Source organism: Legionella beliardensis (assembly GCF_900452395.1).
GTDB classification, from domain to species: Bacteria; Pseudomonadota; Gammaproteobacteria; order Legionellales; family Legionellaceae; genus Legionella_C; species Legionella_C beliardensis.
The window spans coordinates 1204897-1262567 of the sequence record NZ_UGNV01000001.1; the positions used below are offsets into that span (position 1 = coordinate 1204897).

Consider the following 57671-nt stretch of genomic DNA (forward strand, 5'->3'; position numbering starts at 1 on the left):
GAGCTTATTGAAAAAATTGAGGCAGTGAGGAAGGATAAGTCGGCGCTTGAAGAATGCCTTACTTATTTTTTATCTAGAACCATTGGAATGCCAGAAAGTAAGCAGGCACAGTTTCTATTAGGGTTAAACTTAATTGTGAAAAATTTTGAAGAAAAAAAGCTAGGTAATTGCTATGAATTATGTGCTATAGCCATTAGTGAATTTTTAATTAAGTTTAGAGTCCATGTAGAAATGGCTTATATCGTTAGCTCAGATCATGTCATTATCATTATAGATAGAGATCCTAAAAGTGATATAAAAGATGTAAAAAATTATGGCGCATCCTGTGTTATTTTGGATGTGTTAAATAATGAAGCCTATCCTGCATCAAGAATTTATCAGAGACTTCAATGTTATCGTTTAGACATGACAGAAGCTGATCCGCATGTGTTAACACCTTTTACTCCTGACCATCAGTTAGATCTCAAAGGCACTATTACTTGTGATTCTGACTACCCTTATAAAAAAGGGCTGCAAGTTGAATTTTATAATAAATTGAAAGTCATTGAAGAATCCATTAATACTTATTTAAGAATTTGTAAAATTGAAGAAATAGCTGATTTAAATAAACTAAAAGAGGTAATTCAAATTAGCAAAAGGAAAGTATTAAATTGTAATTTGCATGAGTCCACCAACCTTGAAATTGAAATTCAATTTAGTAAAGAGATGAGCACTATTTCAAAGAAGATTTTTGAAAGTACCTCGATAAGAGTCGATAATATTTTAAATAAAGTTGTTGGTGATATGCGTCAATTATATTCTTCCCCACTGCGGTATTTTGGCCATTTATCCTGCTTTGCTTCTCATAATAAGCTCTACACTATATTAGCTAAACATCTTTCACAAAAACCTAAACCTTTAGGTGATTCAGAAGAGGATGTTATTCTGAATGAAGAACATGCTAACAAAAGTGAAAACCAAGATGTAGTCGCTAACTCAGATGACGATTGTGTTCTCGAAGAGGAACATGTTGGTAACAAAATTTTGTAGTATCCTAGTGTAGCCGAAGTGAGCTTTCATAAGAAGATGTTATTGTAGGTGATGAAGACATGGTAAAAAAAGTAAAAAATTGATGTGTGATATTCAGATAATGATTGTGTCATTGAAGAAGAATTGGTGATGACGCGTAACATCTTAATATAATGATGAAGCTTTGGCCGTAGCCTTGATGTAGCGAAAGCGCAATCAAGGTTATATTCTGCAAAAATAAACTGAAATTTAAGTATTTTAAATCTACTTTATCGCTTTAAACAAATGAATGTTATTAACTGACAAGCTTAATTTTTTATCGAGTAATTTAGAGTAAAGAAATACATCCTACTAAGAGCAACGATCCGTCTAAAATATTTATTAATTTTATATTCCTTCGCAAGTCAAATTAAATTGTAATCATTGTAAAATTGAACTAAAGAAACCTTGATTACGCTGCGCTGCATCAAGGCTACTTGGTATCTTTAAATTTCTATTTAATATATTTATTGAGTGTATAAAAATATTTTTTTTATGTATAAAAAAAGTTAATAATGCCTTAATTTAAATATGATTGAATTAAATTGATGTAACTTAAATGAGGCGTTAATCATGAGAAAGAAACTAACTATAAGTGATAAGACAAAAAATAATATTAAATGGAATGCTGATGAAACGAGTAGAGATGTTAAGCTTAGGGGATCGAGTGGGCATAACCGTGCTGTCATGGTGGATGTAAAAGATGCTAACCAAGTGGAATATACTGGTTATGAAAGAGTTCAAAGTACTAAAGATTCTGCTTCTAAGACTGATGTAAGAGAAGTATTTGGTATAGGTTTTTTTAAAGACGTAAGAACCGTAGCTGAAAAAAAGGAAAGACCAACCATCACGAAAGATACCTTCACAGCTCCAGATGTTGATAATTGGGACGATTGGAGCTGGGCTGACGATGAAGCAGATGAGGACGGAGTACAATTAGTATTATAAACAGGTTGGGCTTTGGCCCAACCCCACTTATTACTTTTTAACGCTGATGTTGAAAAAATAACTCTTTATCACCGTAATAAGAAGCGAGCAAAACACTTTCTAACATGAGTGTACCTATATGATATTCAACACCACGGTATTTGCCATACACCTCGTAAAGAGGCCCCATGGGTACTTGTAATAAGGATAGTCTAAAATCTTCGCGAGATTGCTCAGGGATTACGTGTATTACCGAGCTACTTGGTTTGAAATAAAGTTGCTCAGGAACTACAGGAATGCCTGCAAATTTTCCTTCCGTAGTCCAAGCTGCTAAATGCCATAAAGGTAAGTCATTAGCAGGATCGCGCGTCCATTCAAAGATTTTTTCAATGGCTTTTGCAACCCAACCTGTTGGATGTGGAATTTGATTGGAAAAATCTTTCGCAAAATAATTCCAGTTTCCTTGTTGTCCTTCCAGTGAGTTCATCACGTGCAGATTTACGGAAGGGTTTTGTGATATTAAAAATTTAATAGCCATGCCAGGTATGTAATTATTATCAGCAGGAGGTGTGGCTAATGACAGACGTGCTAAACCAATGCCGCCTGTTTGATAAATACCGGTGAATGGATGATTAAATGTTGGTACAAAGGCAATCTTGCCTACAGAACCATTCACATGAATAACTTTTGCGCGTCCTTCAGGCAATTCATCGCCGACATGATCAAAAGCGGGGTTTAAGTTAAATAAAACTTTTAACTTGTCGAGTACTTCTTTAAAGCTGCTGCCACTCAATTCAGGTAACGGTTCAATCTCATGGCTTTTAGTAATTTCATTCCATAATAAATCTTGTTTTTGCGAGGCGGGTAACTCTTGATAATTGCTAGGTAATTGCGCACACACATTAGAATAAACAAAAAAATAAAATAGCCCACTCGTTATTAAAGTCCAAAAACGACACATTAAACTCTCCTTAGTTATAAAATTTATGATTGCAGTCAAAAATCTCAATTAGTCATTAAACGATGTGTCTTGAGAGATTTAGATAATATTTGAATTGAAAAATTAAATAAACAGCGCCGTGCGAATAAGATTAAATCGTTTTTAATTTTATATTGTTAGAATGTAGCCTGGGTGAAAGCGAAGCTGTCCAGGATCTGCGCTTAAATCGCGCTTGCATGTTGAGTTAGGTTGGGCTAAATAAGAGCAGCCCAATCTAACTTACTTTTAAAGCGCAGCGCTCTTGATTAAACGTTAGTAATTAGAGCCGCTTCAGGGGTTGTTTCTATTTTTTTATTGGGCATTGCATCACTAAAAAAGGTATGCAGTCGTTTTACTAATGTTGTGTCATTTTGCTTCATTGGATTGGTTTGTAAGTAATGGGTTAACTCAGGAAGATTTTCTTTTTTAGACCAAGCAATGGCTGCTTCTAAGAATATAGGTGACATGACTTCGCAAGGATTAATATGGTGCGTTTGCATAAAGTGAAGTAATGTCGCGATTGCTGTGTCATTTTTCTTTAAAAGCGCTATGTCTAGAGCCGTTTGGTCTAGTTTATTGCGATAGGTTACACTTGCCTTATTATCGAGTAGTAGCTGAAATAATGCAGGCTTGCCTTTAGTCAATGATGAAGCACAAGCAATTTGTAGTGGAGTATACTGAGCTAAACCTCCTTTAGAATCAATTTCTATTTCTTGTTGTCTAGCTAATAATAATTTCACTACCTCTGTTTTGCCTTGTTGGCATGCAACATAGAGTGGGGTTGTGCCACTTCTTTCTGCTTGGTTAATTTCAATTCCTTCCTGGTTTAATAACAACTCAACAATAGCTGTATGTCCTTGTTGGCAAGCAATATAAAGTGGTGTTGCGCCATCTTTATTTGCTTTATTAATTTTAATCCCTTCTTGTCTTAATAAGGCCTGGACAATCGCAAGATGGCCATTTTCGCAAGCACTGTAAAGAGGTGTTGTGTGGCTTTTCTCTGCCTTATTAATTTTAATTCCTTTTTGCCCTAATAAAGCCTCCACAACTGCTAGATGTCCATTTTGGCAAGCAATGTAAAGTGGTGTTACGTCATCATTGTTTTCTAGGTTAACATCGATAGCTTCTTTCTTTTTTAATAATTCCTCAACAATCGTAAGATAACCATTTTCGCAAGCAATGTGGAGAGGCGTTGTGTTATCCTCATCTACTTGGTTAATGTTAATATTCTCTTTGCTTAATAAGGCTTGAACGATATCAAGATACCCATTTTGGCAAGCAATATAAAGAGGAGTTTTTTTGCTCTCCTCTGCTTGATTAATATCAATGCCTTTCTCATTTAATAAAGTCTGAACAGCATTAAGATTGCCTTTTTGGCAAGCAAGGAAAAGTAATCCAACATCGTCTCCATCAAGCATATTAGCTTGCTTGGATTTAATGGGATAGTTTGCATCAAATGTCGCAAGTGATTTTTTTAGGGATTCAGTTTTTTGATTACTGCTTGCAAGCAGGGTTGTATTAAATATTACAGACGAGGAATTCATACTTAAGGAGGCAAAAATGCTATCAACTAGCTCATTGAGCTTTAACTCCTGGAAGTAATCTTGCTTATCATCTAATGCAAAATTATTGGTATCTACATAAATCCAAGTATCACGGGCTTTACTATAGCTTAAATAGACATTATGTGCACCACTACCTAACAGAATAGGAAATGATGAATCAGTTTGCTTTAGTATAGTGGCCAAATCGTTTAAATAAGAAGTTAAGTCTGCTTCGTCAAACGCATAGGGTTTATTTAGTAATATAATAAGCTCAGTTTTTTCTAGTGCTTTTGACTTAACATGAGGATAAATAGCCGTAATTTTTTCTTGATTAATATAAGCGCCATCAGAAAATAACTCCGTATGTTCTTCTGGATATAAATACAACTCTATACCGTCAAAAAATGCAAGTATATCTAGCAGATTTTGCGTTTCTGTATCAAGTTCCTCTTTATTTTTAACTTTCTTTCTAGCAGATTGAATGTCGTTTTTTAAACGTTGGAAATCAGGTTTGTATGAGGCAATTAAATGAAGTCGATTTAAAAAATTTTCTGTATCTTGAGCAAGAACAGCTTGAGCCAGCATGCATGAAAAACCATAACACAAACCATCTTCGAAAGATTTATAGCCAAGGCAGGTGCCTACTTCTATTAAATCATCGTGAGTCAACTTAGGCATAATAAGATTTTTTAATATAGTTTTAAAAATGTCCTAATAGTCTATATATTAAACATTAAGATAATATTAATTTTATGATTTTTTGCCAAATTTTGTTGGGCTAAGATGTATTGATATGTTTACTAAGCTTTACAGAGATTGGGTAGGTTATTAATAATTAGTTAATTATTGGCAAGTATTGTTTACGCACTTTGAGCAATTTATTAAAAATAATTTGTTATTTTAATACCTAATGGGACAATGCGTACCATGAAAAAATTATTTGGGCAGCCTGTTAAAAAGCAGTGCACTTGAATAAACGTTAGAAATTTAGCCTGGGTGCAAACGTAGCGGTAATCTAGGATCTGGTTCTAAATCTCGTTTGCATAAAAGGCTACCCTTGATAGGCATAGCGAATAATCTAATCTTTGGCTCCTGCAATCCTGGGTTACCGCTGCGCTTGCACCCAGGCTACAATTGTTTCGCTTCTGGAATTAAATAGAATTCCACGCCATCATCTATAGCAGGTTTGATCAATTAATCATTAACATGTATTATTTATGCGCTTTAGGCAAATCTACTATAAATAATTTGCTGCTTTAATGTCTAATGTGACGATGAGTGCCATGAAAAAGTTCTTCGAAGTATCCGTGAAAAACAAATTAGCACCTGATGTAATGCATGCCCCTATGGGTGCTGATATATGTAATTGCACAATGTGTATGAAAAGTAAGTTGTCAGCTGAGATCGTAAGTGAGCATTTACATGGCTTACAGTCAACCCTGGTTGACCGACGAAACCCGGATATACCAGGCAGTAAGACCTTAATGAAAGCAGTAGAAGCCCATGCCATTCTTAAAGCAGGGACAGAAATAAATATGCTGGCTGCAACGGGAATAAGCGAATATGATTTACCTTCGGCAACAGGTAAGATTCAAATCACGCCAGTGCAAGAATTAACCATTAATGCAACCTGGAAAAATAAAAATCAAGAAGCTGCTATAAGTGGACGGGATGCTAGTGTTTTCGGGGGCTTAGGCGTGTTGGTTATTCCTCAAGATATTCAAGTGGTGACTATTCCAAAAATGAATGCACTGGCGGTACCGGCCGCGTTCTTAGGTAAATACGGTGCTCGGCTAATTCCTTTAGAAAAGTCTTTCACACTTGATGCTGTCAATGAGCCTTCACTGGAAAATTTATATTTAATTGAATATCGTTGGCAAGCAGATTATATAAATGACTATGTAATGAAGGCAAATGGGGGTGGCGGATTATTCGTAGAAACACATCCATTTCCTCATGTCTTTACTCCCTTATCACCTGAATGCGGTGGTGCGTTAATACTTGGTGTAGAGCGCGATGATGGTGCGTTCGATTTTGCTGCTTTTGAAATCCCATTTGGTTATACTCTGAAAATTGGCAGTAATGTAATTCATGGCGATTCCTTCTTTATTGGACCCTACGCAATTGCCTTAACTGAAACTGAATTAGCTGATTCTGTTCTTTTGAAGCGGGGCACGCTTAAACGTGAGCCACAGCAAGTCACTCAAATTCCTACTAAAACATTTATACTCGACTTGATTCATGAAAATAGTTTAGCGACTAAAGTAAATCATAAGATGATGGTTGATCGAATTTACCACGAAGGCGTTTCTAGAAAAGGGTTAGGTTTTTTTAAACAGTTACCGAAAGAGGTGTTAACTGAAGTTCGCCATTTATCAAACGCTTCCCAAGAAGCTTACGATCAAGAATGCGGCTTAGTGCCTTATTTACCTAAATAATAATGTGAGTAATATTAGATTTTTGGGAAGCCTACGTCAATACAGTAGATAGTTATGGATACCGTGGTCAAGCCACGGTATTTCGGGATGTTAGTGGTTTCAATATGGCATAATAAAACAAAGCCGAATTACTGTGGCGTGACCGCGGTATCCACCACTGTGGCAGGTAGATATGGATACCGTGGTCATGCCACGGTATTTCGGACTAAGGTAAAGTGGAGGTAGGTATAAATAACAAGCCTAGCTATGGGGTTTTACCCTCAGATTAACGCCTTTATTTAACATATGCAGGTGCGCCATCTGGCAGGCTGTATTTTAAGCCTAACATAAAGAGGTTAACATTTGGTCTATAACGTCCTCTTAATACATCGCCTGATAGAGGTTCTACTCGGCTCCAGGTTACTCTTTCATATTGCGCGAATTGGTAAGTAAAGACAAGCTCGGTATTGTTAGCAATTTGGCCAGACGTACCTACTTTAATTGCCCAAGCTGTTAACCATTCACTATCATTTGTACTCACACCAACGTTACCGGCGGTATTTCTAAAGTTAATTCTAAACTGGCTGGTGTTGACACCCGGGCCTGCGAAAAGGCGAAAATAGGGATTGACTTGGTAAGTAGGCAAAAGGAATAAGCCAAAACCATAGCGTAATCTTTCATTAGCTCGCACGTTTTCAGAGAAAAACCAGTTATTAATCTTATAAGTTGACTTGCCAGTATACCAATCAGCATTGCCTTCTAAAGCAAGGCCCATTTGATCAAACATAAGTTGAAAACCAGCCGTTAATTGGCCATGAAAATTAGTAGACGAATTGCGAAAGCGAGAATAGGTTGGTTGTGGATCATCTAACGGGTACGTTAATTTTTTTTCTGTATCCAAAACATCGATACCTAGATTAACACCCGCATACCAATTTGCTTGCGCAGCAAAGGATAGTGACATTGCACCTAAAGTTAAAATAATTTTTTTATTCATATTAAACTCTTACCTATAAAATACTTGGAATAGTGATTATGTTTGAGGTTATGGTCTTACCGTTACTAGTAACTGTAATAGAAACATCAACCTTACGAGGTGTCCTTATATTGGCTACAACAAAGCGGCTATGGGCTCTATCCAATCTGATTGTCGCGCCAGGCAAGCCATTTAATACAAAACTTGTCGCAGAGCTTGGATTAAAACCGGTGTAGCTTATAAACGCTTCTTTGAGATTCATCGGATTTCTATCAGCTTGGGTCAAATTGATAGATGATGAGGGCGAAATAGTAAAGTTATTAGCAGATACGCTAAAGAATGCACCGTTATAGGCTAATACCATTATACGCGCTGTTTGTGTTCCAAGATTAGGTACACGAATGCGAGTGCTTCCGGTATTTGGTACATTCGTTGCGACTAGATAAGGGTAGCTATTACCGCCATCTATTGATAATAAAATATTAACAAAGTCAACATTAACCGGTGGCTCATTGGTATTTGCAACTTGCCATCTTACAACTTGCGTAGAATCCCCAAGCCATTGGATATTCCTAGCAGATGGGTAATTTAATAAAAATGGGCCTGCGCTTGCATCAGTTGTGACCGTCGTATCTTGATAGGCATTACAAGAGCCGCCTGGTGTATTATTTCGCACAGAAACACGAAAATGCATAATACGTGAGACAGAAGGTAATACTTCCCAAGTAAAAGGCCCATTATTCGCTAAGGAAGTTAAGTTGGGTAAAAAGCGCGTAGAACTTAAATGAGGTGGAAAACTTCTAAAATTAGGCCCGCCTAGTGAGTCGCTTTGTGGTGGTTGGGGCGAAATCTCATTGTCCATTTGCTCCCAAGTATAAGTTAAGACACTACCGCTCGTGTTCGTTGCAAATGCACTTAATGCAAAAGGAGTATTTGCCGGAATCACGAGTCCTGTTAGCGGATTAACAGTTGGAGCAGGAGGAATTGGCGTTCTAACGGCGCAAGTATGAGTGGGACTAGAAACAAAGTTCCCTATTTCTTGCAAATTAATGCCATGAAAATAACTGTTAGAATTTTGCTGTACATTAGGCGCGCAAATACCAGCATAGCCCATGATGGTACTGCCACTACCAGGCTCTACAGCGGTGGCATTATTTCTGTTGCAACTATTGTTTTGAGTATGATTAGCGCCAAATTGATGTCCCATTTCATGGGCAACGTAATCAACATCAAAGGGATCACCAACGGGTGTATTAAATGTGGTAGCCCCCATTGCCTTTTCACCTACATCGCAAACGCTTGCAAGTGCTGCCAGCCCATTGTTTCCACTGGAGGCATCAACAACGTGTCCTATATCATAGTTAGGCGAGCCGATGACCGCATCAAGATTACTTTGATTTTCTTCTAATAAGGCTTCTGTATTGCCTGATGTATAAGGTTGGTTTAATGGGTTGGTATAAATAATACTGGCATTATTAGGTATAAGTTCTAAAGTCACCGCAACATCTCGTTCATAAATACCATTAATACGATTTACTGTAGTGATTTCAGCTGCAAGTGCTAAGGGTACTGAGCCACCATAAAAAGCAGTGTATTGTGCGGTTGCAGCGAGAGCGAGTCGATATTTCTTCAGCTCACAGCTTGCAAAATTTGCAAAGTTCTTAGATTGGTTCAGGGTGGTTAAAGGATGCTGGCCTGAAACATTACATTTGTTAATGCTGGTACGGAGGAAGTCGTTTTTATTATAAACGATGTAATTCTCGGTATTGCCTTTTTCGATTGGGTCAATAAAAATTGTATTTTTATTGGGTAACAAAATCATGGCATGAAAACCATTCGGCGTGATATCAAATTTTACCAGCTCTCCGGGATTGGTAATGCCATAGGCATCAAATGTTTTAATTTCAGGAAACTGAGCAGCCAATTTTGGATGCATCGTACTGTTTGACATCACCTGAAACACATGCATTGTTCCATCCGGTAGTGGTAATTCAATTAAAAGAGGAGGCTCTTTTTTGATATCACTACGATTAGGCACATGCTCTAATTCAGTGTAAAGGCGGTTAATATCAATTTCCACAACACGATATTGGTTAGAGCGAATCGGGAATTGGTTAGGTAGAGAAGATTTCACCTCGCGAGTTACCGTATGAATCACACTGGGTTGATCTACGGCAAACAGACTAGGAGAAAATACAAGTAGCAATGCACTAAGCGACGTCCTTGACATTGTTTTTTTCGTCCTTAAAAAAAATGATTCCAAAAGTCAAACTCTATCTTAAAGGCAAAATCCTGTAATTTCAATCATGTCAGGTCAATTTAAAACGATGTTAATAATTGATGAAAGTGAACGCATGTATAAGTATCTTTTAATTTAATTATTAATTAACATATCATTGACTTGCATAATTTTACACGGTGAATCAATGATGGATGTAGCTATACCTACCATTTTATATGGGACTGCATGGAAAGAAGAAAAAACCGAGCAGCTTGTTTTACAGGCGTTGCAGTTAGGCTATAAAGGTATTGATACAGCTAATCAGCGCAAGCACTATTTTGAAGAAGGTGTAGGCAATGCAATTCAGCAATTTTTAAAGACCAGTCAGAAAAGCCGCACTAGCTTATTTATACAAACAAAATTTACTTCTGCTGCAGGCCAAGATCATCGCAAGCCCTATGATGAATCTGATTCATTAACCAATCAAGTCAAGCAATCCTTTGCAAGTTCACTAAACCATTTGCAAACAGATTATATTGATTCTTATGTCCTGCATGGCCCTACGTCCTCTCAAGGTATAAATAGCGCTGATTTGGAAATTTGGCAAGCCATGGAAGAGTTAGTCTATGCGCGGAAAGTCAAATTTCTTGGAATATCAAACGTTAATATCGCGCAGCTCGAGGAGTTATATAAACACGTTGCAGTCAAGCCAACGTTTGTACAAAACCGCTGTTTTGCTATTACAGAGTGGGATAAAGCCATTAGAGTATTTAGTAGGCAAAATAACATCATCTACCAAGGGTTTTCGTTACTTACCGCGAACCAACGTTACCTGTTAAATCCTTACTTCCAATCAGTAGCAGTAAAATACGATAAGACCATCCCCCAAATTACATTTCGTTTCGCTTTACAAATTGGCATGTTGCCTTTAACAGGCACAACGAATGCAGTGCATATGCAAGATGATTTAGCCATTAATGATTTTGAGCTTACTGTAGAAGAAATTGAGCGTATCGAAAAATCGCTTTAGGTTTTTAATTTTAAAAGTATACACCTCCCCTAAGGGAGGTAAGCAGAGATTTCATCGATGGAAAGCAGGCCGAGACGGCAAGACTATGCCAAATTTCTGGACGGCTTCTAATTTATTTTTCGCAACCAAGGTTGTGATATTGGCATGATTGGTATTTATTTTGTCGACCAGCTTAGAAATGTGTTCCCATTGCACGCCAGGGGTGGCTAATAGGCCAGTTAATTGCATGTTTAATGCGCGCTTTTCTTTTATTAAGGGCAACATTTGTTGATGCAGCGCTTTCTTAAATGCTTTAAATTCCTCTTGTCGCTCTTTTGGGATGAGTCTTAAAGCATGAGGGCCTTTATGGCAATGATAGTTTCTATGATTATTACCTTCTTGGGCTGCGAGCGGATGGGCAGAAGCTAAGCCAGCGCCACTCAGGGATAAAGCAAGTGTGCCTATAAGTAAATAATTTTTTATACGCATAAATTTCTCCTAATTAAATCTGACACGGGCCATATTAAAAGGAGAAAGTAATAGGAATATGACAAAAACTGCTTTTATTGTAACAAATCTGTTACAATAATGTGCTATTAGGAAGTTAGCCATTATCATATCTGGTATGACTTAAAGACGTTTTCATAATCCTATGAGTATTAAAAAAAATCATATTTTAATCATTGATGATGACCGAGAAATTACGGGACTAATAAATGACTACCTAACAAAAAATGGGTTTCGTGCCACGTGTGCATTAAATGGTTTCTCTATTAACTCTTTATTGCGGGATAATAATTTTGATTTAGTCATCTTAGATATCATGTTGCCAGGCATCAATGGCTTAGCGCTTTGTCAGACTATTAGGCAATCACTTGATATACCCATTATTATGTTAAGTGCGGCAGACAGTACGGCTGATAGGGTTGCAGGTCTTGAATTAGGGGCCGATGATTATATTTCTAAACCCTTTAGTGCGCGAGAATTATTAGCAAGAATAAAAGCACAATTACGCAGAAGCCAGGGCGAATTAAACCAAAATCGCAAGCGTTTAACACCTTTAAAAAGGATTCAATTTGATAAGTGGATTCTTGATAGAGAAACGCATTCGCTTATCGATGCCGATGCCGTTGCTATCCCCCTTAGTCGACGTGAATATGATTTACTACTTATCTTTTTAGAACATCCAGGACGCATCTTAAGCCGGGAGCAAATCATGGATCTTCTCTGTGATAAGTCTCTTGACTCACAAGATAGAACAATTGATGTGTTGATTGGGCGGGTTCGTAAGAAAATTGAAATTGATTCAAAAGCTCCGAAATTACTATTAACCATTCGTGGAGGCGGCTATCAATTTAAAGCGCAGGTGAATGCTCTATGAAATTAACTAAAACAGCCTGGAGAACTTACCTAGCACTCATTAGTTTAAATCTTTTAATTATTTTTGCAGCCTTTCAAACTTATAATTATTACTCTAAAAATACGCACCTACCTATCCCTGCAGATGCAGTAAAAAATTTAATCGTTTTAGTTAATAAATTACAAAAAAACCCGCAGGAAAAATGGCCCACTATTTTACAAAGACGCAGTGTTCCTTGGTCAACTCTAAGTTTATCAACAAAGCCAATGTATACAAAAAATGCCTTGCTTACGCTACAACCTGCACTAGTATTTAATTTAATAAAACAGCATCATGCCTTAGCAATTTCGGTATTTGTTAATAAAGACACGTGGTTAAATATCACAATGACACCACCAGTTTCAATTCAATCTAGCGCTTTTATTAATTTGTTAATTGTTTTATTGCTTGCTTTTTTTATCGTAAATTTTTTAATAGTTAAGGGACTGAACCAGCCAATTCAAACCTTAATTCAAAGCCTTGAAGACACAGCACTGCAAGAGAATTGGTCTTCTATCCCTTTAACGGGTAACGTTGAGCAACAAGCTATTTTACAGAAAATAAATACGCTACAAAAAAAGCTTCATAAGCTCTTAGCAAACCGGACGCGCGTGGTGGCTGCTATTTCCCATGATTTACGCACGCCCTTAACACGTCTAAAATTGCGAGTTGAAAATTTGGAAGATGAAAAAAGCTACCAAAAAATGATGCATGATATCCAGGATATGGAAATCATGATTCGCTACACGTTAGATTATTTTCAAGACATTCACCAGGCAGAGCAGCCGCAGCCTTTTGACTTAGTAGCGATGCTTAATTCCATTAAAGAAGACACATTGGAAGCTGGCGGGCGGGTTTATTTTTCTGCTGATACAGATAAATTAGTTTATATAGGTTCAGTTAATCTATTAAAAAGAGCGTTGAATAATATCATTACCAATGCCATTTATTATGGCGGCTTAGCTAAGATTAGTCTTAAACATACCAAAAAGAAAATTGAAATTTGGATTAGTGATCAAGGCCCGGGATTACCCGCTAGTAAATTAGAAAAAATTTTCTTACCTTTTTATAGGGCTGAGCAATCGCGCTCACGCAGTACAGGCGGTACAGGACTTGGGTTAACCATTGCTAAAGAAATTATAGAAACACACAAGGGGTCTATTAGTATGGAAAATCTTAAAGAGGGTGGCTTAAGAGCTGTTATTTGTTTACCAAGATAAATTAATAGTAGTTTTATTTTAATTTCTTTAAAGTTAAAAATTTTATATTCTAGGTAACTTTCCTAAAGTTGTTTATACACGATTTAATATTAAAGGGCACAACTCTTTCAGTTTACCCCGTTTAACCTCCCTCGCCCGCGCAAGAAATTTGAATAGTAGGTATCATGCTGGTTTCCGCGGGAGAGGGCTGGGGAGAGGGAAGTGCATTAATAGAAATAGATAATATGTTTAAGATTGCTTACAGAAATTATTTTCTAAATCGAAAGGGCCGCATGTTAAGAGGGCTGCTTATTGATAGAATTAAGATGCTGGGTAAGCTGAAAAATTAAGCGCTTTTTCAATTATAAAAAATTCGACGATGTTTGTGTTCCTATTAGGACTTGTCGCCTGAATTTAAACCCAGGCTGATTCACATGCTGTCTCGAAATAGATTTATCTATTTCCCTCTCCCGCGAAGCTCATCATTATACTATTCAAATTTCTTGCGTGGGCGAGGGGGTAGGGCGAGGTAATCTGAAAGAGTTGTGCTCTTTCAGATTAAATCATGTATAAAAAAATTCAGGGAAGTTACCTAATATTTAAAATGAATATTAATAAAAATAAGGGGAAAATCAGACAATAAACGACTAATTGTTATTACCCGTCATATCATCAAGTTTTTCACCAGCTTTTTGTGCAGGCCCTTTATTTTGAATTTTGTCTTTAATATTCTCTACCGTATTATCAATTTTTTTACCTTGTTTTTCTGCCGGACCTTCTTGGCAACCTGCTAGAAAAAATACGCTAACTGTCATCAGGCAAGCAATTAATTTTTTAAAATTTTTCATAATTTTCCTGTATAAAATGGTGTAGTTATTTTTCCGATTAATGAGTCTTAAAATCCTAGGCTGAGTATAATTCTTCTTTAGCAAAATTAAAATAGATAGATTAAATTAACAAATACAAAAAAAGCCATTTAAATTAGCTATTTTCATTGAAATTTGGTGGGTATTTATTCCATTTATAACCTTTTTTACCTAAAAGATACCCTTCATGGAAAAGTTTGCGCATGTAATGATGATCAAACATTGATTTAGGTTTTTCTTCAAAATAACTGGGAATAAACGCAAGGTTATAATCAATATTATCGCGTTTACAATAGACATAAATTCGATATAAATCGCCTATACCTTGCGTTTTGGTTAGGGTGGCTATAACGCGGCTGGCGATGTTATGGAGCTGAGGATTAACATTATCCCATTCTGGAAATACTTTTAAATTACGAATAATGTATAAATGACGCTCTATGTTTTGTTGAGAGTCATGCGACACTCTGGCAAATGGCGTAATGGCGTTTTCAAACAGCATGACTTGTGTTTCTACCCCGCCATCAACATGCATTTCTTTATAAATTTTACCTTTATAAGCCATGGTAAAATATTGAGGTGGAAAGAATCCCGGTAAGGCAGATGAAGCCAGTAAAATTTTATGAAATAGAGCTAGGCGATTGGGATTAGAGCTGACAGCAATGGCGCCTATATCCCAAATGACTAAGCGCTGAGCATTAAGTTGCGTGGTTCCAATTAGTAAACGCCTGCCTTTTAAATGTTCGCGCGCAATCGCATCTAACATTTTTTGGTTAACAATTTTTTTAATAAGTTTTTCTAATGGTTTATTGTTGGCGGCTGAGGGCGATAAAACAGGCTTAATGTAAGTAAAGGCTATGGCTAGAGGATTTTTAAGCTCATAAATATTTTCATCAGCAAGGGATGTATATAATTCTTTTAATCGCTCATCATACTTAGGCCCTAAAAATGCGAAAGGTGCAATGAGCGCGCCTGTGCTAATGCCGCTGACCAGTTTGAATTCTGGTCGGGTGCCCTGTTTAGTCCAACCATATAATAACCCCGCGCCAAACGCACCATCAGCGCCGCCTCCTGATAAGGCTAGCGCATTGATAGACGAAGGTAGGTGATTGCCATAGACTTTTAATTCTTGCTGCAAGGCGTCTTGGGCACTTTTCTCCATGGCACTACTTTGCTTATCTCCCCAAGCCCTAATATCTTGAAAGCCTAAGACTTGCGCTTCATTTTCCAAACGACTTGGTAAAGCCTTGTATAGATTGACTTGACTACAACTCGTTAATGCAGATAAGAACAAGCCATACGTTAATAATCGCTGCAAAATTACATAGGTCATAATAAGATAATGATTAAAATTTTTACATTTATTAAAGGGGGAAGATAATAAAAGACAAACTTAGTTTTGTAAATAAATTAATCAGGCTTTAAGAAAAATAGCTAGTATCAACTTGTAAAAGCCGTATTTGTACGAGGTGGGCCACCTGCTCACAGCCGCACCTTATGAGAATTTTATAATTTTTGTACAACTAAGATTTCATCGTCAGTATGTTGGTCACAAGGAATATTAGCTAATTTTTCAGGTGTTCGTATAGCTAAGGGAAAGGCTATATCTGTTCTTGGCCCGAAGTTGGTTAAAGCGGTAATGGCTGTATTACTGTAGTCATAACCCATTACTTGATACGTGTCTTTACAATCCTCTAGAAAACGTCCTGTAGCTGCACCAAATTGTAGGATTTTTGAATTAGGTTTTAAGTAAGCATTTAATTTAAATTCGTTAAAAAAAAAGATGCGAGTAGCTTTTTGTTGCAGTCATAACTCCATTTTCATATCTGACCATCTCACGCTTCTCATCAATACCTTTTTTATTGTATTTTTCCCAATGGTCTTTAGAAAGAGGGAACTCTTGTTCTTTTTCATTGTAATTAATTTCAGTGTTTTGCTTCATTCTATTTTCTCGTTTTTATTAAATGAATACTCAAAATATTATCATTTAAAGAACATATAGATTAATTAAAAATCTATTGGTAAATTTAAAGTGCTTAATTATTTTTTTAAACTAGTCTCATTAAAAATGAGGCTAGAATTATTTTATTATGCTAAACCCGTCTTCTGATTCTGATAAATCTGATTCTGACAAATCTGATTCGGATAAATCTGATTCTATAGCTGTAGACCTATGAGTTGCTTTGAATAGTTGGGCCTGGTTGGGCTGCTTTATATGTTCCAAATTGTCTACACTGTCTTTTGCTGAGCGCTCTATACTCGGTTGTTTAGAAGTATCAGGTATAACAGATCCTGCCTGAATGCTTGAAGTAGGTGGTGCTTTAGTAAAGCTTTCGCGTATACCATTTATTAAAGTGGCTGCTGTACTTAGCATAGACAGGGTAGCTGCTCCTATAAGTGTTGGTGTAGCAGCAATTCCTAATTTACCTAAAACCCATAAGATTGGGTATGCGATTTGCGGTAATATGGGCACGTTCGCAATCAGATTTAGTCCCACGGCAATACCTAATTTAGCACTGACAATTGCCATGACCGGAGACGCTACAATAGATAGTCCTACCAGTGCTGCCAGGGTACAGGTAACACTAAGTAGCCCTAGTAAAGGGTGTTTATTCCAGCCTGCTTGTGCACTAACAATAGGAGAGGTTACGGTACGAATTAATAAGCGGGCGCCTTCAGCAAGGGCATGTAAACCATTTAGAATAATTAAAGCCATGCTTCTTACTACTTGTCCACTAACACTGGTTGGAGCAATTGCATAGACTTGATGTTTTAAATAATTAATCGATTCAGAAACGACTTTCATTAACAATTCGGTTGATAGCTTGACCATATTTTTAAGTGGAGTAAATAGCCATCCAAAGAAAACAACATAAGCAATTTTAGAGACAAGGCCATTTTTAGCCGGCCAACCTAAAAAATATTCAGCAAAATTTGTCTGTTTGCGCTGCTCGTCGGTCATATCAGGTAGAAATGTTTCTTGCCAAGCTTTTTTAAGGAAATCGCTGAAGCTATTGTGTACTTTAATGTTTGCTGAGTTTAATAAGTCAGTAGACCTTAATAAGGGGTTCGTTTCGTCATTCTTACTAAGCAGATTCTGACGATTAACTTCTTTTTCCTTTTGAATAAGTGCAATCATATTAAGGCTATTGCTAAGGTGATGAAAACCACAGCTATAGCCATCAAAGAATGATTGAGTCCCTAACGATACATAATTGATTGTCTTTAATTCCTGAGGCACTTTATCATTGTCGGAGAAATTAACGCCTTCTTTACTAAAAGAGCCAGAAAAAAGGGAGCGCATAAGTCCTTTAGCTGCCTTATAAATAGCACTTGGCGTAAAAAGTTGACGCTGCCCTCCTGATGTATTAGGAGAAGTTACCAGCGCTCTAATATCCCCAATTTTAGAGTCAAAACAGGTAAACCTGGGCGCAGGTACATTTTTACCCTGATTAAGCTTAGCAGCAGGGCGATATAAGGTGGTAATATGGCCTTCAGTAACGCCTTCTCCCACCAGGGGAGCAATAACATGAAAATTATTTAAATCATCTGCAGCTAGCGCTAGTTTTATTGCGTTTAAAGCCTCGGCGAAACTAAAATTTGCTTCTCGGGCATTAGCGGCAAGAGGGGTAGTGATAACGAGTATAGGAGAAGGGTGGTTATCAATCACACTAAAAAAAACAGTATTTGATTCAGGGTTATCGAAATCTAATATGGCTTTATGAATAGGGTGGCCAGCATTTTGTAATGCTCGGTTTTGTGCAGGCGTTATTTCTTGTCTAGAAAGAAGCGTTAAGCCTACTTCATGATTTGGTTTATCAGCTGGCCGGTTGTGAATCTTAAGTGAGTCGATTATTTGTTCTACAGTTGTTTGCTGAGATAACAGTTTTCCTTGAATATGACTAGAATAATTATTTAATAAGTTATCAAACACATCATCTATAACATCCTGTGAAGAGAGGATACTATATGGTTGTTGATTAAAAATGCTCAAAAATTGTTCATATAATAATTCAGCCTTACTATCACTGTTCTGTGGAAATTTATGTAAGTGATAGGACCAGCCAACTGTAGTGGCTAATATATCACCCGCGCTATGGTTAAGTTCATATTCTTCTAATAAAATTAGATCTTTAATTTCAGGATTTATAGTGTTCAAGCTTAATTTTTGAGTAATTAAACTTTGAACTATGACATCAAATTCGATGTTTAGTTCAAGAATTTGCTTTAAGATAAGCTTAGCTTTTGCACTGTCATTTTGTTCAAGACAAAGGTAGAACAGTGGAATTAAATGCAAATATTGAGTATTTAAAAAGGTGATATGCTGTTTGAATGGTAATAATTTCTTACGTATATTGGCTCTAACGGCCTTACTCTCATGGCAAATAGATACCAGATCATCCAGTAAATCAGATGATCCTGCTTTGCTTTTTTCTTCTAGAAATGAGTTAACTAATGCTGACAAAGTTCCTTTAGTCAAGGAACTGGCTATTTGAGCCGGTGAAGAAGTAAATATTGGTTTGTTGTTGCTTGTGCGGTCATGGCGTCTAATCATTTCTTATCCCATTCCTTCTAAATTATTGGCTGTTTTTTATGCAGTTATGCCAGTTAATATAACATGTGATTATTAATTAATTATTAAGCAAGGCACTTATTACTAGAGTTTTTCAGTATTTGCTGGCAGGTTAATAAATTTTATTTCATCATGGCCTGTTAGAACTTAATTGATGTCATCTTTATGAAACGAGTGGCATAATACCCCTCTTTTATTAATTCTATGCCTCTAATTGAAAGGAAGTGGACTTAAGTGGTTAAGAAATTAGTTATCTTTATGCTGTGTATTTTTAGTGTTGCGTTAAATGCAAAGCCATTCATCGATGATGATGTATTACGTGCCATGCAATTGACCCATTCAGGCCAAAAAGACCCATTTCAATCACTTATTATTTTTTTTAACTCAATAGATAAGAGGGATGAGTTTATTAAGTCTTTGCAGGGTGATTTAACAATTTCACTTAGTCGTTTAGATTTTATGCCTGTCGCCATAGTCACATTTGTGCCTACAACTCGTATCTATAGAAAAATCACTGCATCTCCCCATATTCGTTACATTGCTTTAAATAAGCCAGCTAGTGAAAAAATAGAGGTGAGCCCACAGTCTGTTCGTCCTGCGCCGGCCGTGAAAGTGCCTTTTCGCTATCCTGGCATTGATTTATGGTGGGAGCATGGATTTAAAGGCCAAAGCGGTGTATTAGGGTTAATTGATTCAGGTATTGCGCCTGATCATCCTGCGTTTTTGGGAAAAAAAATTATTATTAATAAAACCCCGTCTTCTCACTATATCGATTACCCGTTCGGGATTCGTACCGCGCATGGCACAGGTGTAGCTTGTATCTATGCTGCTTTTCCTCATGATAAATCAAAATATGTAAGAGGGGTGGCTTATAAAACGCCTGTTATCTTATCGACGTTAGCGGGTGAAGGGACCGCACATAGATACAATTTTTGGCTGACTTATTCAAGCTTAAATTGGCTCTTATCATTTACCCAGTATAAACCTTCCGTGATTAACTACAGCTTTGGTAATGGTGATGTGACCTGTCATTTATGTCCTGATTGGAGTGGTTTAGGTAAGATTGTGGATTATATTGTAAATCACAATAAGATATTATGGGTGACTTCGGCAGGGAATAACGGCTACATTAAGCAAAAAAAACACGCGCCTTTTGTTTCCACCATGACGGTTCCTGCCGAAAGCTACAACGCCTTGACGGTGGCTAATATGAATATGTATGTCAATGATGAAGTAAGCTCGCGAAAATTTGATAGGCTAAGTCATGCTATTTATTACACAAGTAGTCGCGGCCCTACCCGAATAGGGCGAAAAAAACCAGATATTGCGGCACCCGGCAATGAAACATTAACCTGTGCACCTAACCCTGATAAATATCAACTCAATTATCCGGCTATTATGAAATACAAGGATGGTTATCGCTTTATGGGCGGAACGAGCTCTGCAGCACCCCATGTGGGCGGCGCGGTACTTCTTTTGCGAGATGCAGGTATTCATAATCCTATGGCGATTAAAGCGTTATTAATTAATAGTGCAGACACCTGGACTGATAGCAATAAACCGGGCCCAGATGATCCTAATTTTAAATACCTTGGTGGGCATCATAAAGTCGTAGGTTCAGAATGGAATCCTACGTATGGTTGGGGTTATATGAATCTGCAAACCGCATTTTATCAAAGGAAATTTATTATTGAAGATAATTTAACTGCTAAAAAACCGGTGGCTCTTTATCGCATAAAAATGCGGTATCAAGATAAAATTACCTTAGTGCATGAGCGTCGTGTTGGTTTTAATAAGAAAGGGCGTCTATGGAAATTAAGTCATCTAGTACTAGAAATTTTTGATGCGACTAATAATAAATTGTTAGCTAGAGATGACAGCTCTATTGATAATGTTCATCAAGTGTCACTTTGTAACCCTGCCTATTTAAATCTCTGCTTTCAAGAAAAACCTAAGGAAGTTATTGTTAAAGTTAGTTTAAAAAATGAAAAAATAGAGGGTAGTAAGCAAGAGGATTTTGCCTTAGCCTTGCCTACAAAAACCAGCTGAGTGCTATATAAAGGCAATGATTAAGTTAAATATCTATCTGTTTAGTAGTTTCTTGCTTGGTCATGTCGGCTAAGTCACGATGGATTGCTTCCGCTAAATTATGGCTTGAATAACTCTCTTTCTTAAAGAAAGAGAATTTACTGCCTTCTCCTTTTTTTGCGGTTGCTGCGATTAAGTTAGTAGTTAATTTATTAAGTTCAGTAAATTTTATTTCAGACTTTACTGATTGTTGAAACGATGACAAAACAGCGGCTATTTCTTGCTGCAGAAAAACTCCAAGAGTAGGTTTGTGAAATTGGGAGTAACCTTTAAGTAAATCATCAATAAAGGAGACTAATAAATTTACTTTGTCTATCATTTGATTTTGGCTATCAAAACTGTCTTTATATAGTGCTGACTTATTAGTAGTCACTAAGAAATCGTAATTTCCACCAAGCTGCCTCTCAGTACTGAAATAAGGCGCATCTTTTTTGCAGTCAGGTTCGTCATCACGTAGTAAATAAACCGACACACTATTAGGCACCCGAGCTTGCATACCAATGTCAAAGATTTGGCCATTGCTCTCTACAAGTTGTGGGGGGTGAGCAGCACCGCCAATAAAAATACAAAAAGCACCTTCTTCACATTGTTCATTAATTAGGCTTGAAAAGACTTCATTAGGCTTAGTAATGCGATCAGGGCTTTTCTTAAAACCTTCCATGGCCCGAATTTTAGCAGTTAAGTCGGACCATTTTTTATCGGGTGCAGAAAATGGATTACTGACAATGTTTTCTGCGCCAAGCACGGGAATGCCATGGTTAATTGCGGCTAAAACAAAGGTAAACAGTGCAACATCACTGTCTTCTTCGGAACGTTTAAAACCCTTTAAGGGCTTAGGTGATCCTTTTTCCGCTTTTTTAAAAGCGGCTTGTAATTTAGGGTTATGGTATTGTTTAAAACTTTCAAGCACAAAAACCACGGGTCGCTTACTTTGAGATAATACATCTATATTAGCGAGCATTGCAGCTGTTGTAGGGCTGGTATCATGCGCTTCCCCAAGGAGAAGGGCAGAAACTTGGGCATTATTAGTTACGGATTCTAATAGTTTTCTCAAGGTTGATGCTTTATCTAAGGTTATTTGCTTTGCAATGTGTTCAGAAGGGCTTGCCATAATAAATTTATTAATGAACATTATAATTATATTTTGGACAATTTTATCTAATATACAAGCTTATTTGCATTTAACTAATGAGTTACAATTTGTTTCGTGACTTATGTAAATAGCTTAATTTTTATTACGTTTAATTTTAAGATTCGGCAAAATAATCATGAGTACCCTGGGCCATAACGGCTTCTGCATGTCTATTTAAGGCATGGATGTAAGCAGCTGTGCGCATGTCTACTTGATGGGTTTTTTGTAAATCATAAACACTCATAAATTCTTTTGACATGGTGGCCTGCAAACGATGATAAACTTCCTCGGTTGTCCAATAATAACCTGTTTTATTTTGCACCCATTCAAAATAACTCACTGTTACGCCACCGGCATTGGCTAAAATATCAGGCACAACTAAACTGTTTTTTTCCTTTAAAATTAAATCTGCCTCGACAGTAGTAGGGCCATTAGCTACTTCAACAATAATAGGTGCTTTTATTTTGGTCGCGTTTTCTTTGGTAATCTGATTTTCAAGTGCCGCTGGGATTAAAATATCGACATCTAACTCAAGTAACTCGTTATTAGTGAGGTGAGTTGCTGCAACCATCTGGCAAATCGAATCTTCACAGTATACTGCTCGAATTTGTTTAAAGGTATTTTTAGCGTGAATGATACTAGGAATATCAAAGCCTTGTGCTCGGTATATTGCACCTTTAGAATCACTGACTGCCACAATTTTATAGCCATCTTGATGTAAAAATTTTGCCACAGATTGTCCAGCATTCCCAAAACCTTGGATAGCTACCCGCATGTCTTGCGGCTGCCATTGTTGAATTTTTTCTAATTCTTTAATGCAATAATAAGCGCCTAAACCTGTGGCCTCGTCACGACCCCGGCTACCACCAAGAGGCAGTGGTTTTCCGGTAATAACTGCAGGTGTGGCTTGCCTGACAATCTTAGAATACTCATCCATCATCCAGCCCATAATCATAGCATTTGTGTAAACATCGGGCGCGGGAATATCCAAATCAGGGCCGATAAAATCGGCTATCGAGGTAATATAGCTGCGACTTAATCGCTCTAATTCTAAGCGTGATAATTGTTTAGGATTAACGATAACACCACCTTTAGCCCCACCAAATGGCAGGCCCATGACGGCGCATTTGATGGTCATCCAAAACGCCAAGGTTTTTATTTCATTTAAGTTAACTTTAGGATGAAAACGAATACCGCCTTTAGTTGGGCCACGTATATCATTATGATGCACACGGTAGCCGGTAAATATTTTTAGCCGTCCATCGTCCATGCGTACAGGTATAGACACTTCAAGGCATGCTTTAGCATGCTTAAGTTTTTCAATGACCTCGGGGCTAATGTGGGTAAACGTAGCGGCTTTGTCAAGTCGTGATAGGGCGTCAGTGTATAGGGTATAATTCATCCTGTATCATTCCTACTTTATTATTCCTAAATTATCCTTTAAAAGAATATACAATATAAAATCGCAATAGCCTATTTTAGCTACCACCGCAAACAACTTAAAAAGTTGCTTAAATCTAAGTTAGTAAGATTGAAACCTAGCTTTTACTTAAGCTTCACTCCTAAAATAAACGTTGATAATAGTTTAAAAAAATCATGCAAGATCAAGATTACCTTAATCAATTTAAGACCCAGCAAAAATTAGACGGTGGCGATTTACTCGATGGCTTATCGAATGTTTTTGCGCGCTATGAAGTGCCAATTGGACTTGTTAATAAGCTACTTGCATTAACAGAGTATTCACTTAATTTCATCATTGATGACAGTGGCTCTATGAATACACCATCAGACTTACCCATGACAGCAGCGCATCCTGCGGTAAGACAAATGCGTGATCCGCAAGGTCGACGTGCAGCAGTGCAGGGTAAATTAACTCGTTGGGAAGAAGCCGAAGATAGAATTCATATCATGCTAGATATGTTAGCCTACTTACCGATTAATACTATTAGATTATCTTTTTTAAATAATGTCGCTAGTAATCTTGTGTTAAGCCATGCTGGTAAGACGCCAGAGCAATTTGCTGCTGAATATCATCAAAAAATTAGCCAATTATTTAGTAATAAGCCAAGTGGTGGTACACTCCTTTATACGCGCCTTTCTGAAGCATTTAGGCAGAGCCAAGGAAGTACGATGCATTATGCTTTCACCGATGGTGAGCCAAGTGATGCCTCAGTTGAGCAAGTGAAAGAACTGGTTTTAAAACGCCCTAATCCCAAAATGAATCCATTGACATTCATTAGTTGTACAGACAACGACGAAGATGCTAACTGGATGAAAGACATTGAAGAAGATGCACCGTTTACAGCGGAGCTAGATGATTTTAATAGTGAGCGTAATGAAGTCTATAAAGATCAAGGCCCAGGCTTTCCGTTTACTCGCGGTTTTTGGTTAATATGCCAATTGGTTGCGGCAATTAATCCTTATGATTTAGATAAATTGGATGAGTCTGTCCCGTTTACTAAAAAAACCATGAATGATTTGATGGTCGTAATATAACGATTGAAGAATATCGACATTATTTCCAAACTAATCCAAATGCTCAAAAATACGGTCATTTAAGACAACAATTTGAAAGAGAAGACCTATTAGCTCATCATATACTTAATCCGTCTTCTAATACACCTAATCAAGGCTATTCTGCACAACCGCCACAACAGCCACCGGTTTATCAAGGGCAGCAACCACCAGCTTATCAAGGACAAGGGCAACCGCCATTTTACCCGGGGCAACAACCGACACCTTCTCAGTTCAACAGTTTTAATCAACCTGTTGCAAGTCAACCGCAGCGTCCTCCAATGCAGCAATCATCGATGCCTGGACAACTTCCGATGCCATCACAGCAACCTCCTCAGATTTCTAACAATTACGGCGGTTATCCTAATACATTTTTTAATCAAGGGGCACAACCACCTGCTCAACAGCCTAATCAACCCTCGTCAACTTATAACCCTTATCGCCCTTAGCAGCAATAAGAAGTTGATGCCTCGTAAGCAACCTTTCATAGGTTGCTTGCTTTAATGTTTGAAGGTAGGCGCTTATTACTCTTCTGATAATACCACTTGCGTATTATATTTAGTGCGATTTAAACAAAAGCTACTTCTAAATTGTTTGATGTTAGGCTCATTAGCAAAAACTCGTCTAGCAAATTCATTGTAATGATTCATGTCTTTAACATGAATGACTAATAAATAATCGGTCTCACCAGAGACAAAATAGCATTGCATAATTTCCGGCTCCATAATCATTTTGCGTTCAAAATGATTGAGTAAATCTTCGCGTTGTTTTTCTAAGGTAATATTCACAAAAACGATTAATGGCCTTCCAACTTTAAAAGGATCGACTAAAGAGACATCACTCGCAATAATGCCTTCTTCACGCAAACGCTTTACACGACGAAAGCAAGGCGGTGGTGAGATACCAACTAAATCCGCTAAAGCAAGATTAGTTATTTGATTATTGTTTTGCAGAATATTAAGAATTTTTCTATCCGTTTTATCTAAAAACTCATCACCACTTTCTTTTTTATATTTTTCTAAATTAGCAAGTTCTTTTTTCATAAATTACCTTTTAAATAAAAAAAAGATTATAAAAGGTAATTATTAATAACAAAATAAGAAATTTTTTTCTTTAAATTTTATGTTAATTTGCTATCTCCATTTTCTATGAAAAGAGCAATATGATTAACATAAGATTAGCCCAGTTTAATGATTTAAATTCGTTAAATCACTTAATTCAATTATCAGCTCGTGAGTTAAGTCGTAAAGATTATTCAGTAGAAGAAATTAACAGTGCCATTGAATATGTTTTCGGTGTTGATACCGAATTAGTGCTTGATCAAACGTATTACGTGCTTGAAAAAGATAATCAACTTGTTGGTTGTGGCGGTTGGAGTAAGCGAAAAACATTATTTGGCGGTAATCAATTCAAAGCTCGAGAAGATGCAGCTTATCTTAATCCTTTGCAAGAGGCTGCTAAGATAAGGGCTTTTTTTATTCATCCCCAGTTTGCCAGGCAAGGTTTAGGAAGCATACTTTTACAACATTGTGAATATGAAGCGACGCAACAAAGCTTTATGAGCTTTGAAATGATGGCCACATTGCCCGGTGTTAAATTATATCGTGCTGCAGGTTATCAATGGGTTAAAGATATATTTATCACATTACCCAATGGTATAGAAGTGAGATTTGTAAAAATGAGCAAAAGCTTAAAAGGGTAAATGCATGATTCGCGAGTGCCTGGTGCAAGAACGCTATTGCATATTGCACCAGAAGATTTAACACGAGTTTTAAAATCCGCCTGGATTCCAATGGATTTCATCAAAGAACAAATTAATGTGTTCCATACTGCCTGTCAGGATAGATTTTTTACTCAAAATGTTTAATTGATAGGTGACGGTACCCTTTTCAATGTAATGAGGGTTAGAGATTATAGCAATAAAATTTTGCGGCTTACCTGATGTTGCAATCATCGCGATAGCGGCATTTGGTGGTACAGCAGAAAAATTATTTTTTAAATTTTTATCACTCCATAATTCAATAAATTGAGTTAAAGGCAATGTACCGGCTTGTCTTTTAGGTCTGTCGGTAAAATAGCCCACATAAGCAGGCACATCACGTAGGGTTAAGCTGTAATTCTTGTCTTTGTTTTTAATGAGTTCACCTTGGGTGGCACTTTGCAAAAATAACAAACCGCTATTAAGTGCTAACGCCATGCTACTGGTTAGAAACAATAAAATGCCTAGAAGTTTTTTCATTTTTTTTCCTCTTTGTTTTAGATATTGTGGATAAAATTATTTTCATTTTGCACAGAGCCAGCTTGCTTCTTAGGCGAGGGAAAGGTACCTATGCTTTTTAGAGTGGTTACAGGAGAAGGAATTGCACGTGTATTAGATGTAGTAGCATTTAGCGCAGAAATATCTATTACGGTTGCATTATCAATTACCTCTTCAACGCGTGGGCTATCAACATCAGGTAGTTTGGTTGTAGTTGTTTGACTATCATTGTCATTGCCGCCCAGTAAATCGTTAATGTCTTCAAATTTAAAGATTCGTGGTTGAGGAATTACATCATCGTCATCGCTATGCAAATCATTATTTTCCGTATCAGCAGGATAAATCGATTCAATATCAGTATTAATGCTAAAAGCTGCGCTTTCTTGCGGCGTTTCAGGGTAAAGAAATGAATACACTGAAAGGGTTGTTAATAAAAGTAAGAATGCGCCACTAACACCAACTGTCGTAAAAAAGAAAGGCTCGCTGATTTCATCATTATTTTCAGCCGCATAAATGTCATTGGGGAAATGAAATAGCGTAGCTGCTAAGGACGGATTTTCAGCTAAGAGATTAACAATAAGTAAAAGAACTCGACTTATCTTTGGGTGGGTTTCTTTTAATAAAGAGCTTAGTAAAGCCAAGGTGCCTGAAGCTAAAATAACCGCAGTAGGCGTAAAGGATTCTGGATCAACAAAAGCTTGTTGCTCTAGCATGCCCAAATACCCGCCAGGCGCATTCAGGCCAAATGCTAAATGAGCAGCATGCCGCATGAAGCTGCGATCAATTAATTTATTTTGTTTATGAATATAGGCGAGTCTACTTGCCATGATAGCAGGTATGGCAGCGGTTGATGGTGCTATAAATTTATTGTAATAACCGTCAGTTTTGACAAGCTCTACGCCACTAATATAAGCACCTAAAGTATTTATCATATTCCAGGCAAAACCAAAATCAGCAAAGAAACCACCAGCACCTTGAGCTGCAAAAAAAGTTCCTGAGTTAAGCGCTTTAAGAAATTTATTATCTGGATAACGTTTAGCTAGTTTGGCGACCGCTTCATTGGAGAGGCTAATAGTGGCGCCAAAACCAATCGGTGCAATTAACCAAAGTCCTTTATCCCACGTGATAGCAATGCGACTAAACGTTGCTGCATAAGAACTTGCTCCACGCAAAAAGCTATTAATCCCTGAAGCCGTTGCGATAATAAATTGACAAGATTCTCCCTGATTCTTTTCTTTGTCTTTCAGTAAAAGTGCTTTTGTTTCTTGAACACCAGTAGCCATAACAACTCCAAACAGCCAACCACTTGCATAACTTAGGCACTTTACGTCAGCACTACTAACACGGCTGTTTAATCAGCATCCATGAAATTTAAACGTGGGTGATTTTAGACTGGTTTTATCTTGGAAATAAAGAAGCTAAATTAAGCTAGGGTTTTTATTAATATTAATTTTAATACAACAGTCAGCTATTCTAGCGAACAAAAAGTAATTAATCAATTATTAATCAGTTAGAAATATTTGAATACTTTGAATATTTATTTTAATCATAAAGATCAAAACATAGATATATTGTTCCACCTATTAATAATTGAATATAATTTATATTAACTAAAGGTTTTGTTTTGGTTTTTTTAAGGTTATAAGGATAGAAAATGCTCACTTTAGTATTGAACATCATATACGTAGATACTGTCTTTAAGAGCAAGCAAATTTCATTAACAGGTTTTTTGTTTTTTAAGACAGCATCTACTTGCTTTATCTATCCAGTTCGAAATACCTTGGCGTGTCTACGGTATCCATAGCCTTAGTGCCACTTCATTGGATACCACAGACACGCTGCGGTATTTCGCTTGTAATTTATTTTATACTAAGTAAATGTAGCCTGGGAGTAGGCCCCAAGGGCCGTATCCTAAGTTTTACTCATGTTACTGTTATTTGCTGATTAGCAGTCAACGCAATAGACTTGCCCAGTTTGAGCGCCCTCTATGCTTTTTGCAAATGCTTTTGCTACCTTTGCTGCTGGAACTGGGATAAAGCCTCGGAAAAATTCGCCATAGCTATCACCTGATTCTTCTAATACGGTAGGGCTTACAGCATTAATACGTAGTCCTCTAGGTAATTCAATCGCTGCTGCTTTGACAAAACTATCTACTGCCCCATTTACCAATGACGCTGATACACCACATCTAATTGGATCACGATTTAAAATGCCACTTGTTAAAGTAAATGAGCCGCCATCGGTAAGATACTTGATGCCGCTAGTTACTAAATTGATTTGGCCCATTAGTTTGTTAGTTAAACCTAAAGCCCATTTTTCAGGCGTAAAATCTTCTAGAGGGGCGAAATGAACGCTCCCTATCGTTGAAACGACAGCGTCAATTTTACCGACTTGTTGATACATCTCGTTAATTGATTCAAAATTGGTAATATCAACTCGAATGTCACTATTGCTTCTGGCAGCGGTAATGAGTTCATGATACTCATATAACTCATTAACGACTGCTTGTCCTAAGGTTCCTGTAGCTCCGACAATTAATATGCGCATATTATTTTCCTGCATGCAAATATTCTATTGAATGGTATAAATTATTTAGGCCTACATTGCTTGAGTTAAGGCATTATGTCAAATAAAATTTGAGCACTAGCGATTGTTTGTGCTCAAATTTATTGTTATCAAATAGGGTAAATTAATATGTTAAGAGCCTGCGCCTAAACTACTATGATGCTGAGGCTGTTCTACAAGAATTTTCTCTAATTCCTTTTTGAAATTTTGTAGCAGTCCAACTGGGCTAGTAAATAGAGTATCTTGCAGCCAATCATCAACTGTTTTATTACTAATAGGATGTTTTATTAACATATCAACTAATGAGATTAAATATTTTGCTGTGTCTGTATCTGATGAAGCAATGGATTGGTCAAAAAATAATCTTATTTGTTGTTTAAAGTCCTTAAAGATACCAAGACGCAATAATCTTTTTTCTTCTGTTGGCCTATGCTTGATTTGTACTGCTAACTGATTAAGTTCGCGCCGCATTTTATCTTCTGATAAAAAAGAATCGCGTGAAATCATACTAGATGGAGGAAATTCAGCTCCTTTAAGATTAAAAGTAGCCTTATTAAAATTAGCTCCAGCCAATTTGGAAAAATTAAATGAACTTAAGTCTGCGCCTTGTAAGTTGATATAGTCGTGATTTTTAATAGCTTTAAATTGGTTTTCTACTTTTTCTCTGTAATATTTTTTTGCATCAACGCCTGTTGCATGAATTTCATTTAATTTAATTAAGCTATTCATCAATTTTAAATTTTCTAAGAGATTGGGATTTAGTTCCTTTTCTAACTGTGAGATGGCGCGCTGTAATCTCTCAGAATCTATTTTATAAATGTTATCCGTTGTTAAACTAATGCAAACAATTTCAGATGCTGTAAGTGTGTTTCCCTTCTCAAACTTCGTAAGCAAGTTTTTATATTGTTCTGTTTGAGTGTAGTAATTTAAGAAGAGCATTGCATTAAAAGAAGGCAGTTCACCTACGATAGCAACAACATTCTTAGGACTTGTAAGCAAGCTATTGATGACATTTTTATGTGTTTTAGAAAGCTCACGGACAGTGGCTAAAGTCTCAAAAGGAAGAAAATGTAATATTGTTTTAAAAATTTCCTCAGGTAAGTCTTTTAATTCTATTTTTCTATTTTGGCTAGATTCTTGGGGATTCGGTGACTCGCTACGGCCTTTCATACATAAATTCTTTCGCTTTAATAAGATTTACATATTATATATAAATTGAACATATTGATCAATATTTTAATATATAGGTTAAGACATTTCATTAACTTAAATTTGAATGGGCGGGTAAGTGTCAAATTGTACTGAGTATTAGGAAGAATTAAAGGTTAGGGCACGCTAGGCGGTTTGCTTTTCTTTCTTGTTGTTGCGCAGTAAGCCAAGCTAGAAGAGTTAAGTCGTTGCGAATCTTTACGAAGTCAAAGGTTTAGCAAGCAAGTCAAGTGAGTCGATCAAAACCCGGACTGGATTGCTTCGATTCGCTCGCAAAGACTTGCAAATGGATTAAATCAACTGGCAGTTTTTAAACAAAAAGGCAAATATAAATTTTTAACGACGCGATCATTAATAAGTATTTCTGCATTTTTAAAATACTAAAAAAAAGGATAGTTACTAAAAGTAACTAATAACTATTGCAAATTACTTTCGGTTGTTTCATATTGTTTTTAATAAGGTAATTAAATTAAAAATTACAAAATTTGCTAGCTTCGATTTAGATCAAAGGCTACATATTTTGTTTCCTAATATTTAGCTAAATTCTTAATTAGCGGTAACAAATTGGAAGGCTAAAAAGTCAAGTAGGCTAAGAGGTTTCTAATTGTTGAATGTTGGTATTAATAGGCTTCAATCTATTAATTAAAGAGATAGGGAAATCATCCATGTTAAAATTTAAATACGCTCGTCAGGTGATTTTGGCCACCTTATTTTCATTGATGACCTTCAACTTATATGCACTTGATATAAATCTTGCGTTAAATGCTCGTGCCTGGGCTAGTTCAGAAGGCATGCCAGCAAAAAATGCAGTTGATGGTGATGCAAGTACACGGTGGGGCTCAGCTGTGGGTGTTGATCCCTCATGGATTGCAGTTGATTTGGGTAAATCGTATACGCTTACCAGTGTGGTCATTGATTGGGAAGCAGCTAATGCCGAAATTTATGAAGTACAAGGTTCTAATGATGCAAATAATTGGACAACCTTAGCAAAAAGAACAGACGGCGTATTTGGTAATCGCACGGATGTTATTTGTGTGTCAGGTACTTATCGTTATGTACGTGTTTATGGTACTAAGCGCAGCGCAGGAAATCAGTGGGGTTATTCTATTTGGGAATTAAAAGTATATGGTGGCACTGGCGGCTCAAATCCCCCTGATCCAGGTGACAATGATTTTATTCCTTTATATTCAAGTACCACGCCTCTTGAGCCAGAGACTGTAGTTAATACGCCTGTTGCTTTAATCACACGCTTTGCTGATCGTGTTCGCGATCGCCATGCTCGTGAAGATGAATTTCATGCCTACGAACATTATCTACCTTTTTATTGGGAATATCGTACTATCCAAGTAGAAATTGTCGACGAAGTAGCCAAAGGTGGGAATAGAATCGTAGTGAATGTAAAATCATTATGGCCGCTTAGCACACCCGATTTTCGAGCCTTTTATCGAGGTATTAATACCGTTGCTGAATATTTTCATAATGCAAGACTGACACCAACAACCAGCGACAGATTAAATTATACAACAACAGTAAATTTTAACGCCAAAGAAGGTCGAAATATTAGAAATGGCGATCGCATGGAAATAGAAATTAGTCCATTTCTTAGTAATCCACCACGTGGCCGAACTAACTACTATGGGACTGCCTTTTTATACATAGTTGGTCAAGGTATTGTGCCTTGGGAAGCTCGCGGTGTGTTTGGTAATCCGAATACTGAGCGTGAAGATTCCTATCCTATTCCAGTAGATGCTTGGTTAGGTGGTAAAACAACAATTCACCATCAATACTCAGCAGAGCCTACCTCGCTCTTTAAACAGATGGCTACTAATACGTCTAATATTAATGGTCAGCCTTTTGTCCTAGGCCGTCGAGTTCATCATACTAATATGCAGACTGGTGCTCATTCTGAGGCTGGTAATCCAGTTTTCACTGAGCTTGCAAATAAAATCGGTACTAATTACATTAATTCCTCTTGTATAGGTTGTCATCAGAATAACGGTCGTGCCCTGCCACCTGCCGTAGGTACCACGTTGACAAACTATATGGTTGTAGTGGCAGACGCTAATGGCAACCCACATCCCAAGGTAGGTTCTGTTCTACAGCCGCGCTCAACTGTTGGCGCTCCTGAAGGCAATGTGGTTATTCAAAGCTGGACTGAAAGTGGAGGATTACGTAAGCCAAATTACCAATTTTCAGGTTTTTCACCAGCACCAGCACGCTTCTCAGCACGCATCACACCACAATTAGTGGGTATGGGATTACTGGAGGCTATTCCTGAGTCTGCTATCGTTGAATTAGCTAATGCCACAAACAAAGGTAATGGTGTTGCTGGCCGCATTAACATCGTGCCTGACTTAGAAACAGGTGTACCTCGTATGGGGCGTTTTGGTTGGAAAGCAGGTAAAGCGAGTGTTAGGCAGCAAATTGCATCAGCTTTACGTAATGATATGGGTGTCACAACATCATTAGCACCGGCACCAGATTGTGGAGCCGAGCAAACTAACTGCGGTCCTGCAGGTGCGGTTTTAAGTGATCAATATCTTGATCAGTTGACCGATTACATTGTTCTCTTAGGTGTAAGAGCACAACGTGACTCAGAAAAACCGGTAGTTAAGCAAGGTAAAGAGCTCTTTAAGCAAATTGGTTGCGAAGCTTGCCATGTCTCAACATTTACTACATCGCCTTACCATCCTCATGCTGAGTTAAGAAACCAAGTTATTCACCCTTATACGGATTTATTAATACATGATATGGGTCCTGATTTAGCTGATAACTACGGCGACTATAAGGCAACTGGATCAGAATGGCGGACAGCACCTCTATGGAATATTGGCCTGACAGCAGGTGTGAGTAATGGTGAAGCTTATCTACACGATGGTCGCGCCCGTACGTTGCATGAAGCAATTATGTGGCATGGTGGAGAAGGCTCAGCAAGTCGAACAGCATACAATAATCTTACGCCTGAACTACGTAATGCAGTGATAACATTCTTAAAATCTCTCTAGGTTTCTCCCTGACTAAAAGGTATGTTAGTTCATCTAACATACCTTTTTTATTTATAGATTCAATACTAGCCTATAAGTCATTTATCGATATCAATTTCAACCGTTTAAAGTTTTGCAAAATGCAAAGGATACCATTGTCAATTTGATTAATTAATTATTCTGTTATAAACGCATCGAATATATTAAATTCTGATGCGTTTAATCCATTATTTATGCCAATCTTACGTATTACCTATGACTGTGATAATTTGAACCAGAATGAGTTTCAACCTGTGGGATACCATTACCATGTCCATGGTGATGATGACCAGAATAAGCATTAGGATGGTTATGATGGTGACCTACATAGGGCGCAGGGGCTACTCCATTAGTGTATACAGCGCGGGGACGGCCATAAAAAGTAGGTTGATAACTAGGCGTAGTGGCATAGGCAGTTGCGTAGGGCCTGTAACCGGGATTTCTGCATGAATTGCCAAAGAGAAAAGGGAGGAGGCACACACCACCTATAGTTAGCATCACTGCAGCAATGGGCAGAATAGGTAGGAAAAGGGGCGCTGCGGCAGGGGCTACAGCTGCAGCTGCCATTAAGGTTGTAGAGGCAGCAAGGGCCGTGCTTTTTGCACTAAATGCTAATAAAGCAACAGTTGAAGCGACTGCCACGCCAGTTAATGCAGCCATGCATTTTAACATAAAATGATGATTTTTTCTTGGTAATTCCGTTGTTCGTACTTCTTTCATTATTAACTTCCTATTTTCATTTTAATCCTATAGCATCTTCTGTTTCTTAAAGCGCAGAGTCAACTATTTTTTTACATTAATGTTAAGAAAAGTAAAATAATAGTTAAGAACGATTAATATAGTAAGTTCAATTTGCAGGCGATTCGAATAGCTCGTTATTGACTCTTAACGATTTCTTCATTTGTTCTGTGGCTTTAACTAATTGTTTAGCAATATTCACTTCCATAGCTGAGTGGCCCGCAGCCTGTGCGAAAACTAATTTAGATCCTGGCCAGGCTTTATGCAATTCATAAGCTGTGAGAGGGCGAGTTATGATGTCATAGCGACCCTGTACAATGATTAAAGGCAAGTGATTAATTTTATCTATATTATTTAAAATTTGATTTTCTTTTAAGAAAAATTGATTAACACTGTAATGAATAAATGTTCTTGCAACGCCTAAAATTAGTTTATCATTCGTCAAAAGGTTGTCTAGCTGGGCTTTATTTGTTTTGAGAAAAGAACAGCTTAAATCATATTTCATAAAGGCCCGAGCGGCCGGTAGGGCAATATCAGCCTTAGGATGCATAACCAAATCATGATAGGCTGCTTTTAAATCGTTTTGATTAGCAGGCATAATAAAATCATTAAACTCTTGCCAACTATCTGGAAAGATGTCTTTCATGCCGTACCATAATTGTTTATCTTCTTGTGCCCTTGCTAAAAAAATCCCTCTTAAAATAAAACCAATGACTTTATTAGGATGAGCTTGTCCGTAAGTTAAAGCCAACGTACTGCCCCAAGAGCCACCAAACACCAGCCATTTTTTAATATCAAGATGCTCTCTTAATTTTTCCAGGTCAGCAATTAACGCCTGCGTATTATTTTCCTTCATTTCAGCAAAAGGAGTAGAGCGTTTTGTAGCGCGTTGATCAAGTAAAATAACGTGCCAAAACGTCTGATCAAAGAAGCGCATTTCATTATCATTGCATCCGGCACCCGGCCCGCCATGTAACACAATCACAGGTATGCCTTGCGGATTACCATATTGGGCATACCAAACTTGATGCAGTGAACTGACTCTTAGGTAACCTTCATTAAAAGGTTTAGAGGAGGGAAAAAGGTAAGCAGGTTGATTCTTTTTAGACATAATTAGGGAGAATATTTTAATGAAAGTGTTAGTGAAAGAATAACGAAAAGCAGGAATTTTTTCATCTAATTTACCTAGCTAGGCGTGATTAGTCAGGTTTGTGGTGTATAATAGTGTTTTTTAAATGAGCTTGGCGTCTTATATGGTTACAAGAGTGATAGATAATCCTGGCCGAGGAAAGTGTGCATTTTTTTCATTTTCAATTGGCTTAATGGATATGATTAAGCATCAATGTGCTCGTGATCCAAGAGGGCGGAGTGCCATATTTGAAACCTTCCAAAATTTAAGTGTGGCAGCCTTAGGGCTTTCTTCTGTAGATGAACTTAATATCAGTTTAGACGAGATAAAAAAATTTAATTATAACAAGCAATCATTTCAATTATTAGACAAAATGCAACGCTGCTTTCGGCATATTATTTATCATCACCGAACATCAGATTTAAGGGCAGGTGGCTTAAATTTTGATAACGGAGTAGGGCCTACGGCTTTCTTTGATTTTAACGAGTTAGTGCGTTGTTTTGCCAAAAATGATTTTCAATCAGCCCAATTTATTGGTTTAATAAATTTTCCTGCAGCGCGTGCGTATGCTGAAAAGGCAGCAAATGAAATTAAATCTATCATGAAACGTTTAACAGAGTGGTATCCATCAAAGAGGGCAGATGAAGCTTATACCACAGCTAGAAACAAGTATATGTTAAAGCATTTTGATCATTATGCTAGTGAAATCATTTTTAAAGCCTTTAACGATGACGTTTATAATCAAGCTGGTGAAGTTAACGATTCCTCTTGTATTGTAGCAGCACTCAGAGATGTAACCGTCGAGAGTCGCTGGGGTACTCATCAGGATTTAGACGAGTTAGCTCATATTTTTAATATTAAATTGGGTGTGCGCACTTATTCTGAAAGGGGTAGCTATCAGAATATTCCGGCTGGTGCAGCCTTTACTTTAAATAATTGGGGCAATGGCCACTGGAATACCAGTCTAACTTTTTTAGGCACTTTTGCTGGTAAAAAATATGATACATTTACTAAAGACAGCGTGATTTCTAAAGAAGAAATTAAGGAAATTTTATTAACTTATACGACGGGCTGGAAATCAATCTTTACACCTCGTCACCATTTAGATATAGCAAAACAATTAATTAAAGATTGTGATAATGAAACGATAAATGTTACAACCATTGCTAACAAGCTTAGCCGGTATATGACAGAAACGAATTTTGCTAAAAATAGCTCATTTATAAAACGAGCACATTATATCATTGCTAGGGCTGAATACAGTTTAGCGCCAGCTAAAGATGCGGGTAAATTTATTGAGCCAAGTAGTCTTAACCTTTAAGAAGTAACTTTTTGGCTAGGTTGTTTAAATTATTTTAAATGGAAATACTAAGATACTAGCGCCAAGAGGTTGGCGCTAATGCATAATTATCTCCAGCAGCGTAAAAACCCTCGGCCATTAATCCAGCAATCAGGACGTCCTGGTGCAGGAACCGCCCAAGGCCCTGGCATGTTAGGAACGCATCGACCAAAATAAGTCATATGATAGCCGAAACCACAGCCTTGAGCGGCATAAGTAGTCGATGAAGAAAACACACCTAGCATTAAAACAGTGCCTATCGCAAAGGCACCTATAAATGTAGGTTTATAAATAGAACACACTTTCATAACACCCTCCTTATGTTAGGTCGCGATTTTACTCCTTAAGTATAGAGCTGAATTAAGTGATATTGCATAAAAAAATATCAAGTTGTTGAAAAATAAAAAATTATATAAACTAGATTATAAAAACTCATGATTGCAAGTTTGTGGTAGGTAGGAGGGTATTTAATTATTTAAGTGGTTTTATTCTTAGATTTTAACCAGTTTTCGAAGCGATTTTGGCTATTTTCCTTATCAAAAGAGGCATGTGCACTATGTTCTGCCTGCTCTTTAACTAGATTATCTTTAATCAATTTGCTGGCATAATCTTTTAGCTCTTTAAGCGAATTAAATTGCATAAAATTACTTAATTTTAAACCTTCACCAAAATAGGCATTATTAATAGCGTTTTGTGATAGTGGCTCTACTAATTCAGCTAAAACAAGGTTTTTCCATAAATAAAAATGAATATTATCATGCTGACTCTCATCTTCATCTTTTATTTCTAAACGCGTCACTACTAAATGTAAATAGTTATTAGCTAATAGCAGGTAGCCAGGTGTCCCATGTTTAGCAAGGGACGGCTCCCAATTATGCAAAATACTAAGGATAGTCTCACTGGCACTTTTGCTGTTGGTTTTTTGCATAATCAGGTGATGCAAATAAGTCTGTCTTGCATGAAAGGAATTAAAATGAATGGCATGCGTTAAATAGTCATTAAAAGCCTCATCATGAAGATTTTTTTTTGCTTGCAAGGCGGCGAGATACAATAGATAGCCTAAAACAAAGTCGATATCAGGAATGTATTTTTGAGAACTAAAGGTAAAGTGGGGATTAAAAGAAATTCTTAACTCCGCTCTCTTTTCAGCCCATAAAGTGTCAAAGGCGGTTAATTTAAGGATGTCATAGTATTCTGGGTAACGTTGATTAAATTGTATTAACCAGACTAAAGGCCAGGTACGTATATTTTCTATCACTTCATCGAACTTAGCTGACTGTAGGCAACTAGATACTTTATAAAATTCTTTAGTTCGGTCTGAGTTCATTAAATTTTCCACCAAGTCTACTTATTAGAATTCTTGCGAACCGCTACCTAGCGAGTTTTAAATGCGGTCTATTCTCCAGCTTGTCGACATTCATTTTTAGCATTTTCTGCACATAATTGCGTGCAATCGCTATCACCTGATTTCTCACATTTATTAATGCATTGAGTAACGAACTGTTGAATACAACGCGCTTGGGCATTTTCATCTTCTTGCACATTGATTTGCGAGCTGGCAATTGCTGGCATTGGCACCCAAATTAAAACGAGTAGAATACTGATTAATTTATGCATATATTTTTCCTTTGCGAGAGGTATATGTTTACTTTAGCACAGGATATGGCCTATGGTTTTAATAATAAAAAGCATAGATAACTAGTTTGTATTCATTATGTATGGATTATTCTTTGCATTTAAAGCAGCGGCTTTCTGAGTCTTGGCAACTTAGCAAAGTGAAGCAACCGCTGCTTTAGTTATTGTTTAATGAATTTCAAACGAAGCCATAGGTGCTAGCTCTTTAGTTGATTGAATTTGCTCATTACTCGCATAAAGCCCTACTTTCTTTAATGTTGCTGCGGGGCTTGGTGATGGAATAAACGTACGTTCTATGCGATCTAGTTGACCTTCTGCTCTATTTAAGAGCTTGTCATAGCGTTCATTGCTTAATCTTAGCTCTTCTTGCGTGAGCATAAGTTGATGCTTTGCTTCACAAACTTGGGCTTCAATTTTTTCAAAACTCACTTTCTTATTATCAAGAAATTCTTTTAAGCTATTTTGAAAAAAAAGACGATCTTTATCATCAGTAATCACTGTATTACTTAGCATATCTACTGTTCCTTGCAATACAACGGCAACGTTATTAGCCTCATCTAATTGGCCCTTCAATTGTGTTTCCACATCTTTTAATTCAATGATTTTATCAGACAATTGGGCTTGGCAATCTTCATAATCTTTAATCGCTTGCGCTAATTGAGTTTTGTATTTTTCTAATAATTCACTATGTCTTTGCACAGAATCAGCAAAACTTGTTGATGTTTGTTCAAGCTCGACTTGAGTTAGATGTAATTGCTCTTCAATGCCAGCTAATGAAGTTACCCGCAGCGTTAATTGATCAACCTGGCCCCCTAGCTCTTTAACATGGGTATTTAGCTGTGCATTTTCCTGTTGGAATTTTACTATTTCATTGGCTAATTCTTTACGGATCTCATCTAATGACTCAATGATAGCGCCTAGTGTGTCGGCTAAGTTTAAAATACCTTTTTTAAGATTTTCTCTATCATTATTGCTTTGCTTATGATGATTATCAAGTAAGAAACTTGTTGCTACATAAGACACTAGAGTAAATAAGCTAATGACAAGCAGTACGGCAAGATGAGTAATGATAGTTAGTGCAAAGAGAGGTACGGTAATGACTGAGCCTGATAGGACTTTTTGCCACCAAGGTAATTGACCCCAGAACTTTGCTGCTCGCGATAAAATACTGGTATTTTGTGCTAACGCATCAACCATTTTATCTAGTTCTTCTTTTATTTGGTCTAGCTGCTTTTTTGTAAATAAGATTTGTTGCAGCTTATCATTTTCTTTTTTAGTTTCGTCATCTTCATGCTCAGGCCGTTTGTTTTCTTCCTTTTCCGCAAAAGCAGGTTGAGTTATTTTGGTTTTCATGACGTGCCTCCCTTCATTTTTATAATTACAAAAACATCCTAGCTTCTAGTGAATTATTTATTTCCATAGTTATGGATCTAGCGAAGCATTTTATTGGACTTGTCCTATGTTATTTACCTAAATCAAACCATTTATAATTTTTAAAGTTTATACAGCCCCTATTATATTTACCTTAATGCAGCTAGTTTAGTAAAGAGCTCTTTGTAATTTTTGTTGGCAATTATCTATCTCTACTACTGAAGTGCGGGATTTGTGCTTTCTAGTGCGGAGAAGTAGGGATTAAGTAAGCTAATTTATCGCATGAGTAATTTTTTTGTAGACATGTATGTCACTTATTATTTTAATAGATTTTTAATCAAACCTGAGATAATGAAAAATGGATTTTATTGTACTTTTTTTATCCTTGCTAATCTTTTTACCACTTAAGACTTATGCGCAAGATTTACCCCTGCATTTGCTAAAGCACCCACCCGGTTTTGCAGTGACTATTTATGCAAAACCTATCCAAGATGCTCGTCAAATGACATTAGGAAGTAAAGATATTGTATTTGTTGGTTCACGAAAAGAAGGTAAAGTGTATGCGGTTATTCCTGATAAAAATAGTAAGTATGGGACGCGCGTTTTAACGCTTGCTTCTGGTTTAACAATGCCTAATGGGGTTGCTTTTTATAAGGGTGATTTATACGTGGCCGATGTTAATCGTGTTTTACTATTCAAACAAATTGAAAGCCATCTTAATAATCCACCAAAACCAATCATAATAAATAACGCATTACCCAGTGAAGATAGCCATGGTTGGCGATTTATTCGTTTTGGGCCAGATAATAAACTCTATATTGGTGTAGGGGCGCCGTGTAATAACTGTCTCAAGGAAGATCCGCGTTTTGCGAGCATCATGAGAATGAACCCAGACGGCAGTCAATTAGAAATTTATGCCAAAGGTGTACGTAATACCGTAGGTTTTGACTGGAGCCCTAGTGACCATAAGCTTTGGTTTAGTGATAATGGCCGTGATTGGCTAAGTGATAATACGCCACCTGATGAATTAAATTATGCGCCTCATTCCGGTATGAATTTTGGCTTTCCGTATTGCCATGGTAAAAATGTAGCTGATCCTGAATTTGGTCATTTACATGCATGTCATGAATTTACAGCGCCTGAACTTGAATTGCCTGCGCATGTAGCGGCCCTTGATGTTACTTTTTATACCGGGCGTTTATTTCCATCTGAGTATTATGGCCAGCTTTTTATTAGCGAGCATGGCTCTTGGAATCGTAAACAAAAAATAGGCTATCAGGTTATAGCAGTTAAATTAAAAAATAATAAAGTAACTGAGGTTAAGCCCTTTATTTGGGGCTGGCTACAGAGCGACAAGGTGTGGGGAAGACCTGTGGCTAGCTTAGTATTACGAGATGGTTCCTTATTGATTTCCGATGATTATGCCAATGTTATTTATCGAGTTAATTATGCAAAAAAATAAGCCTTTAAAAGGCTTATTTAAGAGTGAGTTTATGGCTAAGGTGTTTCTACTTGCAATAGATTATTTTTCAGTTGGTGATTTTTAATAAAATTAATGAAAACTAAGTAAACGCCATTAGTCCAACCAAATCCTGTTTCATTGGTTTTATAGCTATATTTAATCTTATTAACAGTTTGTATACTGCGCTCTTCAACGTCGTATTTTTCAAAAATAGTGTGGGCTTGTTGATAGCCTTTTTCAACCGTTTTAATAAATCGATTTGCTACTTCATGTGCTAATTGTCTATACCCATAATTTTCTAATCCAAGTACGGTAAAATAATGTAGGGGCGCCCAACCAAAGGGTGCATCCCATTGTAAGCCTGGGTAATGTTTGCTAGTTAAAAGCCCACCTTTTTCTAAAAAAGTAGGCAAATTATTAATTAACGCTTGCGCTTGTTTTTTCGAAGCAATACCTGCCCATAGCGGATAAAATGTTGTAACGTAAGAGTAATCACGTAAGCGCTTTGTTTTAAAGTTATAATCAAAATAATAACCAGTACGGCTATCCCATAAATAACGATTAATAAGCTTAGCTCGTTTCTGCGCTCGTTTTCCCCAGAGTTTAGCTGTTTTTTTCTGTTTTAATACGTTATAAATTTCTTGGCTATCTAGCTCTAATTTATATAATAAGACATTTAAATCAACTGGTGCATAATCCATAATAGCCGCGCTAAAAGGGCCATATTTTGCTGTGATATCAAACCCTGATTCCCTAACGGTGCGATCGGCTCGATAAAATAACGGCGTTAATTGTTTGGTTTGCTCATTATAGTAAAGTGCTTTCTCATAATCAGGAACGTCGTGGGTTTGAAAATAATCGATCACTTTAGAATAATAAGTAGGTGATTCTTCAGGACAGGGGCCAGTTCCACCAGCATAGTAACGGGATAAGCCGAGTTCTTTAATTAAGTGCGGTGGTGATGTCCAATAACGATATAATTTGTTAATCGCCGGAAGGGTAGATTTTAACCATGTTTTATCGTGGGTTTTATAGTAATAAGCAAGAATCATTTCAGTTAAAAGTGGCGGATGAGAGCGCTCTAAATAATAAGTACGATTGGCATTTAAAATAGTTCCATAATGTTTAATTTCGTAGATTAAATTGTCTACCATGTTTTTTGCCAATTGTAAGCGGTTGTGCTCTAATAAACCAAGTTCAATAAAATAGCTGTCCCAACCATACATTTCATTAAAACGACCACCTGGTACAACATAGGGGAAAGGTAGGTATAATAAGCCATGCTCTTTAATCGAGTTAATATTTTTGGGTAAATAGCGAAATTCAATCCACTTTAATGTTTCGCTAGGAAGATGCTGGGTAGCAGTTAATTTAACAGCTTCAATATTTTCATTTCTAGGTAAATAAATAATTAGTTTCTCTTCCGGTAACTTGCTATCAAACCAAGATTTGAATAAATTTTTATTGTCTCGCGTTAATACATCCCAGCTGTTTGAAATATAATGATGTATTTCATTATCTTTCTCTTCTGCTTGATTGGGGGTAACAGGGTCAGCATGTAAGGTTAAACAATAGCAACAGTTAATTATAAACAAACTAATTAGTAATTTTCGCATACTTCCCTCAAAGTTATAAATTATATTGATAATACGGAGGCATATCCGATATGCTTGCAAGTTAAAGAAGATAACTTATCATCTAAGACTTAACTTACTGCTGCTTGAAATTAGGTCACTATGATGAAAACCTGTTTCCAGCTGCTGTAAATTGATATAAAGTGCCTAGATGAGAAAAATCCTAGAAACGAAGGTTAGCGACAGTTAACCTAGGTTTCTTAAAAATTCCTTCTAGTTCCGTGCTTTTGTAAAAGGCTAAAGTTATTTCAATAAATTGCTATCTATTCCAAATCTAAAGCCGAACGTGTTTCACTTGAAGCCCCCATTTTAAAAGGGGTATAACTATTGACAGAACTGTTTTGCTAGCGCACTTGATTTGGCGGATCATGTGGAATCTCCGATTGGTATTCATAAACTCTCCCATTATTACCATTTCAAATTGTTTGATATTAAAATTTTTGCTCATCAAACTGTATACAATGCCTCATTATTGCCCATGTTTTTGCTGATTAGTATTATTTATATAAATGGCCTTTACACTGGTATTAAATATAAATATTTGGGCCAAAAGGACTCTTAGGTGGTTTCGCTAAAATACAATAAGGTAGAAGCATTAAAATAGCCAGCATGGCATTTTTTTTCATAATGACTCCTTATTGCTATAATTAATCTTCCAATAAAGGCATTTTATTTATTACCGCGTACTTACTTTTGACAGATTATTTCCGAAAGGTAAAAAAATCAAACTATTTTGTCATCTTAATACCTACATTAGGTAACTAAATGCTATAAATGGATTCACCTGTCATAACAAGGATTGGCTAATTATATAATACCTTGTCAATGCTTCGCAGGCGATATCCAACTAAGGCTAACTGGGAGAAAATTTAAGTTTGATGTAACCTGCTACTGATTTATGATTAATTTATGGTAGTAGTGGATTTTTTTTAGATGATGCGGTGGGCTTAAGTTTAGCCGTATATGTCCAAGTAGGGCATACGCTGTAGTTGACAAAGTTAGATAATAATAAAAAATAAGCACGCTTAAATTGCATAGAGTTTTGCATGACAATCCTTGTTAATAAAATAAGTTTGTGTTTTGAGGGGGTATAAGGGGTAATCGACTCTTAAAAATAAAACTTTAGACTATATTATATAGATTTCTATCTAAGGCATTTGCTTGAAATTAAGCTATACTTTAAAAGTTTATTGAGCGGTAAGAAGATGTCAGAATTTACACAAAAAATTAATATCGAAACACTGATTCTAGTTGCTGTTTGGGAACAGCCCTTTGTTTTTCAAGGTTGTTTTCAGATTGTTGATGCAGGTAGTACAGCAAAGATTTTATACTATTTTCGTTGCGAATGTGAAAAATCAGATCATACCAATAGAATTAATAATAATTTTTCGCCTCTCAATTATCACTTCTCTCATTTGTTTAGCAATTGCAATCTCATTCCATTGGATAATTTAAATGATGCAAAGGACGCTGCAATTTACGTGCTGAAATATGCCCTGCATATTACCTTATTAGAAATGTTAAGGCAGGAAAAAAAGCGATTTTTAGCAATCGATGATATCGCCATGCATGCCATGATTGAGCGAATAAAGCCTATGTTAGATCAAAATGTGTTATCTAACTTAGAAGATGGATTAGGCTTTGCTGCCTCAGTTGAGTTTAAGCCGCAAGAGAAAACAACCCAATCAGCAGTAAGTATGCTTCTTACAAAATTTGCAGACTTTGAATTTCAAAAGAAAAGCGTGCATTAATTACTATGGTTTTTTAAGTTTATCTAATTATTATTTAAGTAAATAAGCTGATTATAATTAGTTAAAATTGGCTTATTTTCTCGCATCAATGCGATCATTATGAACTAGATACTGTATTTTATCCTTTAATAATCCTTTTGTATTACGGTTTTTTGCGAAAAATTTTTTAACAATTGATTTCATAATTCTTCCTTAAGATTATTCTAAACTTCTAAATGCTTGTGATTTTATAAATTACTCAAAGCCATTTAGTGTTATCATCGTGTTTAAAAAAATAAACTTTAGTTTTTTGCAGTAAAAATAATTTAATATCTTGTTTTAATTTCATTGATCTCTTTAGCAATCTTATCTAGAATCGGCTCTGGTTTCGTTTATTCTATGTTTAATAGGAAATATTATGTTAGGGAAAATAAGTACAGGGTTACTGCTTTCATTAAGTATTGCCCCTAGTTTTGCTGGTTTTTATATTGGTGCAAGTACTGGGCCAGAAGGTGCGCTCTTTTATCAAAGATCTCATGTAACACGTTTTTCTCCCTTTCCTTTAGAAAGGTTTGATGTAATAGACAAGAATCGTTTTGCAGGTGTAGGTGGTTTTGGTTCTATTTTTGCCGGCTATGGTTGGAGTCGAGATCGATTTTATTTAGGTATTGAAGGGAACGCAAATATTAGTTCACTTGAATATAAACTGACCAATGACGAATATGTTCACCAGAATTTTTCTAAAACTACATTTACTATCAAACGTAGTTTCGGCGTTAGTTTCTTACCAGGTTACCTCTTATCTGAGACAACATTATTTTACGGACGAGTTGGTTATGCCAATGGCAGATTAAAAATTAAAGAATCGGATCCTAGTATAAATAGTAGTACTAACGACCTTGATGGTATTCGTTTTGGTTTAGGCGTAAGACATGCATTTACACCGAAGTGGATAGGCATGATGGATTACAGCCAAACCCATTATGATCATGTAATAAGCCATACGTTTGACCCATTTGGTTCGGTTGCTAAACATACGAAAATTACCCCTTATACCGCGCAAGTTGCTTTTGGATTAATTTATAGTTTCGATGATCCTGCACCAGTTTATGTTAAGTAACGCGCTTCTTTAAACAGCTTTAGTTGTTTAATCTTCTATTTGTTCAATTAATTAATTGTATTGTCATCTCTGCATAAACAGAGATGACTTCTATTCATTTCTGTCAAACTTATGTATTGGTATCTTGACTCTTGCTTCCTCAATCATGACAATGAGTGAGTTTTATAAGAAGTGAATAAAAATTAATCTTACTTTTATTCATTATCGGTATCGGAGAAGAATCATGATGAAGCAAATCAAACTAGTGGCCAGTATAATCTTTTTAAATTTTCTTTGCAGTGCACACAGCTTTGCCTGGTATGGTAATCGATATTTTGATAATAGACACTATCACGACTACTATTCCGGCGGATACAACTGGGGTGGAGGTTGGTTCTTTGCAGTACCACCGATTGTCATTAATGTACCTGTGCAAAGAGAGTATTATCCATATCCCGTTTGTGAAACCGTAGAAGTATGTGATGACGTAGTGGATGAGTGCTGGTTAGAGAGGGAGTGTCGTTAAATTGCATAAGGCCAAACCTCTTATCTTAGATAAGGGTTAGATATTTTATCTTTAAATCATTAGAAAATACCTCGCTGATAAGATTATAACGGCTAAAATAGAATTATAGAGAATAATAATGAAACGGAGGCGGGCAAAATATGGATAATAATATTGATCGGTTTTTTAAATCTCAAGCTTATGGTGTTGTAGGAGCATCAAGTAATCGCTATAAATACGGCAATAAAGTTTTACGCTGTTATATGCAGCATCAGATGAAAGTTTATCCCGTTAATCTTTACGAGGAAACGATCGAAAATTTATCGGCTGTTCAATCTGTAGAGGAGCTACCATCTGATGTAGAAAGTATTTCAATCATTACGCCGCCGTCAGCTACTGAAAAAGTAGTAGAACAAGCAATTCAGAAAGGTATTAAAAATATTTGGATGCAGCCAGGTGCTGAGAGTGATCAGGCTATTTTACGCTGTAAAGAAGCGGGCATTAATATTATAGCTGGCGGCCCTTGTATTCTCGTCATTCTAGGCTTTACAGATAATTAGTGGCATTGTTAAATTTTTAATAAATCTTTTATAATTTGATAATTAAGCTTTTGAAATTTAATCATTTTATGATTTAATCGCGAGAATTTTTTTAAGTAGAATAGATTAAATTATGTTAAATGAATTAATGATTGGAGAGCAAATCGAGCTTGATAAATTACTTCAAGGTATTAAAGAAGCAGCCGGTGATCACGCGATATTTATACAAACAGAACAAAGGGGTTTGAAAGAAGAGTTAATATTAAATGAAGCCACGGGGGCTTTAAACGGATTAAATAGTATAGCTGCTGTCTTAGAAGAACAAAACCAGATACCAGTTGCACTTATAGAAACATTTTTAACAAAGCGTTGGGAATTAATTAGAGGCAGTTTCCTAAGCTACACAAGTATGCCTAATAGTTACATCAATCGCTGTTGTTTAATGCTTGCTGATGCGCTGCATAGGATAAAGCCAGCAAAGAAAAAAATGCAGTATCTCATGCCAACGATAACTCATACTTTTGATAAATTAGATTTATTTCCAGATAAAGAAAGCATTGATGATTATGAGTTAGGAGAGCTTATTTTATCAGAGACGGGCGATGCGCTTATTCCTGTGAATATTTTAAGTTTTATGGCTGCCGGTGAAACAACATTGCCTCAGTTATACAAACCTTATGTAAAATCGCGCCAAGATAACGTTTCTCTTTTGTCTCAAGATGAACAAAAAAGGTTGCTTGTGCATAATCCTTTGGGGCAAAGAATGCATAAGTTGATTGAGGAAATCATCGTAGCTAAAACAAAAAATATATCAATCGGTGGTAAATTATTTCAATTAATTGGTGCATTAAGACGTGGAGGTCAAAAAGGTGGGCACGGCGGGACAGAAAAGAATGCAGGCCCCGATGCAAATATTGGTATCAATGAATTCATGAGTTACTGGCGTAGCCTTGATGAAGAGGAGCGTGCTAAAGCGAGTCCTATGCGTTCTAATCGAATGCATTATACACAAAAAACAATTGGTGAAGTCATAAATGTACTATCCGGTACGGATAAAACATTCATAGATTGCGTTGAAGTAAATGCTAACGTTTTAGAATGTATCCTCAAGGATAACAGCGAATTATATGATATGCATACTAATTCTAGGAGCTATATTCTGGCCTTAGAAGACGAATTTAAACAATACAAAATTAAATTAGCAAATGGTGTAATTGGTAGCGATACTTTACAACTATTAACGACTCAGCTATTTGAGCACATTGATTTATTTCAGGGAATGAATGTCATTCAATTAGTTGAATTTTGTAGAAAGAAAAAATACGAACATTTAGACACTCTAAATATTCTTGAAAACTATTTGAACTCAATACACTGTTCTGCAGACTCTTTAAAAGCAGTACATGATGGTCAGACTGTTTTAACTTGGGCTGTTTTAAAGACAATGGCTATTGAAGATTTAAGTCTAGTGAAATTAATTCTTACTAGTCGCTATTGCGATTTTAATGTATTGGCAACCCAGAATGGCACAAAAGATACCCCGTTGATTTTAGCAGCCAAGATAAGAAATAATGAGTTAATCACTGCTATTACTAGCAGTCCTCATTGTAACTTCTCAGTATTAAGCCAGCTTGATAAAGATGGCAATAGTGCACTAATGCTTGCAGCAATGGGGAACTACCAGGAGGGAGTAGAAGCTATTATAGCTAATGAGCATTTTAATCGTGATCTGTTAATGCAGAAAAATAATTTAGGGCATAAGCCACTATTTTTAGCAGTATCAAGTTGCCGTAGGTTTATAGTTGGTGCAATTACTAGAAGCGCTCATTGTGATGCTAAGGTGTTATGCCAATCTGATAAAGATGGCAATAATGCATTAATGATGGCAGTAAGAAAAGAATATGATGAGATAGCTAAAGTTATCATGACAGCTGCCAACTTTAATCAGCAGGTATTAACCCATCAAAATAGAAAAGGTGACAGTGCATTAATTGTTGCAGTTAGGCGTGATAACCTAAACATAGTCCAAGCTATCCTTACTAACCCACATTGTAATTCGGAAGTATTAATGCAGTGTAATCAAGCAGGCTATAGTGCATTGATTCTAGCAGCTAAAAAAGGTCATTCTGACATAGTAAAAGTTATTCTTAACAGCCCACATTGCAATCAAAATATGTTAATGCAGCAAACGCAATATGGGTATACGGCCTTAATTGAGGCTGTTCATGGGCAAAAAGCTCTTCTTGTAGAAGTATTTCTTAATAAAGCCTTTTGTAGTCCAGCGCTTTTAATGCAACAAGATAAAAATGGGAATAATGCGTTAATCGAAGCTGTTCAGCAAGGCGATTTAACAAGTATAAAAATGATTCTTGCTAGTCAATTTTGTGATTTAAATGTCTTGAAACAGAAAAATAAGGAAGGAAAAACTGCCTTAGATTATATAGAAAACGAAGCCATTGAAACATTATTTGAAGAAAAAGTGAGCAAGCTTCAGGTAGGCACCAGTAATCTTGATAAGCAGAGTCAATTTCTTATTGCAAGTAGAAATAATTTCTTTTCATCTGTACCACAAAATGAAAGCAAGATAACCTCCCAAGGATTGAATTTTAATTAAATACGTTAGAGTAAGGCTTGAGATTGTATAAAATAAGTAGTCATTATTGAATTATGGAAAGAAATGAAAGAAAAGCATACGGGTGATTTACATTGTCATCTTAATGGTAGTATCAGTTTAGCTTTCTTAAAGAAAACAGCTGAAAAAAATAATTGTCTTCATTTATATGAAGAATTAGAAAAGGCAAATCAGCAATATTTAGCAGGTACGAGCCAACAACCAGAGCAGGGCTATCCAGCAGAGTTATTAAATCTAGTTTGGAAACAGTTTGGCTTGATTCATCGTATTGTCCAAGATCTTTCTGATATTGCTAATGGCGTAATAGACGTGGTTGCAAACTCAGATGCTAACTATTTAGAAATTAGAACAACGCCTAAGCCAATTGCAGAGTTTACTGTTTTAGATTACATCGAAGCATTTAAAAGAGGCTTAGAGGAAGCTAACCAAACCTTCACTACTAAAAAAGCGGTAGGCTTACTAAGTTTAGATAGAACAATTCATACAGCCCAGGATGCGCAATATTTTTTGGAGCAAATCATAGCGAGTACGCCTGGTGTGTTAGTTGGTTTAGATATTTCTGGTAACCCTTTGGCAAAGCGCACGTTAACTGGTGAAGAATTAAGTAAAACCATTGAATTAGTATTAGAAAATAATTTAAGCATTGCCATTCATATGGACGAGGCTGACACTCAAGCTGAAAAAAGAGATACAGATACAGTGCTAAATACATTAGCCGCATGGAAAGCTAAGCAGCCTTTTAAGGAAATTAATCCATTTTATGGAAAAGTAAGATTAGGCCATTGTATCTATCTAAGTGTTGAACAACAGCAGCGGATTCGCGATCTTGGTATTCCTATAGAAGTTTGTCCAACTTGTCATAATAAATTAAATTGGCATGATAAAAATCAAGAGCATCCGGTAAAAAAGATTTATAATGATTTAAGTAGCCAGCCCATTGTATTTGGCACAGATGATCAATTCATCTTTGGCGCTTCAGCCAAGCTTGAGTTTAGCCATGGGTTAACTTTCTTTGCTAACAGTAAACAATTAACTAAGAAAGAGCTCAAAGAACATCAAGCGCAATTTCGTTTTTCTTAAATTAAGTGATGACTAGGCATTTAAATTCAAATAATAATTTTCCACCATAACAAGTAACAAATTACTCTGCCATATTATTCCTTTTATATTATCCTGAGAGCTGGGGCGAGGCATGATGGATACCGTGGTCAAGCCACGGTATTTCGTGATCTGCTATGCAATAAATAAAAAAACGAATTACCGCGGCTTCACCGCGGTATCCAGTAAATGTAGCCTGGGTGCAGGCCCAAAGGGCCGGAACCCAGGTTCACTTCGTTCACCCAGGCTACTTCCTAATCTGCCCTGGATTGCTTCTTTATTTCCATGAAAGTTAGGTTACAAAAAACCTCTCTAAGTTGTCTCTTTTAAAACCATAAAATAAGCCGCAACATAATTAGGTATATTACGTGTCGCTTGTAGGTATGATTCTTTGCTTAAATAGCTGCCTGCTAAAAAGTCTACTTGATATAAGTTATTCTCAAAAGCACCACCTGTATCTGCTAAAATGCCAGCTCGAGAAATGATTTGTCCGGTACGATTAGGGTACTGGACCATCATTAACTTGCCTAAGCCAAACTGCTTTAAGTCAGCAGCAAAAGTTACCTCAGGTTTTATGGTAATTTTATACTCCGCATCTTTTCCGTAACCTTGTAAACCATTAACTTCTTTAAAATACCAAAAACGCTCTTGCTCATAGGGTGATTTAAGTGGGTTATAGGCAATATTATTATTGCGATGGACATTGAAGAATTTTTTATATCTGCCAAAATCAGCAATGACGGTGCCCTGCATCAATGCAGTTTCTAAATCATCACGACTTAAATACGCTAAAGCTGGAACGTTTTGCTTTGCTAAAGCGCCTTTTAGAATAGCCTGTTTTCCATATTGGAAGCGAGTCAAATTAGGTTTAGCATTTGCTTCTTCTAAAGTGAGGGATTGTTCGTCTTTCGGTAGGGCATAAAGAGCTAGGGCATTCGTTGCTGTGGGTTTAATGGCTGCTTTAGCAACAGGTACATAGTATTTAGTCATTAAGATTTGATCAGGCGGTAGATTTTTAAGTAATGGTTTGGTAGTAGCGAGTTGTTTAGTTTGCTGTTTGTCAGGGTACCAGCGAATTAAATCAAAATGCTGCTTGATGAAAGCTGGATTGTTTAACTCATGTTGATGCTCGCAAATAAATTTTAAAGTTGCTTTGACGCGATTAAGTGGTATTGGGATGACTTTACCAGCATGGATGACTTCAGGATCATATGCGCTGCCTTTATTGAGGTAAGCAATAGTCTCTTTGGCGGTTTCACACAATGCCGGCCCATTAAACTCATAGCGATCATCAGGAATGGGTTCAGTTATATTAAAATGAGGGGCTGCAAAAGTAGCTTGGCTTATTAAGCTTAGGGAAAGAAATAGTCTGTTAATCATAGGAAACTCAGATAAGTTATTAAATTAATTCTACTTTCATCACGGTGACCGGATGTTGTTTATATTCATCGGTACCGATTTTATGCCAACCTAAAGTCTCATAAAATTCTGGAATAGTTTTATCAAAAGCAAACAGATGAAGCACCTTAAATCCTAATTCTTTCGCTTTTTGTTTGGTCGCTTCAATGAGTTCTCGACCGATGCCCTGATTTTGATAAGCAGTGTGAACAACCAACGAACCTAACCATGGCATTAAATCAGGGCGAATACCATCATTTTCTCGCAAAGAGCACATGCCAACAGGCGTATCATGATGCCAAGCTACCAATGTCAAGGGTAAGAGATTATCATTTAAATGGTTTTGAAAGCGTTGTTCTACGAGTGTAAGTGGTGTATCAGGCAGCCAAATTTTACCTAAACCATCATGCCATAATTGAACAAGTTCAGGAATTGCTATTTGTTTATCTTTAAGTAAACTAATTTTTATCATCACTGCTACCAGTCTAGGCTATGATTGAGCTAAGGCATCTAAAAATTTTATAAGAAAAATTATAATTAATTCAATGAAGAATGTAACTAGTTAATTTAATTTATTCGTTTAAAAGATAAATTTTTTTTATAGCTAAATATGAATAACTTAAGTCTAATAGCACTTTTGCAAAGCGATCAATTTGATTTAATTTAATAAATAAATTAATTGTTTGTTCCTTATTTGAACTATAATTATTATAATTTAATAGAGTCAGTAGTGCACGAAGCTTAACAAGACTGATTTTAAAGAACATCTGGAAGTAAAGTACCTAGAAAGAGGAAATAAAAACTAAATCCCTTAATTTAGATTAATAGTTTTGTGAGGTATTGTTATGACACATTCAAAGAAATCTAATAATCTGCAAAAAAATCAACATCAAATAGAGGACGCTGATTTAGAAAAAATATCAGGCGGTATTTCAAGGCCAGCAGCAACGCAAGTAAAAGTTACGGCTCCGGATCGCAAAGCTATCAAAACAGATATGGATAGAAAAAGGTTCTAATTTTATGGATTGTTGCTTAAGCTAAGCACAGCTTAAAAGAATCTTTTATTTATGCTTTAAATCCAAGATTTCATTATTCTATACCAAGTTATAGTATAATTCTGTGAGGTATTATGAAACATTCAAAGAAATTTAGTAAAGTGCAAAAGAACCAGATCATAGATGATTCTGATTTAGAGCAATTATCAGGTGGCCAAGCAACAACAAGAGCTGCTGGGGCGACACTCAAGCTAACACCAGAGCGTGGTGATAGGACAGTTAGAGATAGTACCGTTAGAACAAGTGCTAGTATTCTTAAAAGGCCCTAACGTAGTTCTTCTATCATTTATCATTTGAAGCTCTACATAGAGTTTCATTTTAATTAAAATTCAATTAATTGGAATAATAGGTTAAGGATAACCTATTATTTTTTACCTATACTTTAAGTAAGTTCATTATTTCATGTGATCTTTCGTGAATAATCTAAGCACAAAAGTAGAACCCCTAAAAACGTTACAATCCTCTCCTTTATTTTCTAAATTAAGCAAAGGGATTTTATGGCGAATTGCAAGTCTTGTTCAGGAGCGTTCCTTTGAGACGGGAGATTATTTAATGAAACAAGGTGAAAAAGGAGATTCATGTTTCATTATTAGTAGAGGGCGTGTTGAAATTTTTTATGAAATAGACAATAAAAAAATAACGATTAGCGAAGTTGGCGCAGGTGAAATACTAGGGGAATTAGCTATCATTGATGGCTTACCACGATCGGCCAGCGTGATTGCTATTGAGCCTACTGAAACATTAACTATTTCAGAATGGGACTTTAAAGCGCAATTACAAGCTTATCCTGAAATTGCCTTACAATTACTGCCTTTAATTGCACAGCGCTTAAGGCATACCCAAAATCAACTAATTAAATTAAACCAACAATGAGCAAGAAAAAAGGGATAGTATTTCGTAAAAAGGCATTAGAACAGGTTAATCGTCCAGCATTAACCGAGGATGTTTTTCAAGCCATTACACCTAGGTATTGGCTGTTAATTATTATTCTATTTTTAATTATTACCGCGTTTGTAATTTGGTTAATAAGAGGAACCTTGTTTATTAAAGTTGAAGGGAAAGGTGTTTTAATGACCGTTAACAAAGATGTTATTACCGTTCAGGCACCAGAAGAAGAAGGAACTATTACTGATATTTATATTAAACCTGGCGATCATGTTAATAAAAATACGCTACTAGCGAAATATAATAATAAAGTGGCAATTGAGTTAGAAATAAGCCAACGTTTTTTAAAAAAATTAAAATTAGAGCAACAAAGTCTAAAGAAGCGCTCCACGGAAGTAGTCGCTAACTTAGAGAAAAATCAAAATGAACAAATTGTTAAAATTAATGCAAGCTTAGATGCAGCCCGTGAAAAGCTTAAGCAGTTACAAATTATGTTGAGCTTAAAAGAAAAAGCATTAAAAAAAGGCATTTTAGATTTACCAAATGTTACTGAAACCCGGGTTGAATACTATCGTTTATTACAAGAAATTCATTCTCATGAAGCTGATTTAGTGTCGATGAAAGCAAATTTAGTTGAACTAAGAGACAAATGGCTTGAGCGTGAACGAGAATTAACGCTAAGTGTGCTTAAAGCGGAAGAGCATGTTGATTTATTGACACAAAAATTACGGCAATCGCAATTTATTACGAGCCCCGTTAGCGGCGTTGTTGCCGAAGTCCGGGTAAAGCAAGGAGATTATACCAAAGCTGGCGCAGCCTTATTAAGTATCATTCCAGCTGATCAAAATTTATATGCTTTAGTGTTCGTGCCTGCTAAAAAAGGGAAATTATTAAAGCCTGGTATGGCTGCGCAAATTACGCCAACCACGATTAATAAAATGGAATATGGCACTATCAAAGGAAAAATCCAAAGTATTTCACTCCTACCTGTTACGCAAGAAAGTATGCAGGCTGTACTAAAAAACCAACAACTAGTCTCATCTTTTATAGGTAAAGATCCACTCTTATCCGTCAAAATAATTATGAATAGAGACGCAAAGACGCCTAGCGGTTATCAATGGACAAGTCGCTTAGGCCCGAATACGCAATTAACCCAAGGTACTTTAGTTGATGTAATGATTAATATTGAAACCAAGAGGCCTATCGAGCTGCTAGTTAACTTCTACAATTTATAAAACTGGCTTATTATTAACATTATGGAAATTAAACTTCCGATTCAAAAGCGAGTAAAAACGCCTACTGTGTTGCAAATGGAGGCTACCGAGTGTGGCGCAGCATCGCTAGCTATACTGCTTGGCTATTATGAAAAATATGTGACTGCTGAAGAATTAAGAATTGCCTGTGGCGTATCTCGTGATGGCACGAAAGCAATTAATATAGTTAAGGCCGCACGCAATTATGGTTTAGAAGCGTACGGTGCTAATTTAGAAATAGAAGAATTACAAGAAAAAAAAGTACCATTTATTGTTTATTGGAGTTTTAATCATTTTTTAGTCGTTGAAGGCTTTTCAAAGAGAAAAGTTTATTTAAACGACCCTGCCACAGGCCCGCGTGCTGTAAGCTGGGATGAATTTGCTAGAGAGTATACCGGTGTTGTTTTAGTATTAACTCCTGGGCCTTCGTTTAAAAAAGGAGGTAAGCCTGAATTTCCAATTAGGCAATTATTTACAGAAAGGTTAAAGCAGAATTTTTCAACGTTATTTTTTATCGTTTTAGTAACCGCTATTTTAATTATTCCAACGATTGCTATACCAATTTTTACTAAAGCATTTATTGATTATTTGTTGATTGATAATCAGAAAAGTTTAATTGGTTTTGTTTTGTTTGGTCTTGCATTTACCACGCTTATGACCATCTTATTGACATGGCTGCAGTTAAAATTCCTTAATTATCTAACTATTAAATTAGATGTTGTTGGATCAGTTAGTTTTTTTTGGCATTTACTTCATATTCCGATTAACTTTTTCCAACAACGCTCAAATGGTGAGGTTGTTGAAAGAAGTGTCATTAATGAAAAAATAGCAACAATAATAGCTAAAGATTTGCCAAATTTTATTGTTAATTTTTTAAAAATTATTGCTTTTGGCTTAGTGATTTTTATCCTAAGTTGGCAGATTTGGGTTTTATTAATGATATTGGTCCTGTGTAATATCATTACGTTAATTCTTGGCCGACGGAAATTAACTGATCTTGGCCGAAAATACGCAGGTGATCACGGTAAATTGGAGGGAATAGAAGCTAATGGTATTCAGATTATCGAAACATTAAAAACATCGGCTTTAGAGCAATATTTTTTTAATCGCTGGGCTTCCTTTTATACTAAATTTCTAACTTCAGAACAGCAACTGCTAGTGTGGCGAACATTAATTTTAGCTATACCTGATTTCTTTAATTTAATGCTTAACTTAGCAATTATTTTTGTGGGGGCCTATTTAGTAATGCAAGGGCAGCTTACTATCGGTTCTATTGTTGCTATTCAAGCATTAGCCTTAAATTTTCTTACTCCTCTGGATGATATTATAGAGTTTTTTAGTAATTTATTTCAGATAAAAGGGGATATGGTTCGATTAAAAGATGCGCTAGATACCAAAATTGACCCACTTTTTAAAGCGAGCCAATTTACAACACAAGAATTTAAAGAAAGAAATACGGATATTATTTTAAAAGCTAATCAACTGACATTTAGTTATTCTCCATTAGATCCACCGGTTATTGATGATTTGTCATTAACTATAAACCGTGGTGAACAGGTCGCTATTGTTGGGCCTAGTGGGAGTGGCAAATCAAGTCTTGCTAAGTTAATTTGTGGCTTAAATCAACCAACCTCTGGTGAAATTTTCTTAAAAGAGGTTTCTTACAGCCAGCTTAATCGCGCCTTGTTAAGCGAATTTATTGCTTATGTTGATCAAAATATTTTCTTATTTTCAGGTAGCGTACGGGATAATCTTGCTTATTGGGATAAAAAATACTCCGATGCTGAACTGCTAGACGTTTTAGCGCAAGTTCACTTAGATAATGATATTCTTTTAAGAGGAGGGCTTGGCCTTAAGCTGCTAGAAGGCGGAGCAAACTTAAGTGGTGGGCAGCGTCAACGCTTAGAATTAGCTAGAGCATTATTACTAAAAGCGCAGCTCCTAGTTCTCGATGAGGCCACTTCAGCTATGGATCCTTTATTAGAGGCAGAGGTGTATGCAAATTTGCGCGCGTCAAACTATAGCTTACTTATTATTGCTCATCGTTTAAGTGCTATACGAGATTGTGATTGTATTTATGTCGTCAATGAGGGACAAATCGTGCAACAGGGTAGGCATGAGCAGCTGATAAATGAGCCAGGATTATATAAGGAGTTAGTGGAGAAGGAAAAACATGAGTTATAATAAAATTCCACTGCTTTATATAAAGCGTTTAAATAAAGAT

51 protein-coding genes (2 of these 51 only partly in view) are annotated in these 57671 nt (G+C 36.4%); 25 read left to right on the forward strand and 26 right to left on the reverse strand.

All coding sequences use genetic code 11. From position 1 onward, the window contains the following. Both DYE47_RS05385 and DYE47_RS05390 read left to right on the forward strand, forming a co-directional pair. Positions 1-1029, forward strand: partial view of a hypothetical protein gene (locus DYE47_RS05385; protein ID WP_115302283.1) — the 3' portion only. Its footprint begins 153 nt before the window's first position; 1029 of the gene's 1182 nt are visible here — the last part of the coding sequence; the start codon falls outside the window, past its left edge; the stop codon is at positions 1027-1029. Between the two features lie 591 nt (positions 1030-1620). Further along, positions 1621-1995: a hypothetical protein gene (locus DYE47_RS05390; protein ID WP_115302284.1), complete on the forward strand. Its 375-nt coding sequence runs from the start codon at positions 1621-1623 to the stop codon at positions 1993-1995. Positions 1996-2032: 37 nt separating this feature from the next. Here the strand turns inward: DYE47_RS05390 and DYE47_RS05395 are convergent, their stop codons facing one another. Together DYE47_RS05395 and DYE47_RS05400 are read right to left on the reverse strand one after the other, a co-directional pair. Further along, positions 2033-2935, reverse strand: a complete 903-nt coding sequence (locus tag DYE47_RS05395; RefSeq protein WP_115302285.1) for a hypothetical protein — start codon at positions 2933-2935, stop codon at positions 2033-2035. A 284-nt stretch (positions 2936-3219) separates the two neighbouring features. Next, the gene (locus DYE47_RS05400; protein ID WP_115302286.1) at positions 3220-5175 is read right to left on the reverse strand and encodes an ankyrin repeat domain-containing protein; all 1956 of its coding nucleotides are present in this window, start codon (positions 5173-5175) and stop codon (positions 3220-3222) included. Between the two features lie 605 nt (positions 5176-5780). On the opposite strand from DYE47_RS05400, the gene DYE47_RS05405 reads away from it, so the two are divergent. After that, complete coding sequence (locus tag DYE47_RS05405) at positions 5781-6935, forward strand: hypothetical protein (protein WP_115304021.1); 1155 nt, start codon at positions 5781-5783, stop codon at positions 6933-6935. Positions 6936-7209: 274 nt separating this feature from the next. Here DYE47_RS05405 and DYE47_RS05410 read toward each other — a convergent pair whose 3' ends face one another. Together DYE47_RS05410 and DYE47_RS05415 are read right to left on the reverse strand one after the other, a co-directional pair. Beyond that, positions 7210-7911, reverse strand: coding sequence for an outer membrane protein (locus DYE47_RS05410; protein WP_115302287.1), 702 nt, complete (start codon positions 7909-7911; stop codon positions 7210-7212). Positions 7912-7924: 13 nt separating this feature from the next. Continuing rightward, complete coding sequence (locus DYE47_RS05415) at positions 7925-10120, reverse strand: reprolysin-like metallopeptidase (protein WP_115302288.1); 2196 nt, start codon at positions 10118-10120, stop codon at positions 7925-7927. Between the two features lie 199 nt (positions 10121-10319). Between DYE47_RS05415 and DYE47_RS05420 the strand changes: the two genes are divergently transcribed. Further along, entirely contained in the window at positions 10320-11141 is an 822-nt protein-coding gene (locus DYE47_RS05420; protein WP_115304022.1) for an aldo/keto reductase family protein, read from the forward strand. Positions 11142-11192: 51 nt separating this feature from the next. Here DYE47_RS05420 and DYE47_RS05425 read toward each other — a convergent pair whose 3' ends face one another. After that, positions 11193-11609, reverse strand: a complete 417-nt coding sequence (locus tag DYE47_RS05425) for a periplasmic heavy metal sensor (protein ID WP_115302289.1) — start codon at positions 11607-11609, stop codon at positions 11193-11195. Between the two features lie 163 nt (positions 11610-11772). Between DYE47_RS05425 and DYE47_RS05430 the strand changes: the two genes are divergently transcribed. Beyond that, complete coding sequence (locus tag DYE47_RS05430; RefSeq protein ID WP_115302290.1) at positions 11773-12501, forward strand: response regulator transcription factor; 729 nt, start codon at positions 11773-11775, stop codon at positions 12499-12501. Further along, complete coding sequence (locus DYE47_RS05435) at positions 12498-13739, forward strand: sensor histidine kinase (protein ID WP_115302291.1); 1242 nt, start codon at positions 12498-12500, stop codon at positions 13737-13739. Before DYE47_RS05430 ends, DYE47_RS05435 begins: the two co-directional genes overlap by 4 nt. A 626-nt stretch (positions 13740-14365) precedes the next feature. On the opposite strand, the gene DYE47_RS05440 is transcribed toward DYE47_RS05435, so the two are convergent. The 5 genes from DYE47_RS05440 to DYE47_RS05450 form a co-directional block, all read right to left on the reverse strand. Then, the gene (locus DYE47_RS05440) at positions 14366-14566 is read right to left on the reverse strand and encodes a hypothetical protein (protein WP_115302292.1); all 201 of its coding nucleotides are present in this window, start codon (positions 14564-14566) and stop codon (positions 14366-14368) included. 133 nt (positions 14567-14699) lie between these two features. Beyond that, complete coding sequence (locus DYE47_RS05445) at positions 14700-15917, reverse strand: patatin-like phospholipase family protein (RefSeq protein WP_115302293.1); 1218 nt, start codon at positions 15915-15917, stop codon at positions 14700-14702. A 173-nt stretch (positions 15918-16090) separates the two neighbouring features. Next, a complete protein-coding gene (locus tag DYE47_RS16005; protein ID WP_160149853.1) occupies positions 16091-16252 on the reverse strand; it encodes a hypothetical protein in 162 nt (53 codons plus the stop codon). A 103-nt stretch (positions 16253-16355) separates the two neighbouring features. Continuing rightward, positions 16356-16526, reverse strand: coding sequence for a hypothetical protein (locus DYE47_RS16010; protein ID WP_160149854.1), 171 nt, complete (start codon positions 16524-16526; stop codon positions 16356-16358). A 138-nt stretch (positions 16527-16664) separates the two neighbouring features. After that, complete coding sequence (locus tag DYE47_RS05450; RefSeq protein WP_115302294.1) at positions 16665-19139, reverse strand: hypothetical protein; 2475 nt, start codon at positions 19137-19139, stop codon at positions 16665-16667. 252 nt (positions 19140-19391) lie between these two features. Here DYE47_RS05450 and DYE47_RS05455 point away from each other — a divergent pair, with 252 nt between their 5' ends. Beyond that, entirely contained in the window at positions 19392-21206 is a 1815-nt protein-coding gene (locus tag DYE47_RS05455) for a S8 family peptidase (RefSeq protein ID WP_131750058.1), read from the forward strand. Between the two features lie 25 nt (positions 21207-21231). Here DYE47_RS05455 and DYE47_RS05460 read toward each other — a convergent pair whose 3' ends face one another. Next, entirely contained in the window at positions 21232-22377 is a 1146-nt protein-coding gene (locus DYE47_RS05460) for a hypothetical protein (protein ID WP_115302296.1), read from the reverse strand. A 115-nt stretch (positions 22378-22492) separates the two neighbouring features. Beyond that, on the reverse strand, positions 22493-23779 hold the full coding sequence (locus tag DYE47_RS05465) for a Glu/Leu/Phe/Val family dehydrogenase (RefSeq protein ID WP_115302297.1): 1287 nt from the start codon (positions 23777-23779) through the stop codon (positions 22493-22495). A gap of 194 nt (positions 23780-23973) precedes the next feature. Here DYE47_RS05465 and DYE47_RS05470 point away from each other — a divergent pair, with 194 nt between their 5' ends. Together DYE47_RS05470 and DYE47_RS16015 are read left to right on the forward strand one after the other, a co-directional pair. Further along, positions 23974-24873, forward strand: coding sequence for a hypothetical protein (locus DYE47_RS05470; RefSeq protein WP_115302298.1), 900 nt, complete (start codon positions 23974-23976; stop codon positions 24871-24873). Positions 24874-25187: 314 nt separating this feature from the next. Continuing rightward, a complete protein-coding gene (locus tag DYE47_RS16015; RefSeq protein WP_160149855.1) occupies positions 25188-25340 on the forward strand; it encodes a hypothetical protein in 153 nt (50 codons plus the stop codon). Positions 25341-25415: 75 nt separating this feature from the next. On the opposite strand, the gene DYE47_RS05475 is transcribed toward DYE47_RS16015, so the two are convergent. Continuing rightward, entirely contained in the window at positions 25416-25934 is a 519-nt protein-coding gene (locus DYE47_RS05475) for an Lrp/AsnC family transcriptional regulator (protein WP_115302299.1), read from the reverse strand. 119 nt (positions 25935-26053) lie between these two features. On the opposite strand from DYE47_RS05475, the gene DYE47_RS05480 reads away from it, so the two are divergent. Further along, positions 26054-26593: a GNAT family N-acetyltransferase gene (locus DYE47_RS05480; RefSeq protein WP_115302300.1), complete on the forward strand. Its 540-nt coding sequence runs from the start codon at positions 26054-26056 to the stop codon at positions 26591-26593. 69 nt (positions 26594-26662) lie between these two features. On the opposite strand, the gene DYE47_RS05485 is transcribed toward DYE47_RS05480, so the two are convergent. From DYE47_RS05485 to DYE47_RS05500, 4 genes are all read right to left on the reverse strand, one after another. Continuing rightward, positions 26663-27130: a hypothetical protein gene (locus DYE47_RS05485; RefSeq protein ID WP_115302301.1), complete on the reverse strand. Its 468-nt coding sequence runs from the start codon at positions 27128-27130 to the stop codon at positions 26663-26665. A 17-nt stretch (positions 27131-27147) separates the two neighbouring features. After that, on the reverse strand, positions 27148-28431 hold the full coding sequence (locus DYE47_RS05490; protein WP_115302302.1) for a hypothetical protein: 1284 nt from the start codon (positions 28429-28431) through the stop codon (positions 27148-27150). Positions 28432-29092: 661 nt separating this feature from the next. Beyond that, a complete protein-coding gene (locus tag DYE47_RS05495) occupies positions 29093-29695 on the reverse strand; it encodes a short chain dehydrogenase (protein WP_115302303.1) in 603 nt (200 codons plus the stop codon). Positions 29696-29845: 150 nt separating this feature from the next. Beyond that, positions 29846-30883, reverse strand: a complete 1038-nt coding sequence (locus DYE47_RS05500; RefSeq protein ID WP_115302304.1) for an F-box protein — start codon at positions 30881-30883, stop codon at positions 29846-29848. A gap of 704 nt (positions 30884-31587) precedes the next feature. Here DYE47_RS05500 and DYE47_RS05505 point away from each other — a divergent pair. Continuing rightward, on the forward strand, positions 31588-33927 hold the full coding sequence (locus DYE47_RS05505; protein ID WP_160149856.1) for a di-heme oxidoredictase family protein: 2340 nt from the start codon (positions 31588-31590) through the stop codon (positions 33925-33927). A 228-nt stretch (positions 33928-34155) separates the two neighbouring features. Here DYE47_RS05505 and DYE47_RS05510 read toward each other — a convergent pair whose 3' ends face one another. Both DYE47_RS05510 and pip read right to left on the reverse strand, forming a co-directional pair. Continuing rightward, positions 34156-34665 (reverse strand): hypothetical protein, encoded by a 510-nt coding sequence (locus tag DYE47_RS05510; protein ID WP_115302306.1) that lies wholly within the window; start codon positions 34663-34665, stop codon positions 34156-34158. A 127-nt stretch (positions 34666-34792) separates the two neighbouring features. Continuing rightward, the gene (pip, locus tag DYE47_RS05515) at positions 34793-35794 is read right to left on the reverse strand and encodes a prolyl aminopeptidase (RefSeq protein ID WP_115302307.1); all 1002 of its coding nucleotides are present in this window, start codon (positions 35792-35794) and stop codon (positions 34793-34795) included. Between the two features lie 142 nt (positions 35795-35936). Here pip and DYE47_RS05520 point away from each other — a divergent pair, with 142 nt between their 5' ends. Continuing rightward, positions 35937-37133 carry a hypothetical protein gene (locus DYE47_RS05520; protein WP_115302308.1) on the forward strand — a complete coding sequence of 399 codons (1197 nt, stop codon included), beginning with the start codon at positions 35937-35939 and terminating at the stop codon, positions 37131-37133. Between the two features lie 86 nt (positions 37134-37219). Here DYE47_RS05520 and DYE47_RS05525 read toward each other — a convergent pair whose 3' ends face one another. The 4 genes from DYE47_RS05525 to DYE47_RS05540 all read right to left on the reverse strand — a co-directional run bounded on the left by DYE47_RS05525 (position 37220) and on the right by DYE47_RS05540 (position 40139). Next, the gene (locus tag DYE47_RS05525) at positions 37220-37459 is read right to left on the reverse strand and encodes a GCG_CRPN prefix-to-repeats domain-containing protein (protein ID WP_115302309.1); all 240 of its coding nucleotides are present in this window, start codon (positions 37457-37459) and stop codon (positions 37220-37222) included. A gap of 167 nt (positions 37460-37626) precedes the next feature. Further along, a complete protein-coding gene (locus tag DYE47_RS05530; protein ID WP_115302310.1) occupies positions 37627-38478 on the reverse strand; it encodes a DUF5630 domain-containing protein in 852 nt (283 codons plus the stop codon). A gap of 68 nt (positions 38479-38546) precedes the next feature. Next, complete coding sequence (locus tag DYE47_RS05535; RefSeq protein WP_115302311.1) at positions 38547-38768, reverse strand: hypothetical protein; 222 nt, start codon at positions 38766-38768, stop codon at positions 38547-38549. A 186-nt stretch (positions 38769-38954) separates the two neighbouring features. Continuing rightward, positions 38955-40139 carry a LegC2/C7 family Dot/Icm T4SS effector gene (locus DYE47_RS05540; protein ID WP_115302312.1) on the reverse strand — a complete coding sequence of 395 codons (1185 nt, stop codon included), beginning with the start codon at positions 40137-40139 and terminating at the stop codon, positions 38955-38957. 376 nt (positions 40140-40515) lie between these two features. On the opposite strand from DYE47_RS05540, the gene DYE47_RS05545 reads away from it, so the two are divergent. Beyond that, complete coding sequence (locus DYE47_RS05545; protein WP_115302313.1) at positions 40516-41619, forward strand: PQQ-dependent sugar dehydrogenase; 1104 nt, start codon at positions 40516-40518, stop codon at positions 41617-41619. Positions 41620-41654: 35 nt separating this feature from the next. Here DYE47_RS05545 and DYE47_RS05550 read toward each other — a convergent pair whose 3' ends face one another. After that, complete coding sequence (locus DYE47_RS05550) at positions 41655-43235, reverse strand: trehalase family glycosidase (protein WP_115302314.1); 1581 nt, start codon at positions 43233-43235, stop codon at positions 41655-41657. A 1223-nt stretch (positions 43236-44458) separates the two neighbouring features. Between DYE47_RS05550 and DYE47_RS05555 the strand changes: the two genes are divergently transcribed. From DYE47_RS05555 to DYE47_RS05580, 6 genes are all read left to right on the forward strand, one after another. Continuing rightward, a complete protein-coding gene (locus DYE47_RS05555; RefSeq protein ID WP_115302315.1) occupies positions 44459-45004 on the forward strand; it encodes a hypothetical protein in 546 nt (181 codons plus the stop codon). A gap of 397 nt (positions 45005-45401) precedes the next feature. Next, entirely contained in the window at positions 45402-46103 is a 702-nt protein-coding gene (locus tag DYE47_RS05560; protein WP_115302316.1) for an outer membrane protein, read from the forward strand. A 223-nt stretch (positions 46104-46326) separates the two neighbouring features. Beyond that, positions 46327-46608 (forward strand): hypothetical protein, encoded by a 282-nt coding sequence (locus tag DYE47_RS05565; protein ID WP_131750057.1) that lies wholly within the window; start codon positions 46327-46329, stop codon positions 46606-46608. A gap of 140 nt (positions 46609-46748) precedes the next feature. Further along, the gene (locus tag DYE47_RS05570) at positions 46749-47147 is read left to right on the forward strand and encodes a CoA-binding protein (RefSeq protein ID WP_115302318.1); all 399 of its coding nucleotides are present in this window, start codon (positions 46749-46751) and stop codon (positions 47145-47147) included. A 112-nt stretch (positions 47148-47259) separates the two neighbouring features. Then, positions 47260-49740: an ankyrin repeat domain-containing protein gene (locus tag DYE47_RS05575; protein WP_115302319.1), complete on the forward strand. Its 2481-nt coding sequence runs from the start codon at positions 47260-47262 to the stop codon at positions 49738-49740. 63 nt (positions 49741-49803) lie between these two features. Continuing rightward, positions 49804-50838: an amidohydrolase family protein gene (locus DYE47_RS05580; RefSeq protein WP_115302320.1), complete on the forward strand. Its 1035-nt coding sequence runs from the start codon at positions 49804-49806 to the stop codon at positions 50836-50838. Between the two features lie 330 nt (positions 50839-51168). On the opposite strand, the gene DYE47_RS05585 is transcribed toward DYE47_RS05580, so the two are convergent. Then, complete coding sequence (locus tag DYE47_RS05585; RefSeq protein WP_115302321.1) at positions 51169-52236, reverse strand: hypothetical protein; 1068 nt, start codon at positions 52234-52236, stop codon at positions 51169-51171. Positions 52237-52255: 19 nt separating this feature from the next. After that, positions 52256-52726 (reverse strand): GNAT family N-acetyltransferase, encoded by a 471-nt coding sequence (locus DYE47_RS05590; protein ID WP_115302322.1) that lies wholly within the window; start codon positions 52724-52726, stop codon positions 52256-52258. A gap of 373 nt (positions 52727-53099) precedes the next feature. Here DYE47_RS05590 and DYE47_RS16020 point away from each other — a divergent pair, with 373 nt between their 5' ends. The 6 genes from DYE47_RS16020 to DYE47_RS05620 all read left to right on the forward strand — a co-directional run. Next, positions 53100-53270: a hypothetical protein gene (locus DYE47_RS16020; protein WP_160149857.1), complete on the forward strand. Its 171-nt coding sequence runs from the start codon at positions 53100-53102 to the stop codon at positions 53268-53270. A 113-nt stretch (positions 53271-53383) separates the two neighbouring features. Beyond that, the gene (locus DYE47_RS05600) at positions 53384-53578 is read left to right on the forward strand and encodes a hypothetical protein (RefSeq protein WP_115302324.1); all 195 of its coding nucleotides are present in this window, start codon (positions 53384-53386) and stop codon (positions 53576-53578) included. Positions 53579-53723: 145 nt separating this feature from the next. Then, positions 53724-54182, forward strand: coding sequence for a cyclic nucleotide-binding domain-containing protein (locus tag DYE47_RS05605; RefSeq protein ID WP_115302325.1), 459 nt, complete (start codon positions 53724-53726; stop codon positions 54180-54182). Next, positions 54179-55429 (forward strand): NHLP bacteriocin system secretion protein, encoded by a 1251-nt coding sequence (locus DYE47_RS05610; RefSeq protein WP_115302326.1) that lies wholly within the window; start codon positions 54179-54181, stop codon positions 55427-55429. The genes DYE47_RS05605 and DYE47_RS05610 overlap by 4 nt, the downstream gene beginning before the upstream one ends. A 21-nt stretch (positions 55430-55450) precedes the next feature. Then, positions 55451-57631, forward strand: a complete 2181-nt coding sequence (locus DYE47_RS05615; protein ID WP_115302327.1) for a cysteine peptidase family C39 domain-containing protein — start codon at positions 55451-55453, stop codon at positions 57629-57631. Beyond that, positions 57621-57671 carry the 5' end (the start) of an ATP-binding cassette domain-containing protein gene (locus DYE47_RS05620; RefSeq protein ID WP_115302328.1) on the forward strand. 2088 nt of this gene lie beyond the right edge of the window, so the window shows 51 of its 2139 coding nt (coding positions 1-51); its start codon is at positions 57621-57623; its stop codon lies beyond the right edge, outside the window. Before DYE47_RS05615 ends, DYE47_RS05620 begins: the two co-directional genes overlap by 11 nt.

Bases quoted from the DNA above. Each gene is read 5' to 3' on its own strand.
- DYE47_RS05540 (WP_115302312.1), bottom strand. From the start codon at position 40,139: ATGAAAACCAAAATAACTCAACCTGCTTTTGCGGAAAAGGAAGAAAAC.
- DYE47_RS05480 (WP_115302300.1), top strand. From the start codon at position 26,054: ATGATTAACATAAGATTAGCCCAGTTTAATGATTTAAATTCGTTAAAT.
- DYE47_RS05390 (WP_115302284.1), top strand. From the start codon at position 1,621: ATGAGAAAGAAACTAACTATAAGTGATAAGACAAAAAATAATATTAAA.
- DYE47_RS16005 (WP_160149853.1), bottom strand. From the start codon at position 16,252: ATGGGTTATGACTACAGTAATACAGCCATTACCGCTTTAACCAACTTC.
- DYE47_RS05435 (WP_115302291.1), top strand. From the start codon at position 12,498: ATGAAATTAACTAAAACAGCCTGGAGAACTTACCTAGCACTCATTAGT.
- DYE47_RS05585 (WP_115302321.1), bottom strand. From the start codon at position 52,236: ATGATTAACAGACTATTTCTTTCCCTAAGCTTAATAAGCCAAGCTACT.
- pip (WP_115302307.1), bottom strand. From the start codon at position 35,794: ATGTCTAAAAAGAATCAACCTGCTTACCTTTTTCCCTCCTCTAAACCT.
- DYE47_RS05535 (WP_115302311.1), bottom strand. From the start codon at position 38,768: ATGCATAAATTAATCAGTATTCTACTCGTTTTAATTTGGGTGCCAATG.
- DYE47_RS05490 (WP_115302302.1), bottom strand. From the start codon at position 28,431: ATGGCTACTGGTGTTCAAGAAACAAAAGCACTTTTACTGAAAGACAAA.
- DYE47_RS05610 (WP_115302326.1), top strand. From the start codon at position 54,179: ATGAGCAAGAAAAAAGGGATAGTATTTCGTAAAAAGGCATTAGAACAG.
- DYE47_RS05460 (WP_115302296.1), bottom strand. From the start codon at position 22,377: ATGTTCATTAATAAATTTATTATGGCAAGCCCTTCTGAACACATTGCA.
- DYE47_RS05485 (WP_115302301.1), bottom strand. From the start codon at position 27,130: ATGAAAAAACTTCTAGGCATTTTATTGTTTCTAACCAGTAGCATGGCG.
- DYE47_RS16020 (WP_160149857.1), top strand. From the start codon at position 53,100: ATGACACATTCAAAGAAATCTAATAATCTGCAAAAAAATCAACATCAA.
- DYE47_RS05495 (WP_115302303.1), bottom strand. From the start codon at position 29,695: ATGCGCATATTAATTGTCGGAGCTACAGGAACCTTAGGACAAGCAGTC.
- DYE47_RS05450 (WP_115302294.1), bottom strand. From the start codon at position 19,139: ATGATTAGACGCCATGACCGCACAAGCAACAACAAACCAATATTTACT.
- DYE47_RS05425 (WP_115302289.1), bottom strand. From the start codon at position 11,609: ATGCGTATAAAAAATTATTTACTTATAGGCACACTTGCTTTATCCCTG.
- DYE47_RS05580 (WP_115302320.1), top strand. From the start codon at position 49,804: ATGAAAGAAAAGCATACGGGTGATTTACATTGTCATCTTAATGGTAGT.
- DYE47_RS05405 (WP_115304021.1), top strand. From the start codon at position 5,781: ATGAAAAAGTTCTTCGAAGTATCCGTGAAAAACAAATTAGCACCTGAT.
- DYE47_RS05410 (WP_115302287.1), bottom strand. From the start codon at position 7,911: ATGAATAAAAAAATTATTTTAACTTTAGGTGCAATGTCACTATCCTTT.
- DYE47_RS05550 (WP_115302314.1), bottom strand. From the start codon at position 43,235: ATGCGAAAATTACTAATTAGTTTGTTTATAATTAACTGTTGCTATTGT.
- DYE47_RS05395 (WP_115302285.1), bottom strand. From the start codon at position 2,935: ATGTGTCGTTTTTGGACTTTAATAACGAGTGGGCTATTTTATTTTTTT.
- DYE47_RS05475 (WP_115302299.1), bottom strand. From the start codon at position 25,934: ATGAAAAAAGAACTTGCTAATTTAGAAAAATATAAAAAAGAAAGTGGT.
- DYE47_RS05575 (WP_115302319.1), top strand. From the start codon at position 47,260: ATGTTAAATGAATTAATGATTGGAGAGCAAATCGAGCTTGATAAATTA.
- DYE47_RS05600 (WP_115302324.1), top strand. From the start codon at position 53,384: ATGAAACATTCAAAGAAATTTAGTAAAGTGCAAAAGAACCAGATCATA.
- DYE47_RS05565 (WP_131750057.1), top strand. From the start codon at position 46,327: ATGATGAAGCAAATCAAACTAGTGGCCAGTATAATCTTTTTAAATTTT.
- DYE47_RS05520 (WP_115302308.1), top strand. From the start codon at position 35,937: ATGGTTACAAGAGTGATAGATAATCCTGGCCGAGGAAAGTGTGCATTT.
- DYE47_RS05545 (WP_115302313.1), top strand. From the start codon at position 40,516: ATGGATTTTATTGTACTTTTTTTATCCTTGCTAATCTTTTTACCACTT.
- DYE47_RS05615 (WP_115302327.1), top strand. From the start codon at position 55,451: ATGGAAATTAAACTTCCGATTCAAAAGCGAGTAAAAACGCCTACTGTG.
- DYE47_RS05465 (WP_115302297.1), bottom strand. From the start codon at position 23,779: ATGAATTATACCCTATACACTGACGCCCTATCACGACTTGACAAAGCC.
- DYE47_RS05555 (WP_115302315.1), top strand. From the start codon at position 44,459: ATGTCAGAATTTACACAAAAAATTAATATCGAAACACTGATTCTAGTT.
- DYE47_RS05400 (WP_115302286.1), bottom strand. From the start codon at position 5,175: ATGCCTAAGTTGACTCACGATGATTTAATAGAAGTAGGCACCTGCCTT.
- DYE47_RS05430 (WP_115302290.1), top strand. From the start codon at position 11,773: ATGAGTATTAAAAAAAATCATATTTTAATCATTGATGATGACCGAGAA.
- DYE47_RS05570 (WP_115302318.1), top strand. From the start codon at position 46,749: ATGGATAATAATATTGATCGGTTTTTTAAATCTCAAGCTTATGGTGTT.
- DYE47_RS05500 (WP_115302304.1), bottom strand. From the start codon at position 30,883: ATGAAAGGCCGTAGCGAGTCACCGAATCCCCAAGAATCTAGCCAAAAT.
- DYE47_RS05530 (WP_115302310.1), bottom strand. From the start codon at position 38,478: ATGAACTCAGACCGAACTAAAGAATTTTATAAAGTATCTAGTTGCCTA.
- DYE47_RS05420 (WP_115304022.1), top strand. From the start codon at position 10,320: ATGGATGTAGCTATACCTACCATTTTATATGGGACTGCATGGAAAGAA.
- DYE47_RS05590 (WP_115302322.1), bottom strand. From the start codon at position 52,726: ATGATAAAAATTAGTTTACTTAAAGATAAACAAATAGCAATTCCTGAA.
- DYE47_RS05415 (WP_115302288.1), bottom strand. From the start codon at position 10,120: ATGTCAAGGACGTCGCTTAGTGCATTGCTACTTGTATTTTCTCCTAGT.
- DYE47_RS05445 (WP_115302293.1), bottom strand. From the start codon at position 15,917: ATGACCTATGTAATTTTGCAGCGATTATTAACGTATGGCTTGTTCTTA.
- DYE47_RS16010 (WP_160149854.1), bottom strand. From the start codon at position 16,526: ATGAAGCAAAACACTGAAATTAATTACAATGAAAAAGAACAAGAGTTC.
- DYE47_RS05470 (WP_115302298.1), top strand. From the start codon at position 23,974: ATGCAAGATCAAGATTACCTTAATCAATTTAAGACCCAGCAAAAATTA.
- DYE47_RS16015 (WP_160149855.1), top strand. From the start codon at position 25,188: ATGCCTGGACAACTTCCGATGCCATCACAGCAACCTCCTCAGATTTCT.
- DYE47_RS05525 (WP_115302309.1), bottom strand. From the start codon at position 37,459: ATGAAAGTGTGTTCTATTTATAAACCTACATTTATAGGTGCCTTTGCG.
- DYE47_RS05440 (WP_115302292.1), bottom strand. From the start codon at position 14,566: ATGAAAAATTTTAAAAAATTAATTGCTTGCCTGATGACAGTTAGCGTA.
- DYE47_RS05560 (WP_115302316.1), top strand. From the start codon at position 45,402: ATGTTAGGGAAAATAAGTACAGGGTTACTGCTTTCATTAAGTATTGCC.
- DYE47_RS05510 (WP_115302306.1), bottom strand. From the start codon at position 34,665: ATGAAAGAAGTACGAACAACGGAATTACCAAGAAAAAATCATCATTTT.
- DYE47_RS05505 (WP_160149856.1), top strand. From the start codon at position 31,588: ATGTTAAAATTTAAATACGCTCGTCAGGTGATTTTGGCCACCTTATTT.